Below are 56,484 nucleotides of genomic sequence, written 5' to 3'. Positions count from 1 at the left end.
CGGATGGCCATCGCAATGGCGCGGCAGGGCGGTCTTGGCGTGGTGCACCGCAACCTCTCCATCGATGATCAGGCGGAGCAGGTGGACCGCGTCAAACGCAGCGAGTCCGGCATGATCACCAACCCTGTGACCATCGGCCCGGATGCCACCTTGCAGGAACTCGACGACCTGTGCCGGCACTACAGCGTGTCGGGACTGCCCGTCGTCGACGCCGAGGGCAAGCTGCTGGGCATCGTCACCAACCGCGACACGGTCTTTATCCCGGACAGCGAATACCTGCGGCGCCTGGTCCGCGAGGTCATGACGAAGATGCCGCTGGTCACCGGCACTGTCGGGATCAGCCGCGAGGATGCCTCCGGCCTGCTCGCCAAGAACAAGATCGAAAAGCTGCCGCTGGTCGACGACGACGGCCGGTTGCGCGGGCTGATCACGGTCAAGGACTTTACCAAGGCCGAGCAGTATCCGCTGGCCACCAAGGACGACGCCGGCCGGCTGCGCGTGGGTGCCGCGATCGGCTTCTTCGGGGACGGCTGGGAGCGTGCCATGAAACTGGTCGACGCCGGCGTGGATGCGCTTTTTGTGGACACGGCCAACGGCCACAGCCAGGGTGTGCTGGACATGATCGCACGGCTCAAGGCCGAGCCCGCCGCCGCGAATGTTGACATCATTGGCGGCCAGGCAGCCACCCGCGAGGGTGCGCAGGCGCTGATCGATGCCGGTGCCGATGGCATAAAGGTGGGCGTGGGGCCGGGGTCCATCTGCACCACCCGAGTGGTGGCCGGAGTAGGGGTTCCACAGATCACCGCCATCTACGAATCCGCCAAGGCCGCGATTCCTGCCGGCGTGCCGCTGATCGCCGACGGCGGCCTGCAGTATTCAGGCGACATCGGCAAGGCGCTGGTGGCCGGCGCTGATACGGTGATGCTGGGCTCCCTCTTGGCGGGGACCGAAGAGGCCCCCGGCGAGCTGATTTTTGTCAATGGGAAGCAGTTCAAGACCTACCGCGGGATGGGTTCGCTCGGTGCCATGCAGACCCGTGGCAAGAGCACCTCATACTCCAAGGACCGCTACTTCCAGGCGGATGTTTCCGGGGACGACAAACTCATTCCCGAAGGCATTGAAGGCCGGGTGGCGTACCGCGGGCCGCTCTCATCCGTGGCCTATCAACTGGTCGGCGGGCTGCGCCAGACAATGTTCTACACGGGCGCACGCACCGTCCCGGAGCTCAAAGCGAAGGGTAAGTTCGTCCGCATCACCGCCGCCGGGCTCAAGGAATCCCACCCGCACGACATCCAGATGACGGTGGAAGCGCCCAACTATGGCTCCAAGTAGCCCCCACCGGCCACGACGGTGCGTTGCTGCATAGGCACCTACGCTAACCTTGAGCAGTGACTTATGACATTGAAATCGGCCGTGGCAAGCGTGGGCGCCGTGCCTACTCCCTGGATGACATCGCAATAATACCGTCCCGCCGGACCCGCGATCCGAAGGACGTTTCGGTCAAATGGCAGATTGATGCCTACCAGTTTGAAACCCCCGTCATCGGCGCCCCGATGGATTCGGTGATGTCCCCGGCCACCGCGATTGCGCTGGGTAACCTGGGCGGTTTGGGTGTCCTCGATCTGGAAGGACTCTGGACCAGGTACGAAAATCCGCAGCCCGTGTTGGACGAGATTGCCGCGCTGGAGTCCTCCGTGACGGACCCAGCCGCAACCCGCCGCATGCAGGAGCTCTATGAAGCGCCTGTCCAGCCCGAACTGATCACCTCACGGCTGGCCGAGATCAGAGCAGCGGGCGTCACCGTCGCGGGCGCCCTGACCCCGCAGCGAACGCAGGAATTCTACAAAACCGTCGTCGCAGCAGGTGTGGATATCTTCGTTATCCGGGGCACCACGGTCTCTGCGGAGCATGTCTCCAAGACCGCGGAGCCGCTGAATCTCAAACAATTTATCTATGAGCTCGATGTGCCGGTCATCGTCGGCGGAGCTGCCGGCTACACTCCCGCGCTGCATCTGATGCGAACCGGTGCGGCAGGAGTCTTGGTGGGGTTTGGCGGCGGCGCGTCCACCACCACCCGCCGGGCGTTGGGCATCAGGGCTCCAATGGCCAGCGCCATCTCCGACGTCGCCAGTGCCCGGCGGGATTATTTGGATGAGTCCGGCGGCCGGTACGTGCATGTCATTGCCGACGGCGGCATGGGCTCCAGCGGTGACATTGTCAAGGCCATCGCGATGGGCGCCGACGCCGTGATGCTCGGAGCCGCCTTGGCGCGTGCCGATGAGGCTCCGGGGCAGGGCTGGCACTGGGGTGCCGAGGCGCACCACCCGGAACTGCCACGCGGGGACCGGGTTCGTCTGGATACCGTCGGACCCTTGGGTGAGGTGCTTTTCGGGCCGGCGCACCAGGCCAACGGAACTTCGAACCTGATCGGCGCGCTCCGCCGTTCCATGGCCACCACGGGCTATTCGGATCTGAAGGAATTCCAGCGCGTGGAAGTGGTGGTTTCCTAGCAGGAGTTCTTGTCAACTGCTGTGAGACCACGGACACAGACAACGGTGCCCTGATAAGCAATCGAGCCGCCATATTCCACCCTGATTAACCGCCATTTTGAGTTAACAGCCACAGCGAATGGAAACAGGTTCAGAGTGCTGATTCTTGGCAGCGAAATCCAGTGCTGTTGTGTTGGGTTTGTTCTTCCCGGCAATGATGAATCATTTAGGTGTGTGCAGCGCCCGTCGGCTCGGACCCTGCCTTTCTGTACGGCAACGAAGTAAGGTGAAGTCACCACAGCGTTGTCCAGCCAGGAGGTCCGCATGTCCGCCGCAGAACATCCCACAGGTAATCTTGGTCCGCAGGCCCGTGAGGCCGCTCTGGTGGCGCTGAAAGCGAGCAGTGGTCCCGGCCAGGAGCTGGATATCCTGGTGGTGGGCGGCGGCGTGGTGGGCGTTGGCGCCGCGTTGGACGCCGTCACCCGGGGTTTGAACGTAGGCATAGTGGAGGCCAACGACTGGGCTGCGGGAACGTCGTCGCGCTCCTCCAAACTCATCCACGGCGGCCTGCGGTATCTGCCGATGCTCGAATTTGCGTTGGTCACCGAGGCACTGCAGGAGCGCGGTCTGCTGCTCCAGCGCATTGCCCCGCACCTGACCCGTCCGGTCCCGTTTCTGTATCCGCTGACCAAACGGTTTGTTCAGCGGCCCTTTGTCGGCGCCGGCATCTTGCTCTACGACACGCTGGGGCTGACCTCCGGCAACAGCCGTGGCGTGCCCAGGCATAAGCACTTGAGCAAAAAAGCGACCCTGCGGGCTGCCCCAAGCCTCAAGGACGACGCCATGATCGGCTCCATCCGCTACTACGACGGGCAGGTCGACGACGCCCGGTATGTAGCGAACATGGTGCGCACCGCCGCCAGCTACGGAGCGTACGCGGTGAACCAGGTCAGCGTCGTCGATTTCCTGCGCGAGGGTGAGCGCGTGGTGGGGGCGAAGGTCCGAAACAACCAGGACGGCACTGAGTTCGACATCCGAGCCAAACAGATCGTGAACGCGACGGGCGTGTGGACGGATGACACGCAAGGCATGGTCACTGACCGCGGGCAGTTGAAGGTGCGCGCGTCCAAGGGCATCCACCTGGTGGTGCCGCGGGATCGGTTCCAGTCCACCGTCGGGCTGATTCTGCAGACCGAAAAGTCCGTCCTCTTTGTGATCCCCTGGGGGCGGCACTGGATCATTGGGACAACGGACACCGACTGGGAGCTGGACAAGGCCCATCCTGCTGCATCCGCGCAGGACATCGATTATCTGCTGGACCACGTCAATAAGGTGCTCAAGCGCCCTCTTACCCGGGAGGACGTGGAGGGCGTCTATGCCGGGCTGCGCCCGCTGTTGGCAGGGGAGAGCGATTCCACCGCCAAGCTGTCGCGGGAGCACGTCGTCTCGCATCCGGTTCCCGGCATGGTGGTGGTGGCGGGGGGTAAGTGGACCACGTACCGGGTGATGGCCAAGGACGCCGTGGATGAGGCCACCCGCACGCTGGACGAAAAGGTCCCGGCCAGCGTCACGGCCACCATTCCGCTGCTCGGTGCGGAGGGTTTCAAGGCGGCTTGGAACCGCAGGAACCGCACCGCGGAAGAGACCGGAGTGCACGTGGCGCGGGTGGAGCACCTGCTGAACCGTTACGGCTCGATGGCGGCGGATGTGCTGCAACTGATCGCCGACGACGCCGGGCTGGGCCGGGCGCTTCCGGGCGCCGACGATTATCTGGAGGCCGAGGTGGTGTATGCCACCACCCACGAGGGCGCGCTGCACGTGACGGACGTGCTCACCCGGCGGACCCGGATTTCGATTGAATCCTGGGACCGCGGCGTCGCGGCGGCACCGGTAGTGGCTAAACTTATGAGTGGAATTCTGGGCTGGAGCGGGGAGCGGCAGGAGACCGAAATCGAAAACTACGTGGCACGGGTGGAAGCGGAGCGTCTGAGCCAAGAGCAGCCGGACGATAAGTCCGCGGACGCGGCCCGGCTGAGCGTGGAAGGCGGCACGTCGCGTACCTGACGCTGCGGCCGCGGCGGATCGGATTCGCGGCACACAGGCGCGGCCGGAAAGGCAGATATGACAGAGGTCCCTCTCGAGCGTTATGACGCGCTGCTGACGACGCCGGAACTGGTCATCCTGGAAATGGAAGCCGGTACCAAGGAGGACGCCGCGGCACAGCTGGCCGCGCGGCTCTACGAGGCGGGTCGTATCTCGGATCTGGACGGCTTCCTGGCGCAGGTCAACGCGCGGGAGCACCAGATGGCCACCGGGCTGCCGGGCGGAATCGGGATGCCGCATGCGCGCAGTGAATTTGTCACCCGCACCTCTATCGCGGTGGGCATCACCCGGCACGGATACAGCTTGGACTTCGGTGCGGTGGATGGCCCCGCCACAGTGGTGCTGCTGATCGCCACGCCGGCCAGCTCCTTTTCCGAACATCTCGAGGTGCTGGCCACCTTGGCACGCTCGTTGTTCAAGGAGAACTTCCGGGAGTCGCTGCGGCGCGCCCACGACACGGAGGTCATTGCTGAATTGATCAACTCCACACTGGTGTTTTTCGACCACTGAGTTCGGCGACAGGCCACGGCCTGTCGTTTAGCGGGCAGCAAGGATGGTGACCTTGCATGCGTGCCAGCTCGGTCGGGGGCTTCCAGCGCCTGTGGGACCATTGGGATTTCTACACGCGGAAGAAGTACCTTTAAGGGGTGTTGAAAACCGCCCTGAAACCCCGCTGGATTGCCGCGCTGATCTTTGCGCTCGCGATCTCCGGAGTCTTCGTCCTGCTCAGTCAGTGGCAGTTTTCCCGGTCCACGGAGCGCACGGATGCTCCGCCGGTGGTGCTGGAAAGCGCCAAGCCACTGCTTTCCGTGCTGGATCCGGGGACTCCGATGCACTCCGGCGCGGCTGACCAGCTGGTGACCGCCACGGGGCACTTTGATGCCTCCCGGCAGGTGCTGGTGCAGAACAGGCTGCAGGACGGCGAGAGCGGATACTGGGTGGTGACCGCGTTCGTCGTCGACGGCGCCCCGGTCCTCAAGGGTGCCGTCGCCTCGAACGAGACGGTCATTCCGGTTGCGCGCGGCTGGCTGAGCGATCCGGCACAGGCCCAGGCGCCGACGTCGGGCCCCATCAATTTGGGCGGACGCCTGATACCGTCCGAGGCCCCCAACCCCAAGCCCGATGTCCCGGCAGGGGAAGTCGCGGCGCTCTCCACCGCCCAGCTGGTCAACGTCTGGCAGGTCAGCAGCTACCCGGGCTTCATTATTTCCAACAGTGAGCTGTCCGGGGGCAAGGACGTGGGGGCCCGCGCGGTCGCCGGGAATCTGCACGCCATCACGGTAACGGCACAGCCGGATGAAGCACCCGTCAACTGGCTCAATATCTTCTACGCCATCGAGTGGTTTGTCTTCGCCGGCTTCGCTGTGTTCCTATGGTGGCGGCTCGTGTCCGATGAGTATCGCCGCGGTCAGGAAGGCGACGACGACGATTACTATGACGGCGATGACGACGACGACGACGACGGCGACAGCGGACTGCCCGCAGGGCAGCAGACTACGGGAACCCCAAACGAGGGCGGCACGACGGCCCGAAAATCCAGTGAGGTACATCAGTGACAGCTCCATCCAAGGCTCCCAAACGACGTTTCGGCGGTACCGCCGCGCAGATCAAATCGGCACTCGGGTTTTACAAGGCGCTTGCCTACCTGACCGGGTCCATGCTGCTGCTGCTCACGGCCGAACTTGTGGTGCGCTATGGCTTCAGTTCGGTGCTGATGGCCGGTGGCACCGACGCGGCGACGGGGACGGCGCACGGGTTCGGGTTCGCCGCCGTGCAGGACGGCGGCTTCAGCGTCATGGGCGGCTTTAATCTCTCCACGACTGTGCTGATTGTGCACGGCTGGATGTATGTGGTCTATCTGATTGCCGATTTCCGACTGTGGTCGCTGATGCGCTGGCCGTTCAGCAGGTTCATCCTCATCGCGCTGGGTGGGGTCATCCCGTTTCTGTCCTTTTTCCTGGAGACCAGGATCCACCGGCAAGTGGAGTCAGAGCTGGCAACTTTCCCCAAGGCCTCCAAGCGCTACTGATCCCCACGTTCCGTCGAGGCTTCCGGCTTGGGTTAAGATTGATGGGTGACTACCCCCGTTATGGCCCAGACCGCGCATCAGCCCGTCCTAGTCGTTGACTACGGCGCCCAGTACGCCCAGTTGATCGCCCGCCGCGTCCGCGAGGCCAATGTGTACTCCGAGGTGGTTCCGCACACGCTCAGCACCGAACAGCTGCTGGCCAAGAACCCGGCAGCCATCATCCTTTCCGGTGGTCCCTCTAGCGTCTACGCGGAAGGTGCCCCGTCCGTGGCAGCGGATCTCTTCGAAACCGGGGTCCCCGTGCTGGGGATCTGCTACGGCTTCCAAGCCATGGCGGCGGCGCTGGGCGGCACGGTTGCACAGACCGGTCTGCGCGAATACGGTGCCACCGATATCACCACGGTGGGGGAGGGTCGCTCGATTCTTGCCGGCACCCCCAACCACCAGAATGCCTGGATGAGCCACGGCGACAGCGTCCAGCAGGCTCCGGCCGGATTTGAAGTGCTGGCCAGCACGGCGGGCGCCCCGGTGGCGGCGTTCTCCAATGAGGCGAAATGCCTCTTCGGTGTGCAGTGGCACCCGGAGGTCAAGCACTCGGACTACGGCCAGCAGGTGCTGGAAAACTTCCTGTTCAACGGCGCCAAGCTGGAACCGAACTGGACCACCGGCAACATCGTCGAAGAGCAGGTCCAGCGGATCCGCGAACAGATCGGCGGCGCCCGGGTGATCTGCGGGCTGTCCGGCGGCGTGGACTCCGCCGTGGCTGCCGCACTCGTCCAGCGTGCCGTGGGTGAGCAGTTGACGTGTGTCTTCGTCGATCACGGTCTGCTGCGGGAGGGCGAGGCGGAGCAGGTGGAGCGGGATTTTGTCGCCGCGACCGGCGTCAAGCTTTATGTTGCCAAGGAAACAGACCGTTTCCTCGACGCCCTTGCCGGCGTCTCCGATCCGGAAACCAAGCGCAAAATCATCGGGCGGGAGTTCATCCGGGCGTTCGAAGAGGCGGAGCGGACGCTCATCAATGCGGCCGGCTCGGATGGGGAAGCGATCAAGTTCCTGGTGCAGGGAACGCTGTACCCGGACGTCGTGGAGTCCGGCGGCGGCGAGGGGGCCGCGAACATCAAGAGTCACCACAATGTGGGCGGCCTGCCCGAGGATCTGCAGTTTGAACTGGTCGAACCGCTGCGGGCGTTGTTCAAGGACGAGGTACGGGCCGTCGGCGCGCAGCTCGGGCTGCCGGCTGAAATTGTCGGGCGCCAGCCATTCCCCGGGCCCGGACTGGGGATCCGCATTGTCGGGGACGTCACCCGGGAGCGTCTGGAACTGTTGCGGAAGGCCGACGCCATCGCGCGTGCGGAACTGACCGCCGCCGGGCTGGACAACGAAGTGTGGCAGATGCCCGTGGTGCTGCTGGCCGATGTTCGCAGTGTGGGAGTGCAGGGCGATGGCCGGACTTACGGTCACCCGATCGTGCTCCGTCCGGTTTCCAGTGAGGACGCCATGACGGCGGACTGGTCCCGGCTGCCGTATGACCTGCTGGCCCGGATCTCCAGCCGGATCACCAACGAGGTCGACGGCGTCAACCGCGTCGTGCTGGACGTGACCAGCAAGCCGCCGGGAACCATCGAATGGGAGTAGCGGCGAACGGTGCCGCGGATCGGTCGGAAAAGCCGAATTTGAGGTATTTTCTTCGCCGTTTCAGTGCGCCGTTGCCGCGATAACCAGCCAGCCGGGATAGCCTCAAAAGTATGCCCGTATGGTCCAGATCGTCACGCCCAAGCCCTGAGAGCTCAAGCAAACAGAAGAAGGCACTAGTGTCCGAAAAAGTCAGTCAGGGTGAGGGCTCCGAGGAGCTCCGGACATGGCTGGCCGGGCTGGGCACATACTCCGGGCCGGACACGCTGCTGGCATTCACCAAGGCGCCCGAGGGCAGTATCGACCTGACCCACGCCCACCCCTCCGGCCTGGCGCAGCTGCTGGCCGGCCGGCGGACCAGGCTCTCGACCCTGATCCGCGAAACGGGCCACTACGCCGTCGCCGTCCGCACCGCGGGAACCCTGCGCGCGAAAATCTTTGAGCTCGGCTCGGACCGGGGCATCGACGTCGGCTATCTGGCGGCCGGCACGGCCAGCTGGACCAACCCCGGCAGGACCAACCCCGGCGGAACGAACGCCGGCGCGGCGCAACCGCACCATCTCTGCGCACCCGTGCTGCTTACCGCCGTCGTCCTGACCGCCCGGCCCGGCCAGGACGACTACGAACTGCAGCTCACCGAGCAGGCCCGGATCAACCCGGCACTGGTCCGCAACCTCCAGCAGGTCCACGGCATTTCGGTCGATCCGCAGGCGCTGGCCAGGTTGGCCTACAGCACGGCGCGCTTCGATCCGGCCCCGGTGCTGGAACGGCTCCGCGCGCTGGTTCAGCCCATCAAGGGCGCCGAGGTAGAGCACCATCTGCTGGTGTCCACCTTCGCCGACCTGGCCGAGCACCTGCACGATCCTGCGCTGCTGGCCGGCAATCCGTTCGTCGCCGCACTCAGTTCCAACAACGACGGCGGCACGGGCGGACGCGTCGACGGCACGCAGGAGTCCGCACGGGTCAGGTTCCCGCCGCTGGATGCGCGCGCCCCGCAGGACGAACTCCTGGTCCTGGATGCCGACGCCCGGCAGCAGCGCGTGCTGGATATGATCCGCGCCGGAGACTCGCTGGTCGTGTCGACGCCGCCCGGCACCGGGCAGACACAGACGGCAATCAACGCGGTGGCCGCTCTGGTGCACGAGGGCAAGAGCGTCCTGGTCGTCGGGGAGCGCCGGGCCACACTGAACGAACTGGCGCAGCGGCTCAGCGGTCTGGGATTGGACTCCATGCTGCTGCAGCTCGGCGCGCAGACGGGGCCGCAGCAGCTCAAATCCGCGCTGGTCCGTGCCATCGTGCGCAACGAGAAGGCAACCGAGCCCAAGCTGGCCAATTTGCACCGCACCCTGACCGAGCACCGGCACCAGCTGATGGACCACGTCGCATCGCTGCACAATATCCGTGAACGGTGGGGCTGCTCGCCGTACCAGGCCATGCAGTCGCTGGCGGAGCTGACCTCCATCCACCCGGCGCCTGCGACGACGGTCCGGCTCAAGCGCAGCGTCCTGGACAACATCGCGGACCGCGACGAATTGGCCGGGCGATTGCGCCGCGCCGCGGAACTGGGCAGTTTCAGCAAGGCCGCCACCGCCAGCTCCTGGCACGGTGCGCGGCTGGTGACCCGGAAGGAAACCGAAGAGGCGCACGCCCTGGCCACCGGGTTGCTGGAAAAGCTGCCCGAATTCAACCGGAGGATGAACGAGGTCGCCGACTTCGCGGAAATCCGGCAGGGACATACCTTCGTCGAATGGGGTGAGCAGCTGGAACTGCTGGTCGCCGTCCGGGAAAGCCTGGACAAATTCACCCCGGACATCTTCGACCGTCCGGTCACGGATCTGATTTCCGCCACTGCCAGCTCCGGCTGGCGGCGGGAGCGGAATCTGGCGATGGCGGCCATGCAGCGCTCGCGCCTGCGCCGCGTGGCCAAGGAGTACGTCCGCCCGGGCGTCTACATCTCCGACCTGCACAGCTCGCTGGTGCTGGTCCAGGAGCAGCGTGCGCTGTGGGCGGATTACGCCACCACACAGCGCCACCCGGCGGTGCCATCGGGGCTGGCGGATCTGCGCACCGCCCACACCGAAATCGGCAATGACCTGCAGGCGCTCAGCGCCGCGGTGGAACGAACGGCCGCCGGTGGCGAACTGGACCGGACAGCCTTCGACGAGCTGATCGGACGGCTGCGGCGTCTGGTGGATGAGAAGAAGACGCTGGAAACCCTGCCGGAACGGACGCTGCTGCTGGAGAGCATGCGCGAACACGGGCTGGGCGAACTGCTCGATGATTTGGCGGACCGCGAGGTGGCGCCGGCCGAAACCCGGACGGAACTCGAACTGGCATGGTGGCAGTCGGCCCTGGAAGCGATGATCAGCGGTGATGACTATCTGGCCATGTCGGATGGCGAGAATCTGCGCCGCCTGGAAGCAGAATTCCGGCTGGCGGATCAGGCCCACGTATCCAGCGGCAGCGCCAGGCTGCGCTGGCGGCTCGCACAGCAATGGGCGGCCACGGTCTCCGGACGAAACCGGCAGGGCGAACTGCTGCGCAATTTGCTTAAGGACGACCGCGTCACCCTCGAATCCCTCGCCGCCCAGACGCCCAGTCTGCTGGCGAACCTGTTGCCGGTGTGGACAGCCAGTCCGCTGATGCTGCCATCTGTGATTCCGCCGGGACAGCGCTTTGACGCCGTCGTTATTCTGGATGCCGAGTCAACTTCACTGCAGGCCGCACTGCCGGCCGTGGCCCGCGCGCAGCAGGTGATTGCCTTCGGTGATGAGCAGACCGCCGCTCCGCGCGCCTTCTCCGTGGCCATCGAAAGGGTGGCACGCGGGGAGGAAGACTCCAAGCGGCCCGAAAGCATCTTCGGCTCGCTGGCAAAGGTTCTCCCCAGCAGCAGGCTGAGCGTGTCCTATCGCGCGGTTGACGAGGACCTGGTCCTCCAGCTGAGCAAGAGTTTCTACGACGACCAGCTGGAACGGATGCCCGACGGGCGCACCGTCACCGGCCTGGACAGGTCCCTGGTAGTGGACTATCTGCCGGACGGAACGGGACTGCCCGGTAGCGGGACCGACGGCGTCGAATCGGTGGTCGCCGAGGTTAACCGCGTCGTCGACCTGGTCTTCGAACACGCCCGCGTCCGCCCCCGTTCCTCACTGGCCGTGGTGACCGCCAGCGAGCAACACGCGACGCGGGTAGCCCAGGCGATCCGCATGCAGATGCCCAACCACCCGCTGCTGGCTGATTTCTTCGGCTCCGGCAATGAATCGTTCCGCGTGGTGACCGTGGATCGGGCCGCCGGCCTGGTCCGTGACCACATCATTTTCTCCTTGGGGTACGGGCGCACACCGCATGGGCGCGCCCTCCATAACTTCGGCCCGCTCTCGGCGGCTGACGGCCGCTCAAAGTTTGCTCTCGCCATGACCCGGGCCCGGGAACATCTGCAGATCATCACCTGCTTCCGGCCGGAGGATCTGGATGAGGCCCGGTTGAGCCACGGTGCCCGCGATTTCTATGAGTTGCTGGACCGCGAGTTGGCGGGCAATTCACAGCTGGGAACCACTGCCTCACGCGCGGCGGCCAGCGAGCAGTCTCTGGGTGAAGACGCTCTGGTGGCCGATCTGGCGGAACGGCTGCGTGCCTGCGGTGCGCGCGTCTGGCACCGCTACGACGGGGTCATCGATATGGTGGCAGCCGCCGATCCACTGGAGAATCTCGGAAAACAGGACGACGAGATCCCCACACCGGTGGCCGTTGAGTCCGACGGTACGGCCAAGTACCAGAAGATGAGCGTTAGGGAGCGCAGCCGCCTGCATCCGCAGCTGCTGGAGAAACTTGGCTGGCGCTACATGCCGCTGTGGACGATCGAGGTCTTCACCTACCCGTCCCAGTGCGCTGACCGGATCGGAGGCTATCTTGGCCTCTCGCCGGCCCTGAACGAGGGCGCGGTCTCTTCCCTGTTGGGCGCTGCCGGGAGCAGCCTGGGGGCCGGACAGCATCGGAGTTCGGCAGCCGACCGCGGGGCGGCGGAGCCTGCAGCGCAGGAGAACGCCCGGGAGTCTGTGTCACAGGGGAGCGCACCGGACACTGCAGGGCACGGGATCGCACCCCCGGCCCCAGGGCAGGGGACCGACGCGGCGGAGCAGCCGACGACGGCGAGCGCGGTGCGCCAGGGAACTGTGCCGGGAACCGCGGCGCTGGGAACTGCTACTTCGGAAGAAGCGCCGCGGGATACCGCAGAGCCGGAAGAGGCAGTGCCGGAAGAGGCAAAGCCGGAAATGACAGAGCCGGAAAAGTCAGCGCCGGACGAGACTGAGCTGGAGAGAGCAGAGTCGGACGAGACAGAGCCGGGGAGAGCAGAGCCGGAAATGTCCGAGCACTTCGCCCACGGTGGAACTTACGGCCAGGACACCGGCTCGGACGTCAGTCCAACTGCCGGCTCGGTCTCCGAAGACGCTGCCGCTGCCGCTGAGCCTTTGCTCCCTACCGTTGCGGCCAAAGATGACCCGCGGACCTGGGGCGATAATGCGGACGAGGGCCACGACGACTGGCTGAAGGAGCAGCGGCCGCCGCACTGGGGCTAAGCAACAGATGCACGGCCGAACCGGTCAGCTGGAGTCGATCAGCACCAGGAAGAGCTTGCCACGCGCGGAAGCACCCGCCAGCTTCAGGGCCTGTTCCGCAGAGGCAGCCACGACCACCAGACCGTCCGTTTCCCTTCCGGGGAGCAAGTTCTGGGATTGACCGTTTGCCGGTGGTTTCCAGAGCACCGGGACTGCTTCCGCCAATAGTTGGTTGCTGATGGTCTGGTCCAAGCCGGCGCTGGTGCTTAGCACTACGTTGACCCGCTGCCCCGGGTTGATCAATGCGACGGTGGCCGCGTCGGCAAGCCGGATCGGCACTGCTTGGCTGCCCGGCGGTGCGCCAACGAGCAGGCCGGCACCCAGCAGTGCCGCATCCGTGATGACCTGGCCCTTCCGCAGCGGCCCGGAGAGCTGCTGGCCGGCGACGTTATCCACCGAGCGGAAGGCAGCCCCCGGTACGGCGTACTGCGGCAGATTCTGCACCGCGAGATCCCCCGATCCCAGTGTGGTTCCGCCGGCGAGGTCCCTTGCCGCGACCACCGCTTCGAAAGTGGCCAAGGGTGCTGGTGTTAGCTGCTGGACGATCGTGGCGGCCGCGGCGCAGAACAGCAGCGCGGCCAGCAGGCGGCGCCGCCGCCGCAGCAGCCTGGCCAGCCGGTGGCGTAGCGACGCCCGCGACGCAGCACCTGGATAACTTACCGGACGCAGTTGGGTGGATTGTTGACCGAATTGCTTCATCTCTTGACGCTAAGGGTCATTTCCGGTGCGCGGGGAACGGACGAACGGTTTTGTGGTCGGGGCAGGGGCTGGCGGGCGCCGTGGAGGGAGAATGAGCCCGTTTGTATCCGGGGACGGGGCCGGGCCGGCACGCCCTTTGCCGGGGCGCCGGATGGTTTAGCGCGGCTGTGCTATATCAGCTGGCGGCCGCAGCAGCCGCGGTCGACTTACCCGCGGAGACTGTGGGTTTGCCATTGGAGCTGCCGGAGCTCTTGGAACTGCGGGCTCCCGCGGCGGCCGCCGGCGCCGCAGAAACGGACTCCTTCGCGGAGCTTCCCTTGCCCGCAGCCGGCACGCCGGCGCCCTTGCTGTCGCGCGAGTCCGTCCGGTAGAAGCCTGGCCCTTTGAATACGACGCCCACGGAGTTGAACTTCTTGCGCAGCGCGCCATCGCACGACGGGCAGTCGGTCAGGGAATTGTCACTGAACGACTGCACGATATCGAAGGCGTGGCCGCAGTCCTTGCAGGCGTAAGCGTAGGTTGGCACAGATTTTCCTCCTGAAAACATGGGTCAGGGCCGTGGCTGAACCGGGATACGTTAGCAGTCTAAGGCCCTGAGTGCCAATTCTAGCACTCTCTCAGGTGCCACTCGCCGTCGCTGCCGTATAGCCCCGCGGGGTCAGGACGCCGCCCACACGGGCATCCAGGACGTCGTGTTCCAGTTCTCCGGCGGAGAGCAGCTCATGGTCGTACACCACCGCGGCAGTAGCTGGCCGGGTTCCGGTTTGCGCCAGTGCGGCAAGAAACCGGTCGTAGTATCCGCCCCCATGTCCCAGCCGGTTTCCCCCGGCATCAGCGGCCAGCGCCGGCAGCAGGATTCCGGCAGCTCCGGCCATGACATCCGCAGACTGACGTTCTCCGGCAGGTTCGTCCACGGGAGCCAGTCGGCTGCGCCGCAGGGGAATGTCCGGCCGCCAGCGAACCCAGGATAGCTTGAAGTCCGGCTCACACACGGGCACCAGGATCTGGTAGCCGGCCTGGACCAGAACGTGCAGCAGCTGTTCCGTCGGCGGCTCCGTCCCACCGGAAACGTAGGCACCGAGGCGGACGGGGGCAGACCCTGGGACCGGCCCCGCAGCACTGCCCGAATACGACGCCAGCTCCGCCGCGCTGCCCGACGACGGCCTACGCTGCTCCCCGGCGCCAGCCGAAGGGGCATGCTCCCTCCCGTTGCTCAACGAACGCGCCCAGCTCAGCGCTTGCGCAGCCAGGCGCCGGCCGGCGTCCTCGCGGTCGCCGTCGTTCATTGCCTGCCGTCTAACGCGCAATACTGCGCGCATCTCGCTCTTGCCCCTCATCGTTTCTCCCGTTCCCCTTGGAACCGCATCCGAGCAGCTTTTGCCTCCGTCCGGCCGCACCTGCGGTAGCCGGACGAAGGAGCACCGTATTTGCCGTACCTGCACAATCCGTTGCGCCGCTGCAACCAAACTTCAATATCCTCCAGTAGCCTAGGACAATGACTTCTGCACCTCGAGTTCGCAAGGCCGTAATCCCCGTCGCGGGTCTGGGCACACGCTTCCTCCCGGCCACCAAGGCCATGCCAAAGGAAATGCTCCCCGTCGTCGACAAGCCGGCCATCCAGTACGTTGTCCAGGAGGCCGTCAGTGCCGGTCTTCAGGATGTCCTGATGATCACCGGCCGCAATAAGCGCGCGCTGGAGGACCATTTCGACCGGGTGCCGGGCGTCGAACGGCTGCTTGAGGCCAAGGGGGATGAGGACCGGCTCGCGGCCGTCCAGCACGCCACCGAACTCGGCGAGATCCACTACGTCCGGCAGGGCGACCCCAAGGGCCTGGGCCACGCGGTCATGCGCGCCAAGACCCACGTGGGGAACGAGCCGTTTGCCGTCCTGCTCGGTGATGACCTCATCGACGAGCGCGACGAACTGCTGACCACCATGATGGATGTGCAGGCCAAAACCGGCGGATCCGTCATCGCGCTGATCGAGGTGGAGCCCGAGCAGATCTCCGCCTACGGCTGTGCGGACATGGAGGAGATCGACGGCGAAAGCTACGTGCGCGTCCGGCGGCTCGTGGAGAAGCCCAGCGTGGAGGAAGCGCCATCGAACCTGGCGATGATCGGCCGGTACGTGCTGCATCCGGATATCTTCGCCGTCCTCGAGGAGACGCCGCCGGGCCGCGGCGGAGAAATTCAGCTCACCGATGCGCTGCAGACCATGGCGGGCAGGGAGGGGGATGGCGGTGGCGTCTACGGCGTCGTTTTCCGTGGCCGACGCTACGACACCGGGGACAAGTTGAGCTACCTCAAGGCCGTCGTCACGCTGGCCTGTGACCGTGAAGACCTGGGTCCGGAGCTGCGCAAGTGGCTGGGTGGATTCGCGGCCCAGCTGCCGGCCTAGTGCCGTGTGGGGGGACGCCGGCTGGCCGGTGACACTGGAGTGCGGGGATATTGTGCTCCGGCCGATCCGCTACCGGGACAAAAAAGCCTGGCGTGAAGTCCGCCGGCGCAACGCCGAGTGGCTCGCGCCCTGGGAAGCCACCAGTCCCGTCCCCGGCGCCCAGCTGCCAACCTTCGCCGGCATGGTCCGTGCCCTGAACGATCAGGCGCGGGCGTCCACGGCGCTGCCGTTCGTCATCGCCGAACGGTTCCCCGGCTCCGCGGCGCCGCAGCTGATCGGCCAACTGACTGTCTCCTCGATTGTCTGGGGGTCCGCAATGAGCGCCACGTTGGGGTACTGGGTGGAACAGGAGCGTGCCGGCCGCGGCATTACCCCGACCGCCGTGGCCATGGCCACGGACCACTGTTTCGGCCGTCTTGGCCTGCACCGGATGGAAATTAATATCCGGCCGGAAAACGCGCCGAGTCTGCGGGTGGTGGAGAAACTGGGCTTCCGCGACGAGGGGCTGCGGCCGCGTTATCTGCACATCGACGGGCAATGGACGGACCACCGCAGCTTCGCGCTCACGGCCGAGGAAGTCCCGGAGGGGCTGTTGTCGCGCTGGCTGCGCAGCCGCGGCGACTGACCCACGGCGCCGGACCGGGCGGGATCTAATTCTCCGGTACCTTGCGACACGCCCCAGCTAATGCCCGGGCGGCCATGAATTCCCCTTAAAGTTGAACCGTGGATATCCCCGTGAATACCTCAGTGATTTTGCTGATCGCTGTCGCCCTCTGGCTGGTGTGGGTGGGTCCATATGTGCTGCGCAGACAGCAGCCGATCCCCTTGGCAGACAGTCCGGCCGCGGTCCCGGAGCAGGCCATAGCCTTTGAGGTTGCCCCGGCCCCTCGCCCAGACGTTTTCATGGCCATGGAAACTCCGCCGACGCAGGAGACACAGATGAACAACACCGGCACTTCCCCCGCTCCGTCGGCGGCCAGCGCGCGCCCGCAGACCGCAGCGCGAACGGGGTCCGATGCCCGGCTGCAGGATGACGGCGTCAGGTACGACGGTGGGATGCACGACGGCGGCGGGCGCGGCCAGCACGACGGCGGCACACCTAACGTTGACCGGCACAGTGACGGCGGCCACGACGGCGGCCACGACGGTGCCGCGCGGGCGGCGCCGTCGGCCAGACTTAAAATCCGCTATGGCCGAACCGCCGTGGCCTTGCTGGGCTTCCTGGCGCTGCTGACGGTCGTTATCGGTGGTGGTCTGAAACTGCTGGGCCTGGCATCGGGCCTGATCCCTGCCGCCGGCGGGATCGTCTTCCTCGCCTCGCTTGCATTGCTCCGGGCCCTCGCCATTCGGGGTCGTAGGCGTAAGGTCGACGCCGCCTTCCGAGAGGCCATGGGGTCCGCGCCAGTTCCCGTCCGTACCGCCGCCGCCCACACAGCCACCGCCGGAGCCGCAGGACAGCCAGCTCCCGGCCAGCCCGCCGTTACAGTTTTCGACTCGGCCGATTTTGACGCCGGGGCCACCGGGCACACAGTCCAGGCAGCCCGGGAAGCGAACAAGCCGCTGACCGCCGCCGAACTCCGCCGGGAAGCCCTGGAAGTCGCCGCCCGGGGCGCCGCGGACGCCGAAGTGGCCCACACCCGTGTCGTTGCCGAACCCCCGACCTGGGAGCCGGTCGAAATCCCCAAGCCCGGCTACGTCCAAGCCGCCAAGGCCGACCGTCCCGCCCCGGCCCCGCTGGGACTCCCCGCCGCACCCAAGGCCGCCGCGAAGACATCCATCAAAGCCACCGAAGCTGCCGCGGCCACCGAAGCAGCTGCAGCCACCGAAGCAGCGCCCAGCGAAACCGCCACAGACGTGAAACCGGCCGCCGGGGCGACGGCCGTGGAACCGTCCGGCGGGCAGGCCACAGCGCAACGGTCCGGTGCGCAGACCCCCGCGGGCGCCGTCGTCGTTCCCGCAAAGACCAAACCGGTGCACGGCCTCAGCAACCTCGACGACGTCCTGCAGCGCCGGCGAGCCTAAGCTTCGCCGACCGGCGCTGCTTAGCCCCGAGCGTCCGGTAGGCCGCTGTTTCGGGTCCAGCGTCGTCGGTCTGCACAACTCCCGTCTCAAGCACGGACCCGACAGGCCCGCCGCGATCCGCAAGACCGGGCCCGTTCGCATCCGAGGCAAGATCACGGCTTCCGGCATTCCGCTGACGCGCTGAGCCGGATAGTCTGCTCCCATGGTGTTAATCGCGGTGGCAGGCGGTACCGGAACGGCCGGTCGAATGGTGGTGGCCGAGGCCGCGCGGCGTGGATACGGCGTACGCTCCCTCAGCCGGCACCTGCCCGCGCCCGACCACCCCTCACGCATGGAGGGACCTGAATACGTCGTCGCCGACGCTGCCTCTGGCGAAGGGCTCGCCGAAGCACTGGCCGGGGCGGATCTGCTGATCGAAACCCTGGATGCCAAGATCGGCGCCGCGCTGAAAATTCTCCCCGCCACCAGCGGCCGGTTGCTCCGCGCCGCAGCAGCGGCCGGCGTGGGTCGGGCGGTTCTGCTGACCATCGCCAACGCCGGGAACGCCGATTACGGCTACTACAAGGTGCAGGCGGCCCGCGCACGGCAGTACGAGCGAGCGCAGCTGCCCGCATCCGTGGTCGCCGCCACCCAGTTCCACGATCTGGTGGCCGGCATCTTCAGTTCGGGCGCCAGGTACGGGCTGATCCCCGTGATCAGGGGAGTCTCCTTCCAGCCGATTGCCACCGCGGACGTTGCCCGCGCCCTGGTGGACGCCGCGGTGGATGATGCCGCCCCGGCGCACAGTACCCGGATCATCGGCGGACCCGAGGTGCTGACCATGCGCCAGCTGGTCCAGCAGTGGAAGGCCGCCACCGGGCGCAAGGGCATGACCACCCCGCTGCCGCTGCCGGGCAGCCTGGGCAGATTCCTGCGGCAGGGCGGGAATCTGGTGCCCGAGCATGCCGGCGGGACCGTGACCTTCAGCCAGTGGCTCGATTCCCGCGGCGCTTGAACCGCCGGACTGCAGGATCGGAGTGCTGGATCGGGGGGTGCGGCGTTTGGAAAGTGCAGGTCAGGGCGCTACTCTAAAGAAGTCGATGGCAGTGCCATCGCGGGGCTATGGCGCAGTTGGTAGCGCGCTTCGTTCGCATCGAAGAGGTCAGGAGTTCGAATCTCCTTAGCTCCACCACGAAAGCTCTCTGACCAGCGGAAACGTTGGTTGGAGGGCTTTTCTTCTTGCCCAATTTCCGCCTAGTGACACGGAAACGACACGCTTTTGACCAGCGACACGCTTTGATTTGAACCCATTAGCGCTCATCTTGATATTCCCGGAAGGCCTGCCACCCGATCAGACTCATGGCTTCGCAGGGGGGCGGGTCCTGCCGTCGTCTACAGCACGGACGGACTCCATCATTCTGACTAGCCGATTAGTGCCGATGAGGCGAGACATGCGCCTACGAGCAAGGCCTATTTCGTCATGCGGACGCGTGAGGTCCAAGCTTTGCCGTCCCAATACCTGTAAGGGGCAGCACCTTCTGGATCTGGGTAAAAACCAGGTTCGTTGGCCGAGTCCACCGCTAGATCGGAGGCGGGTTTATCGTTTATGACAGGTGCTTCCTTTTCAAGGTCGTCGCTGAGATTGATAATGCTCGTTTGCATAACCGGTGTAGCGTTCAGAGCCAGCTTGGCTGCGGCTTTTTCTTCACGCAATCTCAGGGCCTCTGCTGCTTTTGCCCCTCGTAGTCGCTGCGCTTCAGCCGTTTTTTCGTCGCGAAGTCGTTGCGCCTCAGCCCCTTTTTCTTCTCGGATTCGTAGAGTTTCGGCCGCCTTTGCAGCTACTGCCTGAGCCTTCAGCTGCTCAGCATCTTCTCTGGCCTGGTGAACGTCCGCAATCGCTTCGCGAATCCCAGATATCTGGGAGTTCTCCGCCAAGATCTTCTCAAGGTCTGCGATGGCTCTGGCATAGGCTTTTTCTTCGAGACTGATGTTGGAGCGCAGAGCCAAGGCCTTGAAGCGAAGATTGTCCGAGTATTTCTTACTTGCAGTCAAGGGCTTAAGACATTCCTTGGCTGCCACCAACTGATCTAACTCGAAATGGGCTTGGGACCTCAAAATCGCCAGCAAACCAGTCAATTCTGAGTCCACAGGCAACGAGTCAGTCAGTCTAATGACCTCTGACCAGTTGCCCTGGTCTGAGTAGAGCTCTGCGAGACTTAGCAGGGCCGGGTACGTCGGATTGAGTCCTTCAACGTACTCAATTGCTTCGGGGATTCTCTGCAGGGACTGTAGCGCTTCCACAAGAGCAAGCGTCAATGCAGCGTTAGTCATGGGGAACTGGGCGGTGACCCCGCCGGCTATCTCCAGCTCGAAGGAGAAATGCGGGAGATATTTCGACATAAAGTGGTTGGCTTCAATGGGGGGCTGCCCATGAATGACACTTTGCAGTGCCTGAACACAAGCCTCGTTGTTGCCGGCCTGCAGATGTTGGAGTCCTAACAGAGCCGCGGCTGCCTGCCCATAGACCGGATGTTGTATGACTCTAGGGTCCAGCTCTGCCGCGTGGCGAGTCACAGCGTAGGCGTAGAGTGCCTTTTCCTCTTTGGGAGCGAGCATTCCTGGCCTGGCCGCAGGTGTATAGCGTGGAGCGGACGCAGAGTTCCGTACTGCAGTTGGTCTGGTTGCAGTCTTGCGTGCAGGCGTCCGCTGAGCAGTGGTCCGACGGGTGCTCGACGTCGACGTGCCCATGATTTTGGTTCGGCCGGCATAGGCGCTGACACCCTTGGCGGAGACGCGAACACGCACTCCAGGCATGACCTTGATTGATGCGCTTTTCTTGAACCCCATTATTTGCCTTTCGACAGTGACAGGCTGAGCCTGAACTCGCTTGCTTCTGATTCTTCCTTAAATTCTAGAGTTGTAACCCCAACCAGACGATTGACGGCTTCCTTGACCTCTGCGGGAGTGGCATAGAAAAACTCACGTCGAAGGTTGACTTTGTTGACTCGTTTAGCCTCGAATTCGCGGTGCAACTGTGCTTCCAGAGCTGCAGCGTCTTCGCTGAAGAAGAGGACGTGGACGTCGTAGAGGAATGGAACGCCGGCTCCGCTAAGTTCACGGATTCGTTCAGTCGGCTCGAGCCTACGAGTCATGCCGATCTTTACGATGCGGTCACCAAAAGCACCCAGATTGGAGATTACATATATGTAGCCCGTGCGCACATTGGCTTGCCGATTTTCAAGGTCGTGGAGCTTGGCGTCGGCATCCGCCACAAATTGCTGCATTGTGGCAATGGCTTCCGGTTCACCGTTCTCTATGGCAATAGCCAAGGCGGCCTGGTATTTGCTGCGTTCCTGCTCAACTTTTTCACGAGCCTTCTGCAGCTCCTTCTCGACCTTTTCTTGTTCGCGGGCCTCCTCCCTCAAAGTTCGCTGGGCCTCACGCTCGTTTGCGACTTTCACATGATAATCAGCGGTGAGCTTGAGTTCGTCCAGTCGCAGCTGGTGATAGTCGTCAGTGATCTCGATGGCCATGCTCTTGCCGAGCTTTTCAATGGAACTCTTGGCGCGCTCCATCCAGAGAATGTGCACGGACTGTTCTAACGCAGTTGTCGGCTTCCGCGTTGTAAGCCCTGAGCATCAACTTGCATTGTTCTCTCACCATTTGGGCTCCCTTGGCAAGGTTTCCGTTGACAGCCCAATTGGTGGCCCCTGTTACCGCACATGCTTTGACTAGTGCTTTTATCGAGGTGCGCAGCTGAGTCAGTCGATCCTTGTACTGGAGGGCATCTTCAAGCGGATGTGAAAAATCGTAGATGCCCAGATCCTGCAGGAGGTTAATTTCACGAGTTTCAACAATGCGGGATTCCAAATCAGCCAAAACGGCCTCGCGCTCGCGAATCCGATGGTCCAGGTCTTGAAGCGCCGAGAGCTTGGCCTCATCTGCTTTGACTGGTGCAGCATTTGGCGTTGGCGTTGCAGTGCCCATTTGGTTCGGTGCTGGTGAGCTCGGCTGGTCGTCAATGACGGCGCCGTAGTGGGTGAGGAGGTCTGGCAGGCCCCCGTTCCAGCCTTGGGATACTGAGCGGACCTTCCAGTCGCCGTTCCTACGGTAGATTTCGGCGACCACGGCAACGCGTTCACTGGAAAGGCCTTCGCAAGGGATGCTGAAAAGGGTGCCAAAATCACTCGTGGCAGTCAGGTCAAGGGAGGACAGTGCCCCCAGCTGGGAGTCTTCCGAGTCCAATGCAGCAGCAATGGCGATGGAGTACACATTTTCGGGCAGTCTTCCGAGTGTTATTTCTGCATTGTGTGCCTGCCCTGGGCCTGCATCATTCCGTCCAAGATACTTGGCTGCACCTGCGGCGTAGTCTGGCTGGTTATAGAAGACAATGTCTGCGTTATCTGTTATTCGGCCGTTGGAATCCAGCAGCAGCATGAACAAGTCCAGTTCGTCAGTTGCTGACGGTGCGGTCCAGCGTAGCTCCAGCCGGAGGGCAGCGTGGAGTGGCGATGCAATAACGGCATTTGCCCCTTTGGGCAGAGATACTTGGGGCATGAGTTGACCAAGCAACGACCGGCCGACAAATCACGTGAGAAACCTAGCGGTGAGTGCCCAGTCTGCGGTGGTCGTCCTACCTAATTGATGCACACCTGCCGCGTTAGTGGCCTAAACGCACCGGCAGAATGCTGCCGAATGCAAATAGCTGGTGCACTAGTGAATCACTGGCTAAATGGACCTGCGGTATATTGCCACTTAAGGGAGTGCCATGGACAGTGATTCAGCCGTAGGTGCCAGTATTCGTGCTGCCCGAAAAGAAGCCGGCCTCCCCTATCAGCCAGACTCGTTAGAGACCGCTTCTTGAACGAGAATAGGGGCTGAAGGCAGGAGGGAAGCTTTACCATGACTACGACCACGAGCACCACCACACCAGCAGGAACCGGTCGGCCCGTACCGGAGGAATCAATCAGTCAGGGCCCGGGCGCGCCGGAGCAGGGCCCCCGGGCCAACCGGTCGGTACGCAGGACCTTTAGCGCCGAGTTCAAACGAGCGATCGTTCGGGAATACGATGCGGCACCGATGGGATCCAAGGGTGCGGTGCTGCGTCGCGAAAGGCTCTATGACTCCCATGTCCAGGAATGGCGGGCCGCGTTCGAAGCGGGCACGCTCGACAAGCCGGCAGCACGTCGGGGCCGGCCGAAGAAAACATCCGAGCAGGTCCAGATCGACCAGCTGACCAAGGAACTGGTCGCGGAGCGGGCCTCGCACGAGAAGACTCGCGACCAGCTGGCTTCTTCGGATGCCGCCTTGGATACCTTGGGAAAAGGAGTCGCGTTCTTGGAAGCTCTCTCGTCGAAGAACGCGTTATCACCGGCATCGGATACCAGTCGTGGCAAGCAGAGACGGTAGCGGAGCTCAGCTCGCATATCGGGGTGGTGAAGGCCTGCAAGCTGGTGGGCCGGTCCCGGGCCACCCATCACCGGCAGGCCAACCCCCAACCGCGGATGCATGGGCCTTGGCCCAAGGCGCAGCACCCGGCGGAGCTCTCGGCGGCGGAGCGTGCCCAGATCCTGACGGTACTCAAACCGGCAGGACTACGCGAACCTTTCACCAACCCAGGTCCAGGACTCCTGACCTAGCGCTTTAATCGCTGAGCGACGTTTCGCGTTTCTTTGTCTCGAATCGCAGGATCCGGTCCGTGCCTGGGTAACGGGTTTCGGTGCTGGTGAGGTGGTCGCAGAGTTCGGCGATCGCGGCCGTGGCCCGTTTGGTGGGGAGGGGGTCGAGGCGGATGGTGAGGTAGCCGTCCCGGCCGGGGTCGATGTCGCCGCTGGTCGTGAGAGCCTGCCGGATCAGGGCGTGGGCTTCGTCGTCGGCGCGGGCGTAGCCGGTGTTGGTGCGGATCTCCCTGGCCAGGGTGGACGCGGTGTTGAACGCGGCCATCCGGATCGCGTGGGTGAGCAGTTTCGTCTCGGTGTCCAGGACCTGCTGGCCCGGGGCGATGTCACCAAGGGGTACCCGGGCCGGGATCTCCTTATGCACCGCCTGCGCCTCCTCGAAGACGGTTTGGGCGGTGAAAAGGTCCGCGGTGATCGCGTTGTGCCCGGCATTGGTGATCAGGACCGTGGCCGTTCCCGGCGCCGGGGTCCGGGCCGCCAGCAACGCGGCATCGGTGTCGGCGAGGGCCTTCCCGTACCGGGTTTTGGCGGTAAGTACGTTCTGGTAGGCCTTGCGTTTGGCCGGGTTCGGCACCGACCGTTCCGGATCATCATCGGTACTGGTGTAGGCGTCGTGGGAATCCAGGGCGAAGCGGATCCTGGCGTAGCGGAAGTAGTTTTCCTGCCGCCACCTGGCACCCATACGGTAAATCGCTTCCCCGGTAGCGAGGTTTGTGTCGGTGGTGAGGATGTGGATCTGCCGTAACCCGCCTGCCGGGACCTTGACCTTGCGGCTGATCTGGCGCATCGACAACACTTCCCCGGTAGTTCCGACAGGCACCTCGACCCGGATGTCGGCCGCGGCCCAGGTCCGGGTTTGTCCGTGTTCGTCGGTGTGCGTGACCTCGCTGAAGAGGGAGTCGTCGATGTCCCCGGTGGTGCCCTTGCGCCAGGTCAGCACATCGAAGCCTTGCCCGCTCATGTGTTGGAACAGGGCCGGGGACCAGCCGCCCCGGTCGAAACCGACCAGCACCCTGCGGTCATCGCCGATAATCAATCGCAGGGTCGGCAGGAGCCGGCGCAGTTCCCCGGTCAGCGCGGCCCCGGGTTCGGCCATGACCACCAGCACCGGGGACCCGTGTCCGTCGGCGACCCAGGTCTCCTCGGTCGCCGGGACCGGGAACTTCAACCTCGTGGAATGGACCTTCCCGATCTTCCTCGTGCCCTGATAGGCGCGGACATGCCCGTCAACGTAGAGCACCGCGGCCAGACCCCCGCCCTCCTCGTCACCGCTGCCGTTCAGGTGTCTGGTTGCCATCGCGGTCAGCAGTTCCCCGGCCCTGCCGGTCCCGGCCAGGGCCGCGGTTTTGCGGCGGAGGGTTTTCACTTCCGGCGCCCGGTCCAGACCCAGCACCCGTCCCATCGCGACCGGGTCGATCCGGGTTATCCCCTCGGCCCGGGGTTCCCCGGCCAGGGCCTGAAACACCGCCCCGGTGAGGATGGTGTCCAGACCGTAAAACCCGTTCGGCAACGCCCCGAACACCTCCTTCGCACACTCCAGCAATCCGGTGTTCACCAGGGCGGGCAGGGCCAGGAACAGCCCGGCCAACGGCACCCGGGCCGCCGGGGCGAACGCCGGGGCCGCGCATTCCAGCAGCCCGGTCCGGGCCCAGGCCCGTTCCCCGGACCGGTCCGCCGCAGCCGGCAGAACCGGCAGCCCTTCCGCCGGTTCGGTGATGACGGGACCGGCTTCCGGGTCCTGCCGGGACGGGTGCGCAGTGGCCGGTTCCTGTGCGGCGGTTTCCATGGCCAATGTCCGCCGGACGGTGAATTCGGAGACACCCACTTTCGCACCGACTGCGCGCAGTGGCAGGCCGGTGGAGCGCAAGGCGCGGATCTCGGACATCATGGATTCCGTCAGCCGGCTGGGCCCCCTCGGGCCCGGCTTTTCCGGGGCCAGACCCAACACCCCATCCATGGCCAGGATCTGGCGCCAGCGCCACAACGTGCCCGGATCCACACCGAAAGCGGCAGAAATCTCCGCCACCGACGCGGCCTTAATGTCCGCCAGTTTCGCCGCCGTGAACCGGCGCGTCGCGGTGTCCCCGACATCCCAGGCGTAAGAGAGTTCCCCATGAACAAAAGCCCTGCCACCCGTCTCATCCTCGACCAGCGACACCGCCAGACCAATCGGGACGGCACTGGCGTCCATGGCCATCGGAAGGGGCAGTTGAGATGTCATCACGCCCATCATCCACCCCTCCCGAAGCCGCCGATTATCTTGCTTAGATTCTATCGCGTCTGAGGGAAAATTAACAGCCGACCACTCAACAAAAACACCGGAATCACACGGAAGCCATCGCGACAGTCACGCCCTATGTCCAGAGTCCTGAGGTCTACGTCCGTGAGCTGGACGAGGGAAGGTATTGGTGCTCGCAGCGGAGCATGTATCGGGTCTTGGCGGAGGCCAAGATGGGCGGGGAACGGCGCCGGCAGGCCACCCATCCAGCTCGGGCGATTCCCGAGCTGGTCGCCACGGAGCCGAACGACGTGTGGTCGTGGGACATCACCAAAATGCGTGGCCCGGCCAAGGGGATCTGGTACCACGCCTACGTGGTGCTCGATATCTTCTCCCGCTACGTGGTCGGTTGGCGGATCGAACGTATCGAAGACGGTCAGCTTGCCGCTGACCTCGTGCAGGAGATCGTTGCTGTGTTTCGTCAACTTTAAGTAGGCCGTTTCAGCGCTAAGAATCAGGCCATCTGAGCACCGTTTCCGGCCATTTGGGTTGGTTGCCTATTTCATCAGGGCATGCTTGACCCTGTAGGACTCGCCGCGGAACTGAAGCAGTCGCCCGTGATGGACGATGCGGTCGATGACGGCAGCTGCCATGTTGTCATCACCGAACACCGTTCCCCACCGGGAGAACTCCAAATTCGTGGTGATAATCAGACTCCGTTTTTCGTAGCCATCGGCGATGACTTGGAACAATAACCGGGCGCCTTCGGTGTCGATCGGAAGGTATCCAAATTCATCAATCTATGCGGATATCCGCATAGATTGATCTATGCCGAGCCGGTAACTATGCCGAGGTGCTGGGAACGCGGGTACCAGAAGAGGCCCTGCCGCTGGGGTCCGGACAAGAATCGGCTGTTCCCATATCGGCATAGTTACAGGCTTTCAAGGAACGCCAGTGTCTTGTCTGTCGGGTGGTAGCGTCCTGGGGTTGCCGCTGTGGGTGTCACGAGGGCGAGTGCTTTTTCCTTGATGGTGAGGTCAGCATGGATATATGCGTCCGTGGAACGAACTCCCGCGTGGCCAAGCCACAATGCGATCACTGAGGTATCAACGCCGGCTTGGAGCAGGGACATGGCACAGGTGTGGCGGAAGACGTGGGGGTGAATTGTCTTGCCTTCCAGTGACGGGCATTGTTGCGTAGCGGTCTTGGCATGAGTGCTGACGCGCAGGGCGACGGCATCGCGGCTGAGGCGGCGTCCGATGCGTGTGGGAAAAAGTGGGTCCTGGGGTTGGACTGCTCGTTCTTTCAACCAGGCCCGCAGTAGCGCTTCGACGGGGACATTGAGTGGAACCTTACGTTGCTTGCGTCCCTTGCCTTCACATCGCACGTTGGCGCCGGTCCCCAGCGTCACGTCATTGCAATTCAGCCCGGTGATCTCCGAAACGCGCAGCCCTGTCTGAATGGCCAACAGCATCAGCGCCTTGTCTCGGCGCCCTTCCCAAGTGGATTGGTCTGGGGCGGCGATCATGGCGTCAACTTCCGGTGCCGTCAGGAAAGTGACGATGCGTTTTTCGAACCGTTTGGGCGGAATCGCCAACACTCGCTGGATCAGGAGCGCATGTTCGGGATGGCGCAGTGCCGCGTAGGAGAAGAGCGAACGGATCGCGGTGAGGCGGACATTGCGGGTTCTGACGCTATTGTGCCGCTGGTCCTCGAGATGGTTGAGAAACCGGGAGATCATGGTCGCGTCCAGGTCGTCCCAATCGAGTCGAGCTGGCAATTTCTTGGTCTGTTCATACACGAACTCCAAAAGGAGTTTGAGGGTGTCTCGGTAGGCGGCGATGGTGCGGGGACTAGCTTGGCGCTGTTGGGCGAGGCGGTCCGTGAAGAACAGTTGCAGGGTCGAGGCGATGAGCGTCATGAGCGTGCCTTCATCCACTGCGCGTCTTGACGTGCGGCGGCCACGGCAAGCAGTTCCGGCGCCGCCGAAAGATACCAGTACGTGGAAGCCGGTTCGCGGTGGCCAAGATACGTTGACAGTGACGGGATCTTGGCCTGCACGTCCTCGTCGCTGCGGTACCAACCAAGCAAGGTTTGAATGGCAAAGGAATGTCTTAGATCATGAATTCTGGGGGCGGAGGGCGAATCGGCCCCGATTCCGGCAGCAGTCACCAGGCACCGGAACGTATGCTGCACGACCTGGTAGCTGAGGCGCTTGCGGGTCAGGGACACGAAGAAACTGGCGTCGATTGATGTTGGCTGCAGTTCATCGCGCAAGGTTGCATGACTCTTCAACGCCTGGATGGTGCTCTCCTGCACTGGCACGAGCCGGGACTTGCCGAACTTGGACTCGCGGATCAACAACACTCTCTCGCTCCAGTCCACGTCCGTGCGGTCAAGTTTGATGGCCTCACCAATGCGCAGCCCAGTTGCCGCCAACAACCCAATCAAGGTTTCATAGGTAGCCGCCCGCAATGGTTGGTCAATCAAGCAGCGGGCCTGGCTCATCAACGCTCCGATATCAGTACTGGAGTAGATGAATGGCAGACGCCATCGCTGGCGGTGGGGCATCAGCTCTAAGGGCGGGACTTCGGTGCCGGGATAGATCCCGGAGAGATAGCGGGCGAATCCGCGTGCCGCGGTCATTCGCCTCGGGCCCACGCTCGAAGGTGCCGTTGTCGATGGTTGCTGCGACCACTCCAACGCCGCCTGCGTGGTTATCGTCGTGCATCCACGGGTATCAAGGAACACTACAAAGCCTGGCAGCAGCCGGTGGCTTTCAGCGAGTTCGTGCCCGAGTGAACGGCGCAGCTGCAGATAGTTCGCCAGGTCCTGCTCCAGCCCGCTCATCGTGCCGTCCCCGGCCATGGTTGGGCCACCTGGCGCAGCGAGTCAAAGTCGACCTTGGCATAAAGAGCCGTCGTGGCCAGATCCTGGTGACGCAGGACCTGGCTGATCGTCGTAAGGCCGGCGCCCTGTTTGAGCATCTCACCAGCCAAGGCATGCCTGAGCCGGTGCGGGCCAAACTTGGGTAGTCCCGCGCGTTTGCAGGCGCGTTCAATGACGTCTCCGACCAAGTCGGCACGGATCGGTCCCCGAGGAGCGCGGCAGGTCAAGAAGACATGAACGGCATCGGCGGGGTTCCGGCCACACGACAAATAGGCCACCAAGGCTTCACCGACTCCGGCGAGCAGCGGCATCCGGTCCTGCCGGCGGGCCTTGCCACGAACCACCAGTTCACCGGCACGCCAATCCATGTCACACAGTTCCAGCCGTGCGACCTCGATTGATCGCAGCCCCAGACGGGCCACCAGCATCGCAATCGCGAAATCCCGGGCGCCCAGCTGCGTGCTGCGGTCAAAACTGTCAAGCAACAACTGCACATCGGTAGCCGAGACTGTCGGTGGCGGCAGAGTTGCCAACCGCCAGCCACCCACCGGGGGTACGGCCGATCCCAGCCGCAGCTCGGTGATTCCTTGCAGATACAGGAAACGCAAAACGGCCCGTAGTTCAGCCACACGGCCCTTCGCCGAGCCGGCCGACACCCTGTTGCACTCCCGTAGCAAGAACGCATTGACATCCGCCCCCGTCAAGGCCGACGGCACGAAAACACCACTACTGTGACACTGTTCCTCGAGGAATCGTCGTGCCGTGTTCTCATATCGGTGCACCGTTGTCGGGGCGAGTCCACGTTCCTGGAACATCCAGGAACGATATTCATCCATCAGCTCGCCAAGTGCTGTCGCCAACGGGGATGCCGCCGGGGCAATACCGGAGTACCGCAAAAATTCCAGCAGTGGCACCAAAGCCCGCGGGCCAGGGAATCTCCGAGTTACCACTGCTTTCCGGGCAGACAAAAACCCGCTCAGGACCTGCTCATTCAACTCCTCGGCCCTCAACCCCTCGGAAGAGAGCCATCGACCGACCCGCCCAATGTCCTTGAGCATGTTCCGGATTGTGCCCGGCGTGTAGCCCCGCCGCACCAACCATGCCCGATACCCCTCAACCTGCGCACCCAGTTGACCGTCATTTCTCTTCGGTCCAGACATGAGATTTCGCCTCCTTCATGGAAGCACCGTTGCTTCCATGACCAGCGTCCTCCCACGGAAACTATGCCGATATGGGAACAGTCGATTCTTGTCCGGACCCCAGCGGCAGGGCCTCTTCTGGTACCCGCGTTCCCAGCACCTCGGCATAGTTACCGGCTCGGCATAGGTCGATGGCCAGGATCTGGTTTTTGGCCAGGGATGCCAACTCTTTATCCAGGCGGTCTTCGTCCTTGGCCCGGCGCAACGTCATCACCAGGGAGGACGTGGTGAAGAAACGTGCCTGGATGCCTTTCTGGCAGGCGGCGGCCACCAAGGCGGAGGCCATGTGGGTTTTGCCGGTGCCCACGTCCCCGTAGAGGACCAGGTCCTGGGCGTGGTTGATGAACGCCAGGGATTCCAAGGCCTGCCGTCCGTAGTCTTCGGGGAATCGGACGCTGGAGTAATCAAAACCGGACAGGCTTTTCAACGCCGGTAGGCGCGCGGATTTCAACAGCCGGGCCCGGCGTGATTCCTGCCGGGATTCGTGCTCTGCCAACAGCACCCCGTGGAGGTATTCGCGTTGTTTCGGTGTTCCTTTCTCGGCCCATTCACTCAAGACGCTGCCGGTCAGGGAGGCATGTTTGCCTGCTTCGAGGATGTCTTGGACGGTGGTCATGCTCATGCGACTTCTCCCGTGGTCGTCTCCAACGTGGTGAAGGTGTCGTAGATGCTCAGATCCACGTTCGCAGCAGCCGGTTCGGTGCCGTGCGCCAGCCTGCGGGCCAGCATCCCCAGCGCTGCCATATCTGGTTCATCCCCGCGCTGGATCAGCGTGTCAGCGGCCTGCATCGCGGCATCGAAGCCGGCGGATCCTGAAGCGGCATCCACCGCGCTGAGCAACCTGCGCCGGTCCTTTACGGTCGCTTTGTCCAGCCAGTCGCGCACCGGGTCGGTGACCAGGGCCCGCAGCGGGGAATGCCCCCAGGCACCGGGTTTGGTGACCAGCAACGGGACCAGGGATGCTGGTTCGAAGATCGTCTGGGCCTGGTGTCCGAAGGCCCGCGGGAAGGACCTGACCGGGGCTGAGTGCTCATCAAGGATCTGCACCACGTCGTGGCGCAACCCCACGGTGAGGTTCCTGCTGTGGAAGGCGGGCCCGGCGGCATAGGTGTTCCCATCAATGAGGATATTCCCGGTCTTATCGGCCTTCCGCGACTCATAGCGCACCGGGTCGAAAGCGACTCCGGGCAGCGCCAACGAAGCGGAAACGTCGTGGGCGAATAACTCGCCCACGCTCAGGCCCTTGCGATAGTGCGTGGTGGTGGCCAACGCATCGCACCTGGCCAGCAACACCTCGTTCAGGCCGGCCAGCGTGGCGGCCTCTGGTTCGGGAACCATGAAGTTACGGCGCAGGAATCCGACCGCGTTCTCCACGTTCCCTTTCTCGTGGCCCGAGTACGGGTTGCAGTAGCGGGACTCGGACCGATAGTGAAGCTTGAACGCACCAAAGAGTTTCGTCTCCACGACCTTGGTCCCGACCCGCCGTCCGATGCCGGTGGCGTTATCAAAGACCATCTGCCGTGGCACGGCCCCAGCGTGCTCGAACACCCTGCGCAGTCCGTGGCTGACGCATTCGGCAGTTTCGCCCCGGTACGCCTGAACGAAGCGCATGTTCGAAAACGGGAAAGTCACCACCAGAATATGCAGGATCTGCCGGATCCCGGCAATGATCGCCTCGGCCTGCCCGAAATCGACCTGCACCGTTCCGGCCGGCCACACCAGTTCAGTGAAGCCCTCACCCGCCTGCCGGTTCCGGGCCGTCCACTTCTTCACGAACCGTTGGACCGGTGAATAGGTGCCAGTGAAACCGTGCTCATCAACGAGCCGGTCAAAGATCCGTTTGGCCGTATGCCGCTGCTTGCGGTTCCTCCGTTGGTCCTCGCCCAACCACCCCTGGATGATGTGTTCAAACCCGGTCAACACCGAGCCCCCTGGCCGCGCCAACGGTGCCGGCGGCACCGGGGAGAAGTCTTCCCGATCGGCGTACTTGGCCACCGAATCCCTGCTGATGCCCAACCTGCGGGCGATCTCACGCACAGGGACACCTTGGGAGTCCAGTCGTCTGATATTTTCTTGTACTGACATGGGTACCGTCATCTGCTTTCCAGCCCTTCCGGCGCATACGCTTCGCAATGGCAGCGCCGTAAGGAACTTATCTGGGGGTGGCGGGCCCATGTCCCCAACACGCTGGGAACCGCCCCGAACCACCCGGTGATCTCAATCTCTGCGCACTCCCCAAAAATCCATGAACCGGAGGGGAAATGCCTGGCCTGATTCTTAGCGCTCTTTTAGCAGGAAACCGGCCACTAACCCGGCAGGATTCCCTGGCTGAAACGGCCTACAAATAGTCGATCACACACAGTTGCGCAGACCGGGCACCCGCCAGGGTATCTGCACGCGGACGGTGGGGCCGCAATGACCTCCAGGCCCTGGCCTCGATGCTGGTGGACATGGACATCACCCGGTCGCATTCCAGACCCCACACATCGAATGACAACCCATTTTCGGAGGCCCAATTTAAGACCATGAAGTATGTCTCTGACTACCCGGATCGCTTCGCGTCCGTCAACGAGGCCAGGACCTGGATGGAGGGTTTCATCACCTACTACAACCATGAGCACCGTCACTCCGGGATCGGATACCACACCCCGGCCAGCGTCCATTACGGCACCGCCGCCGTGCGTGAACAACGCCAAGCCACCCTGGACCGGGCACACAACGCGCATCCCGAACGCTTCGCCCGCCGCCCAATCACACCCCCGCTGCCCCTCAAAGCGGCGATCAACGACCCAGCAAAACGCCCCGAACCCTCGGTTCATTAACAACAACCATCATGCCTCATTTGATGGCTCTTCGCATTTGAGCATGGTTAGGGCGGCCTAAGAATTGGGATTTGTGGGATGTTCTCCGGCCTGCGCGGCGTGGCGTGAGGCGGAACGAGGTCAGGGTCTCCTTGAATTGGTAGCGACCAAGCTTCCAATCATAAAAGAGACCCTGACTTGTCTAATTCTATGTCCTGCCCGAATGGGCGCTGGTGCGAACGGGCAGACACGATGTTCGCCGTCGACGGCGTGCACGTCATCTCTGCCGCGAATGCTGCCAGCAGACTCCTCCTTCATGTCGAAACCGATCAGAACACCACCGGTTGCCCGGACTGCGGGGTTGTGGCGATCGGCCACGGCCGCCGTAAAGTCCGCCTGCACGACGCACCGTCGTTGGGGCGGCCGGTGTCCCTGGTCTGGGTTAAGCGGGTATGGCGGTGTCCGGACACCGGCTGCCCCAGAGGCACCTTCACCGAGGAACACGCCCTGGCCGGTCGTCGGGCGAAACTCACGACCCGGGCCGTGCACTGGGCCGTGGACGCACTGGAACGCTTCGATACCTCCGTCTCGGCCCTGGCACACCAGCTCGGCGTGGCGTGGCGGACCGTCTGGGACGGAATCGAAGCCGAAGCACTCCGGCGGCTCGCGGACAAGGTCCGGCTGACCGGGGTGGACGCCCTCGGCGTTGACGAGCATGTCTGGTCCCATACCGGCTTCCCCGGCACGGGCATGGTCACCGGGATCGTGGACCACACCCGCGATGAGAAGGGCCGTGTTCATGCCCGGCTGCTGGATCTTATGCCGGGACGGTCGGGGAAGGTCTACGCGGACTGGATCAAGGCCCAGGGCAAGGACTTCGCCGAGGGGATCAAGGTCGCAACACTGGATCCATTCCGTGGTTACGCCAACGCCGTCCGTGATGAGCTACCCGAAGCAATCACCGTCGTTGACGCATTCCACGTCGTAAAGCTTGGTGGTGCTGCTCTGGACGATGTCCGCCGCCGCGTCCAACAAAGCACCCTGGGACACCGCGGACGTAAAGGGGACCCGCTCTTTGGGATCCGCCGCACCCTGCAGATCGGTGCCGAACACCTCAACGACAAACAGGCCAAACGGCTGGAGGACAAACTCATCGCCGGAGATCCCGGCCATGAAGTCACGCTGGCCTGGCAGTGCTACCAGAAGCTCCGGGATGTATACCACTCCAACCCGGCCAGAGGCCGGGATCTGGTGACCGGGATACTCACTTCTTTCCCGTCCTGTCCGATCCCGGAGATCGCCAGACTCGGCAGGACCCTACGGCAATGGAAGAGCGCGATCCTCGCGTACTTCGAGACACACGGGGCCTCCAACGGACCGACCGAAGCGATCAACGGTGTTATCGAGACCACACGGCGGATCGCCCGCGGATTCCGGAACTTCGACCACTACAGACTCAGATGCCTACTCGCAGCCGGCGGCCATCGCCCATACCGGAAAAAAGCGGCAAACCATGCCTAAATGCGAAGAGCCCATTTGATTTGACACATTCCGGAATGAACTGCTAAAAATTTGCAATCGCGGCAGTTACTTGGATAGCCACTTAGAGAAAATGCCAAGGGTATTTCTCGCTCAGATACAAGCACGCTTTCTGAGAGTCGGTCGGACCGCCGCCACGTACTATCTGTCGGCAGTATCCTGCGCCCCAGCTTCCGCAAAGTGCGCATCAGGCGTTGTGTGTCCCCGATCGCAGAACTTGGTCCGGGAACACCCCTACGGTGGTGAGACCGGGTTTCACGGATAAAAGGGTCGCCGCCACGAGGCGTTCCGCCGGAAAGAACCAACATGCGGCCAGGGACGCCGGTAGCGTGGATCGGCTGGCGCACAGGACCGACGCCTGCTTGGGTGGGAGTGGCAGCGCGCCAGGCTTTCAGGAATGCCACGTTGATAAACGAGGAGGAGTTTTCATGGCTGAGATTGTTGATGTTGTTGTCATCGGGAGGGGCCGGGCGGTGAGACCGCAGCTGGCGAGCTCGCAGAAGCGGGCCTCTCGGTCGTGGGAATCGAAGGACGTCTGGTTGGCGGGGAGTGTCCCTACTACGGCTGCATTCCGAGCAAGATGATGATCCGGGCCGGGAACTCCCTGGCAGAGGGCCGAAGGATTCGCGGCCTCGCCGGGGATGCCGATGTCCGCCCGGACTGGGCTCCCGTGGCAGAGCGGATTCGCTCGGAGGCCACCGACAATTGGGATGACACCGTAGCGGTAGACCGCTTTACCGGCAAAGGCGGACGGTTTGTCCGTGGCCGGGGCAAAATCACCGGGCCGCGGACCGTCACTGCAGGCGGTCAGGAGTTCACCGCCCGCCGCGCCATCGTGATCAATACCGGCACGGAACCGATGATTCCTCCCATCCCGGGCCTGGCCGACGTGCCGTACTGGACAAACCGGGAGGCAATCGCCGCCTCCGAGGTCCCGGAATCCCTGATAGTTATCGGGGGAGGGGCGATCGGGGCGGAACTGGCGCAGGCCTTTGCACGCTTCGGAACCCGGGTCAGCGTCCTGGAAGCCGCGCCGGGCCTGCTGCCCCCGGAAGAGCCCGAGGCCGGCAAGCTCCTCGGGGACGTGCTGCGCGGGGAGGGCGTCGACGTCCACGTCGGGGCGCGGATACAAAGCGTTCATCACTCCGCGGGCACGTTCAGAGTCGACGTCGGAGGATCCACCCTGACCGCCAGCCGGCTCCTGGTGGCCACGGGCCGCACCACCAACCTCGACGCCCTCGCTGTGGCCGCCTTGGGCCTGGATCCGGTCGCTGGGTTCCTGGACCCCGATGTGCACATGCGAATTGCCGACGGCGTCTACGCCATCGGGGACATCACCGGCAAGGGCGCCTTTACCCACGTGTCCATGTATCAGGCGGCCATCGCCGTCGGGCACATCCTGGGCCAGGACCCGGGCCCGGCGGAATACCATGCGGTTCCGCGGGTGACGTTTACCGATCCCGAGATCGGTTCCGTGGGCATGACCGAGGCCCAGGCCCGCGGGAAAGGCCTGAACGTCCGTGTCGGGCTCACGGACCTGGCCACGTCCGCCCGCGGCTGGCTCCACAAGTCCGGAAACCAGGGATTCATCAAACTCGTCGAGGACGCCGACCGCGGGGTGTTGGTCGGAGCAACGTCCGCCGGCCCTGCCGGGGGCGAGGTCCTTTCTTCCTTGACACTGGCGGTCCACGCCCGGATTCCGGTCAGCACGCTGCGCCGGATGATCTACGCTTACCCGACGTTCCACCGCGCCATTGACGACGCGCTGGACGGTCTTGAATGAATCAGGCAGGGTGTACCGATGACCAGTGAACCCATTGCCAACTACGCCATGCTCTCGGATTGCCGCTCCGCCGCCCTGGTGAGCGCCTCGGGGTCCGTGGACTGGCTGTGTTTCCCCCGTTTTGACAGCCCCTCAGTGTTCGGACGGATTCTGGGTGAGGACGCGGGTTTCTGGTCGATCCGGCCTGCGGCCCCAGACGCCTCGACCCGGCGGTACCTCGGCCCGACGATGGTGCTTGAAACGGTCCACGCCGCGGTGGGCGGGACGGTGACAGTCACCGATGCCCTGGTGCTGGGAGACGGGAACCGGGGCCACGAACTCGGTGCCGGGGCGCCCGGAACGTTGCTGCGGCAGGTGGCCTGTGTCGACGGAGAAGTCGAGATGGAGGTGACTTTCGCGCCGCGGCCGGAGTACGGACTCGTCCGGCCGCTCCTTGAGGACACGGCCGGCGGAATCCTCGTCCACGGCGGGGCCGACGTGCTGGCTTTCTCCACCCCGGTTGCCTTCGCGCTGGATAATGGTGAAGCGCGGGCGAAGCTGGTTCTCCGTGCCGGAGACGTTCTGGGATTCGCCCTTCACCACGAGAATCCCGGGCCGGTATCGCCGGCGTTCTGGAGCCAGGCAGAGATTGGCCGCCGGATTGAGGACACGATGGAGGGCTGGGGCAGCTGGTCGCAGCTGCATCAGAGCTACGACGGGCCCTGGCAGGATCTGGTCGCTTCCAGCGGCCGGATCCTGCAGGCACTGACGTTCTATCCGACCGGTGCGATCGTCGCAGCCCCGACGACGTCCCTGCCCGAGGTCGCCGGCGGCACCCGGAACTGGGACTACCGGTACACCTGGATCCGGGACGCCAGCATGACCTTGCAGGCGCTGTGGGTGGCCGCGTGTCCGGACGAGGCCGGGAAATTTTTCCAGTTCCTCGCGACGGCGGCCGCCGGCCGGCTGAGCGGCGGCGACGAGCTGCAGATCATGTACGGCATCGGCGGGGAACGGGACCTGTCCGAGCGCGAACTGGCCCACCTTCCGGGCTGGCGCTCAAGCGCCCCGGTGCGGGTGGGCAACGGCGCTTGGGACCAGCGCCAGCTCGACGTCTACGGCGAGATCCTCGACGCAGCCGCCACCCTCCCGGAATATCTCAACGATTTGGAGCCCGGGACGCGGCGGTTCCTTGCCGATGCGGCCGACGCTGCAGCATCGCGCTGGCAGTCCACGGATCAGGGCATCTGGGAGGTCCGCGGCACTCCCCGGCATTACCTGCATTCAAAGCTGATGTGCTGGGTGGCCGTTGACCGGGCCATCAGCCTCGCCGGGGTCCTGAACGCGGAAGAGCGGGTTCCGCACTGGATGCAGACCCGGGCGCAGCTCGCCGACTCGATCCGGACCAACGGCTGGAACGAAACAGCCGGCGCCTATACCCGGGCCTACGGCTCCGAGGACCTGGACGCGTCGGCGCTGATGCTCTCCATCGTGGGGTTCGTGGCCGCCGACGATCCCCGGATGCTTGCCACGATCGACGCCATCGAAGACCGGCTCACGGACAGGCGGGGTCTGGTGTACCGGTACCAGGCCGACGACGGGCTCTCCGGGGAGGAGGGCACGTTCCTGCTGTGCACGTTCTGGCTCGCCCATGCCCTGGCACTGGCCGGACAGACCCGGCGCGCCCGGGCCGTCTTCGAACGGGCCGCGGGGTTCGCCACGGATCTGGGCCTGCTGGCCGAGGAGGTTGCCCCGGACAGCAGCGAGCTGCTCGGAAACTTCCCGCAGGCGTTCAGCCATATCGGCCTCGTCAACGCAGCCTGGGCCATCAGCACGGCAGAGGACGAAGACCGGCTCCCTGCCGCCGGCGGCGGGGAAACCCCGTGACGGGTCCCGTTCCGGGCGGACGGCGCCGGGCGCTGATGCGGCTGGGGATCCTTGTGTTTCTCGTGGCTGCCGCCGCAGCAGCGGTGCTGGTCTCTCCGCTCCCGCCGGTCGGGGAGATCCGCAGCTATTTCGGCAGAACAGGCTGGTGGGGGCCAGCGGCGTTCATCGTCGCCTATGCAGCGCTGACGCTGGCTCCGGTGCCCAAGAACGTCCTCTCCGTTGCAGCGGGGCTGATCTTTGGGCTCGGCGGCGGTCTCGCCGTCGTCTATGCCGGTGCGATGCTCGGTTCCGTGGCTGCCTTCTGGCTGGGCCGCTGGCTGGGCCGGGAGGCGGTGGAGAGATTCACAGGCACGCGGGTGGAGAAAGTCGACCGGCTGCTGCGGCGGCGCGGGCTGGCGGCCATGATCGGTGTCCGCCTGGTGCCCGTTCTGCCGTTTACGGCTATCAATTATGCAGCTGGGCTGACCTCCCTGGGCTGGTGGCAGTACTTCTTTGGGACTGCGATCGGTATCCTTCCCGGCACGGTGAGTTTCGTGGCGCTGGGTGCGTTCGGCCTCAAGCCGGGATGGCAGCTCGACCTCGCGCTCGGCGCCCTCGGAGTGCTGACTTTGGCGGGGCTGGTGGTCGCCGTCCGGCGGCGCCGGACGGGGAAGGGCGCCGATGTTTGATGCCAGGTTGCGGCGGGTCATGGAGCCGGCCCTGGGACGGGCCGCCGCTTGGCTGGACCGGCCGGGGATCACTCCGGACAGGCTGACGGCCCTGAACCTGGTTCTTGGCCTGGCCAGTGCAGCCCTGGCGGCCGGGCAGTGCTGGCTGCCTGCCCTGGCCGCGTGGCTGTTGTGCCGGATCGCCGACGGCCTCGACGGTCCGCTGGCCCGGCGCCGGAACCGCCGCACCGGAAACCAGGACACCGGCAGGGGCGGATTCTGGGACATCTGCGCCGACTTCGTCGTCTACGGGGCAACGGTGGTGGGCGTGGGTATCGGCGCAAACGCCGCATTCGCCGCCCCGTGGCTGCCGTTCCTGCTGGTCCTTTTTGCCTACTACATCAACGGCACCGCGTTCCTTGCGTTCTCCTCCATCGCCGAAAAAGCCGGCCGCCAGATCCGGGACGGTCGGTCGCTGTCGTTCCTGCCCGGCCTGACCGAGGGTGCGGAGACCGTAGCCGTGCACAGCCTGTGGCTCATCTTCCCCGGTGGTGCGTGGGAAATCGCCGCCGTCTGGGCGCTGCTGGTCACGGCCAGCGCGGTCCAGCGGATCATCGCCGGCTACCGCTCCCTGCGGTGAAGCGCAGCGCTGTCCAGCCAGCGGCGCCGCCCCCAGACCAGGGCCGCCGTGGCCCGCCCCATCAGGGGGGAGGCCAAGCGCTCCCTGACATCAGCAACGGCGGCGTTCCACACGCCGTCCGAATAGGTGGGGTAAGCATGCGTTGTTCCGGCAATATTCGAGGTGGTCATGCCCTTCTGCACAGCCAGGGTCAGCTCGGCCAGGGATTCCCCGGCCCGGGGGCCCACCAGGGTGCCGCCGAGGATTTTCCCCCGACGGTCCACGACCAGCCGGGTGAACCCGCCCGTGTTGCCTTCGGTCACGGCCCGGTCAACGTGGGAGTGCTGGACCGTCCGGACGCGGTGCCCCGAACCGCCGTCGGCCGTGGAAAGCCCGACGGCGGCAACCTCCGGGGACGTGAACGTCACCCGGGGCACCGTGGCGCTGATGCGCCGTTTGAGCCCAAGGACCGCATTGGCGGCGGACACGGATGCGTGGACCCCGGCCAGATGCGTGAACTGCAGGTTCGCCGTCACGTCCCCCGCGGCCCAGATGAGAGGGTTGGTGGTCCTCATCCGTGTATCCGTGACAATGTGGCCGCCCCCATCCAGCTCCACCCCCACCCGCTCCAAGCCAAGGCCGGCGGTCCGGGGCGAACGGCCTATGGCCATCAGGACCGTGTCAGCCGCAAGGGCCGTGCCGGTCCCGAGCTGGAGCCGGGTCCCCGCGCCCGTGCTGGCAGCCTTTTCAATGGTGGTGTGCTCCAAGATGCGGACGCCGTCGGATTCGAGGGCTTGTCGCACCAGCGAGGCTGCGTCGGGGTCTTCCCTGGGAAGGATGCGGGAGCGGACCACCATGGTCACCTGAGATCCCAGGCGGGCGAAGGCCTGCCCGAGTTCGCAGGCGATAGGACCGCCTCCCACAATGGTCAGCCGGGCCGGGAGGGTCTCCAGGTCCCACACCGTCTCCGAAGTCACCACTAAGTCCCGATCCAATCCCGCGATGCCGGTGGTGGTCGGCGCGGCACCAGTGGCGACCAGCGCCTGCCGGAAGCGGATGGTCTCGCCGTCGACCTCAGCCACACCGGGTCCGCGAAACGTCAGGGTGCCCTTGATAACCCGCACCCCGGCGGCTTCGAGCGCTGCCGGGGAGTCGACGGGTTCAATGAAGTTGATAGCGGCGAAGATGCGTTCCCGCACTGCCTTGAATTCCGGTGCCTGCCCGGTCAGTGCACGCACTTGTGCCGCGTGTTCGGCGGCTGAGAGGAGCGTCTTGGACGGGACGCATCCGGTCCACAGGCAGTCACCTCCCGTGCGGGCTCGTTCAACCAGCACGGTGCGCGCCCCCATCCCGGCCGCCGTCGTGGCGCCGACGATTCCGGCCGTGCCGCCGCCCACCACCAGCAAGTCTACGAGTTGGTGCTTGTCTGTCATGATGGACTCCTCTTGAGTGAGCTTGATTGCCGGACACTGCACCGGCCGGTGCGGTCCGCCGCGACCGTGCCGCCGACGCGGAGCGAAACGGAACGAACCGGAAGGAGCCCACCTTGGGCGATAAATACACGCGGTTTGCCCCGTTCTATGACCTGCTGTCGGGGGAATACCCTCTCTATCATGCCGGACGGGTGCTCGGCATCGCTGCCCTCGCCCCCACTCAGGGCCAGCAGGTGCTGGACATCGGATGCGGCACGGGGCTGAATTTCGCCCTGCTGCAGGACCGTATCGGTGCCTCCGGCACGATCGTGGGCATCGACCGCAGCGCCCAGATGCTCCGCCAGGCCCGCCGCCGCGCCGAAGCCCGCCACTGCGACAATGTCATCCTGGTCCAGGCGGATATGGTGCTTGAGGACCCCGCCACCCTCCAGAGACGCATCGTGGAGGCAGGGGGAACGGCCCTCTCGGACGCCGCCCTTGCCACGTACTCGCTGTCGCTAATGGGTGATTGGGAACGGGCCTGGGCGACCACGACGTCCCTGCTGGGCCCGGGCGGCCTGGTCGGGGTCGTGGACATGCAGGACCCTTTGGGCTGGGCGCGGTGGCTGACTCCGCTGGCGCGGCTGGCCTGCGCGCTGGGTGGCTCCGACATCCATGCCGCACCCTGGCGGGCCGTCGAGGAACAGTGCACCGAGGTCGTCCGGGCCTCGGCCCGGGCGGGCCACCTCCAGATCCGGGCCGGGAAAACGGTGCCGAGCCGGACAGGGTGAACCGCCACCGCGCAGGCTCTCGGGCGGGGATGCGATCGCGATAAAGGACAAGGCCGGCGGCAGTGGCTTGTTGTGTACTCCAGATTACGGAAGAGGGGCCTTGACCGGTCATACGTTGAAGGGGTCAGCACAACCACCTCCACGAAAGGCCGCCGCCATGGCTTCCGCACCAGCTCTTACACACTCTTCCATTTCCTCCGGCCTGGGCAAGCGGGTTCTCGCCGGGGTCTCCGGCGGCCTTGCCGGCGGCATCGTTTTCGGCATGCTGATGGCGATGATGGGCATGCTGCCAATGATCGCCTCCATGGTCGGCTCCTCGTCGGCCGTGGTCGGATTCGGCGTCCACCTGATGATTTCTGTGTTTATCGGGCTGGGCCTGACCGTACTGTTCGGCAACCGGCCCCTGACCGGTTATCGCCGCAGCGCGCTCGTCGGACTTGCCTACGGAGCCATCTGGTGGGTCCTGGGTCCGCTGATGATCATGCCAGCCATGTTGGGCATGCCGCTTTTCGCCGTCAGCCCGACCGCTGTGCTGAGCCTGATGGGGCACATGATCTTTGGGGCTATTCTGGGGTTGGTGGCCGTACGGGTCATTGCGGGCCGGCCATGAGGGATGAATGCAAAAGTGAGCTGGCCGCCGTCGTCCCCGGCGACCTGAGGCCGTGGACCCCGAGCCTACGAGAGGCAGAACCGTTGGTGAGTGGACCGCTTGATCCGTTCAGCTGCTTGACCGAAGTCGAGCTGTTCGCCGACCTGAGCGCCCAGGAAATCGCGGCCATGGACCTCATGGCCCCGGCCCGGCTGTTCCGCCGCGGGGAACTGCTCTTCAGCCAGTCCCAGCCGGTCACGGCCCTGTTCATCCTCAAGAGCGGCCGGGTCCGGGTCTTCAGGGTCGCCGAGGACGGCAAGGCCCTGACCATGGCCATCCTGGAACCCGGTGCCGTGTTCGGGGAAATGATGCTCGTCGGCCAGCGCATGTATGACAACTACGCCGAGGCCATCGAGGATGCCACGATCTGCCAACTCAGCGTGGACGAGGTCGAACGGTTCCTGCTTTCGGATCCGCGCATCGCCATCCGCATCTCCCGGCTGCTCGGCGAGCAGGTCGCCCGGCTTGAGGAACGCCTCACCGACCTGGCCCTGAAACCGCTTTCCGCCCAGGTTGCCTCAACACTGTTGAAACTCTCGGAGAACATCACACCGCACCGTTTCAGCCAGGGACGCACCATCCACCTCACCCACGAACAACTCGCCGGGCTGCTGGGCGCCTCCCGGGAGGCCACCAGCAAGGTCATGGGCGAGCTCACCGGCAAAAATGCCGTCCGGCAGGGCCGCGGACGCATTATCGTCACGGACCGGGACATCCTTCATAAACTGGCCCGGAGCTCCTCATGATAACGGCCACGTTTCACGGCCAGGTGATCGCCCGCGCGGAGCAGACGGTCTTTCTGGAGGGAAACCACTACTTTCCGCCCAACTCCGTCGAACCCGCTGTCTTGGCGAAGAGTTGGCTGCGCACCTTGTGCTTTTGGAAGGGCATCGCCCGCTACCACCATGTCCACGCCGGTGGTTTCCGCGCTTCCAACGCCGCCTGGTCCTACCCCCTGCCGTCCCCGCTTGCCTGGACGATCAAGGGCCACGTCGCTTTCGACCCCGCCAGTGGCATCGTCATTCGCGACGAGAAACACTGAGCCGTCACTCTCTCGCCACCCTGCTTGCCCCCCACATTACGAAAGACCGGAGATCACCCCCCATGCCACGCATTCCCACTCACACCGTTGCCACCGCACCCGAAGCCTCACAAGAGACAGCGAGGAAACTCGAGCGGAAAATGGGCAAGCTGCTGAACATCCATGCCGGAATGGCACACTCTCCGGCCGTGATCGCCTCCTACACGGGGATGAACGCAGCCATCGCCGCACACGGCACCTTCAACGCCCGCACCCGGGAGGCCATCGCCCTGGCCGTGGGCAACCAGAACGGCTGCGACTACTGCCAGGCCGCGCACACCCTCTCGGCCCGACGGGCGGGCCTTGAGGAGCAGCAGATCCTTGACATCCGCGCCGGGGAAGTGGACTTCGACGACAAGATCGACACCATCACCGCCGTCGCCCGCGAGGCCGCGGCCAACACCGGACACGTCCAGGAAGCCACCTGGCAGGCTGCCCTGGCCGCCGGCTGGAGTGCCGATGAACTCGCAGAGACTTTTGCCCACATTGCCGCGAACCTGTTCACCAACTACTTCAACCACTACGCCGGCACCGAGCTGGATCTCCCGGCGGCACCGGAACTGCACGCCTAAAAGGGAACCGGACCACCATCCGCCTCCAGCCCGCATCCGCAGCATGACCAAGAGGACCACCATGAAGATCGCCGCCCTCCTCCGAGGCATCGAAATGACCACCAGGCCGATCCAGCCCGAAAGCAGGAATGCACTGGAGCGGCGCTGGGCGCAGCTGCCTGATCACGTCAAAACCCCCGGCCAGCTGCTGGGGCGGACCGCCGTCGGATGCGAAGGCACGCACGGAGTCTTCCCCAAATGCAACCTCACCTGCTCACCCTGCTACCACTCGGCCGACGCGAACAAAGTCAGGATCGACGGCGGCCACACCGTCAAAGGCGTCACCGAACAGATGGAGTACCTCCGCAGCGTCCGTGGCCCCCGCGCCCATGCCCAGTTGATCGGCGGGGAAGTCAGCCTGCTCCCCGCCGGGGACCACGCCGCGGCGCTGTTGGCCATGCGTGCCAACGGCCGGGAACCGATGTCCATGACCCACGGAGACTTTGACTACCAATACCTGCTCGACGTCGTACTGGGCCCGGGCGGCACGCCACGCTTTGACAGGGTCTCCTTCGCCGCCCACTTTGATTCGCTGATGCGCGGACGACGCGGCGCCGTGCGCCCCCACAGCGAAGCCGAGCTCAACCCGTTCCGGGCACAGTTCGCTGAAATGTTCACCACCCTTAAACACGATCACGGCGTCCGTTCCTACCTCGCCCACAACATGACCGTCACACCGGCCAACCTTGACCAAGTCACCGAGGTGGCCCGGGTCGTGTTGGAGATGCCGTATGACATGCTCTCGTTCCAACCGGCAGCCTACATCGGGGATGACCGCAGGTGGTCCGAAGGATTCGAGGCCGTCTCCATCGATGCGGTGTGGTCCCGGATCGAGGCCGGGGCCGGGCATGCCATCCCGTGGCAGGGCACCCAGTTTGGGGACCCGCGCTGCAACAGGACCGCCGTCACCGTCACCGCCGGGACCCGCAGCGCTGCCCTGCTGGACCCGGATGACCCCAGGGACCTTGCGGCCCGCGACAGGGTCCTGGCGCACTTTGGTGGCATGATTTTTGGCGGCACCCCCGCCTGGATTGTGGGCGCGAAAATCCTGCGGGCGCTCCTGTCCTACCCGGGCGACGTTCCCCACCTCGTCTCCTTCGCCGTGCGCCTGATGCGCCGGGCGGGCGGGCTGCGGGCCGTAGCGTCCGCGGCCTTCAAACGCCGCCTGTCCTTCAGGACGTTCGTGGTGCACAACTTCATGGATGCCGCCGACGTCGCCCCGGCCTGGGCATTGATGGAGCAAGGCGTGGCCAGCGATGACCCGAAAATCAAGGAAACCCAAGAACGCCTCGGCGCCTGCATGTACACCATGAGCCACGCGGAGACCGGGGTGCTGGTGCCCGCCTGTGTCCAGCATTCGGTCCTGGATGCCGGCGAAAACGTCGGATTGCGCAAAATGCTCCCCATCAGGCCCGTCACACGCCCTCCGGCGAACGGGGATCCGGCCTCGACCGTTCCTGCCTCCACGGATTCGACCACCGGCCCGGCCGGCGCGCGGACAAGGAAAGGCTGATATGCGAAGGTTCGGCATCCGCCGCATCCGGTTCGGCACGTTCATCGCAGGCGCTGCCGCTGCCTTGCTTGTCCTCAGCGCCTGCAGCGCCCCAGCCCCGGCGCAGCAGAGTTTTGCCAGCTGGGACCAGGTCGTCGCGGATGCGAAGGGCCAGACGGTGCGGTTGTGGATGTATGGCGGTGACGAACAGGGCAACGCCTATGTGGACAAGGACTTGATCCCGGCCGCGGCCACGCTGGGGGTCACGCTCCAGCGCGTTCCCGTCGCCGATACCAGAGACGCCCTGAACCGTGTCCTGACCGAGATCCAGGCCGGCACCCGGGATGGCACCGTCGACTTGGTCTGGGTCAACGGGGACAACTTCGGCACCGGAAAGCAGGCCGGCGCCTGGTCATGCGGCTGGACGTCGCAGCTGCCGAACATGTTGCTGACCAACTCCTCCGATCCCCTGCTGGGCAACGACTTCGGAACCCCGGTCCAGGGTTGCGAGGCACCGTGGAGCAAAGCGCAGTTCACCATCGCCTACAACTCCGCTACCGTCACCGACCCGCCACATACCCTGGCCGGGCTGTTGGACTGGGCACAACAACACCCCGGCCGCTTCACCTACCCCGCGCCCCCGGATTTCACCGGATCCGTCTTTATCCGGGAAGGACTCGACAGCGTCTCCGGCGGTGACAAAAATGTGCCGCTGCGCTTTGACCAGAAAGCCTTCGACCGGCTCACCCCCGCCCTGTACAGCAGGCTCAAGGAACTGGCCCCTTCACTCTGGCGCCAGGGTAAGACATACCCCAAGACCTCCGCTGAACTCAATACCCTCTATGCGGGTGGGCAGGTGGACTTCACCATGACCTACGGACCGGCCGAACTGACCAAACTCGTCGCCGACGGCACCTATCCTGCCGCCACGAAAGTCCTCACCCTGAACGAGGGCACGGTGGGGAACGCCAGTTTTCTTGCCATCCCGTCAACCTCCGGGCACAAGGCAGCGGCTATGGCAGTCGCGAACCTGGCGCTGTCACCGGAACAACAGGCCGCCAAAGCAGACCCGCGGGTCTGGGGCCAGTACACCGTTCTGGACACTGCCCGGTTGGACCCTGCCCAGCGAGCCCTGTTCGAGCAGCTGCCGCAGTCCGCCGTCGTGCCGTCCTACGATGTGCTTTCCCGAAATGCCAACCCGGAACTTTCTGCCGCTTGGGTGCCGGCGCTCGACGACGCGTGGCGGCGACTGGTTCTGGCGGGCCGGTGATGACGGACATGGCCCCACCGGCGCCCGTAGGCGGTCGTTCCTGGCTTCCCGGGACGCTGATGGCAGCCCCCGCCATCCTCATTACCGCTTTCGTGGTCATCGGGGGAATGGCCACGGCCCTCGCCCAGAGCCTGGGCCTGTTCCCCCTGGTGGGCCCGCCGTCCCTGACGGCGGCGGCGTATGCAGCCCAGGCCAGCGACCTGCCGGTGGGGATCGTCCTTTCCCTGGCGATAGCTGCGGCATCGACAGTGGTGGCCTGCCTCGTGGGGTTCACCGCAGCGCTTGTCATTGTCCAGGGCAGGTGGTGTGGCAAGGTCGTCGCCGCCCTGGGCACTCTGACCGTTCCCGTGCCGCACATCGTCGGCGCTGCCTCCGTCTCCTTGCTGCTGGCCGACTCGGGACTGCTCGCCCGCCTGTTCAATGCCGGCGGGTCATGGCCGGAACTGGTCGGCGGTCCGTGGTGGATCGGCGTTGTCGCAGAATACGGATGGAAGGAATCAGCCTTCGTGGCCTTGGTGGTCACCGGAACCCTCGCCACCCGGGCGGTCAGCTACGACGAAACAGCAGCACTGTTGGGCGCCGGGAGGCTCAGCCGGCTCCGGAACGTCCTGCTTCCCCTCAGCCTGCCCACCTTGACCGTCTCCGCCACGATCATCTTCGTCTACAGCTTTGGCTCCTACGAAGTCGCATGGCTGCTGGGACGGGCGTATCCGGAACCCCTGCCCGTCATGGCGCTGCGCCTGTTCAATGCCGCAACACTCACCGCCAGGCCTGAAGCGGCAGCAGTGGCCATCGTGACCACCCTGCTGTCCTTTGGCGCCGTGGCCGCCGCCCTGGCCTACCTGCGCAGGAGCACACTGTGGCGCTGACCCTCCCACCCGATTCCCGTACGCCACTCTCCTGGCCCGTCCGGCCCGGAAACGGGCTGAGGGCATCCCATGGCATCGCCCGCACCCTCAGGGTCCTGTTGGCCCTGGCTCTGGCGCTTTGGTTCGTCCTGCCGCTCGTGCCCCTGGCCTTGTGGGCCTTTGCCGACCGCTGGTCCTTTCCGGCAGTGCTGCCCCAGGCCTGGGGCTGGGGCGGGGTGCGTGCCGCCCTCGCGCAGGGTGCCGTGCCGGCCTTCGGCCGCTCCCTGCTCCTGGGGCTGCTGGTCAGCGCAGTCGCCACGCCCCTTGGTATTCTTGCCGCACGCGCCCTGGCCTACCGCCGGGTCCTCCTCGCCTCGGCCGTGAACGTCCTGCTGTTCGCCCCGCTCGCCCTGCCGGCATTCGTCGCGGCACTGGGACTGAACGTGCTGCTGTTGCGCCTGCAGGTTCCCCCCTTTGCCGGCGTCGTTCTTCTGCTGACGGTGTACGCCCTGCCGTACACGAGCTACACCATGCGTGTCGCCTACGGCGCCCACGACCTCGCCGTCGAGGAGGAGGCCCGCCTCCTTGGCGCCTCTGCATGGCAGGTCATGTGGCGGGTTCAGCTGCCGTTGCTGGCGCCGGCCCTGGCCCGGGCAGCCTTCCTGGCATTCCTGGTCGGCTGGAGCGACTATGTCATCACCGTCCTCGTCGGTGGCGGCACGATCGTCACCGTCCCCCTCCTGGTGGCTGCCGCGGCCGCTGGCACCGGCAACGATGCCACCGTCGCACTGCTCTCCGCGGCGGCCCTGCTGCCGCCGCTTGTCCTGCTGCTGGTCCTTGGACTCTTCGGGCGCCGGCCAAGAAGTCATCAAACGAATGGAGACGTGAAATGATCCCAGCGGTCACGGTGGAGGGACTGTCAAAATCATTCCCGGGCACCGCCTCACCCGTCCTGGACCACGTCGACCTGACCGTGGAGGCGTGCTCGTGCACCGCGCTGCTGGGTCCCTCCGGTGCCGGGAAGAGTAGCCTGCTGCGCGCCATCTCCGGCCTCGAGCGGCCCGACGCCGGTCGTGTCCTGGTCGGCGGCCAAGACATGGCCGGGGTCAGGCCCGAGCACCGCGGCATGGCCATGGTCCAGCAGCGTCCGCTGCTCTTCCCACACCTGAATGTCCTGGACAATGTTGCTTTCGCCGGCACCGTCCGCGGAGTCGCCAAGAGGGCGGCACGGGCCGATGCTGCCGGCTTCCTCGAACTCGTGCAGCTGGCAGGGTTTGGCCCACGCCCGGTCGCGGCGCTCTCCGGCGGCCAGGCACAGCGGGTCGCCATCGCCCGGGCCCTGGCAGCCAGACCGGCAGTGCTGCTGCTGGACGAGCCGTTCAGCGCCCTGGATCCGGAACTGCGCTCTGTCATGCATGATCTGCTGGCGCAGCTGCGGCGCAGCGTGAACCCCACAGTCCTGATGGTCACCCATGACCGCAGTGAGGCAGCCGCCGTGGCCGAGAAGATTGCCCTGTTCAGTGGCGGCCGGATGCTCCAGCATGACAGCGTTGAACGGATGTACTCACGCCCGGTCTCCCTGGAAGCCAGCCGGCTGATGGGCGGTGCCAACGAGATCCCGGGCACCGTGCGCAACGGATGCCACCACTCGGCGCTGGGCGCGCTGCGGCTGCCCGGTGACACGACCTGGCCGCCCGGCCCAGGGATTCTGCTCGTGCGCCAGGAGAGCATCGAAGTCGGCCCGGGTAACGGCCCCGGGCTCCATGCAACGGTTTCCGGGCTGCGGGTCCTGGGTCCGCGGCGGCTGGTCAGCGTGGATGCGGCCGGGGTTCTGTTGCGTGCCGAAATTCCGTGGGGCCGTGCGCTTGCCGCCGGCGACACGGTCACACTGAGCATCCCGACGTCGGCGTTGGCCGTCGTGGACGATCCGGACACTGCCCACACGTTCCCAGGTGCCGAAAAAAGACCCCAGATCACAGTGCAGGGCCTGGCTACCCTGGCCAGCATCGACAACTGACCCGTCCGGAACCCCGCCGCCGGGCCAAAGATCCTCGGGACGTCCCCTCGGGGCGCCGGAGTGTTCGACCAGTCGGAATCCAGCGCATTGCCCACAGCCCGCCGGCCCGACCGGAGCCCGGCTGAGAATGAGGGCCTGGTCCCGGGCCTCGAGCCTGTTATGTGTTCCGCCGGCGGCGCCATGCACAATGCGTTCCGTGTGTCGTTCGGAATACAGCTCTTTCGGAATCCAGCCGACCAGGTGGGCATTGGGCTGCGACCGGATTTAGAGGTAGCTGCAGATGCGTCCGGGATCGCAGCTTGCCGGGTCCCCTGCTACGGCAGTCTCACGGACCGCGGCGACGGTTGCCCGGAGCCTGAACCTGTCCGCCGTCGACGTCAAGACCGGACCCCGTGGCGAAATCCTAGTCAACCCGCAGCTGAACAGCACCAACAAACGGATCTGGGTAGCCGGAGACGTGACCGGACACCACGAATTCGTCTACGTCGCCGCCGCCCACGGCACCCGCGCCGTTGAGAACGCGTTCAACCATGCAGGCCGCGACGTCGACTACCGGCACCTGCCCCGGGTTACCTTCACCAGCCCCGCCCTGGCCGCCGTCGGCATGACCGACCGCCAAGCCAACGAAGCCGGCATTCGGTGCGAGTGCCGGGTCCTGCCTCTGGAGTACGTACCCCGCGCATTGGTGAACAGGGATACCCGCGGGTTCATCAATATCGTCGCCACCGCCGACACCCGGCGCATCCTCGGCATCACCGCCGTCGCCCAGGACGCCGGGGAACAGGCCGCCGCCGGCGTCTACATCCTGGCAGCCGGCATGACCGTGGACCAGCTCGCCGGGCTGTGGAGCCCCTATCTGACCATGGCCGAAGGCCTCAAGATCGCAGCGCAGTCATACACCACAGATATCTCCAAGCTCGGCAAGGATCGCCACTTCGTGGAACAGTCCGTCGAGGACGTGGCTGTACTTTAGAACGGGGTCCTTCATGATGCCTCGCAAGGCCTCCGACCTGAGCTGGTAGGCCTTTGTATTGTCGTCGTGCTCGCGAACTAGACGCACCACCGATAGGGGGCGTCCGCGTTGACTAGGCCAGCGAGGATGTTTCTGTCGTGAGTCGCTACTACGACCTGTATGTCCTTGGCGCTGGCAATCCTCCCCAGCTCCTGGCCCAGTGCGAAGGCCTGAGGGGGTGAAGGAATGCCTCCGGTTCATCGACAATCAGAATGGGATAGGTAGCGGTCAGCAAAGGGATGAGAACGTTAATGAGGCTCCTCATGCCGTCGCCTTGGTCGCCCAGCAGCGGCAGCGTCTCCACCTCCAACTGGTCGTCGGTTGCGTCCTCGTATTGACGCAAAGGACGGGGCAGCTTCGGTGTCCCCACGCGCAACATGTACTGCTGGTTCAAGTCATCCAAGTGCAGACGTTTTTTGAACCGTTGTAAGGTTCTTGACTGTCAAATTGCTCCACTGCGGCGGTGAGGTCAGGAGATTCCGTTGCTTTCGTGATGTAGTGCTTTTCCGTAATGGCCGTTCCCGAATGCCGAGCTGCGCCGCGGCATGCTTTGAGCAATCACTACGTGGCCGGGGGTGTCTATGGGTGGTGATATCGCTGTCGCCCTAGCCGGAGCTGATATACGAGTCACAAGAGTCGCCGCGATCGTTGCTACGCCGGACTGGACCCGACTGCGATCAGTTTCGAGCTTGGGCAGCCGACACGCATGTTCCGCCGACCGGAGCTGCCCGGTTTCGTGAAGCGTTGGGCACCATTTTCCCCAAGGCAGCGGATGCCATACGGATCACCGTCGGCGATGGCGTAGATCATCTCGAAGCGGCACGGAGCCCGGATCTTCAGAACTGTGCCGTTAGCTGGCTTAGCGACGACGAGATGGTCGCCGACTGACGCTCCACCTACGGTGGTCGCCCGGGGCCAACGATCCACCTCCGGGATAGTGATCCGTGCCGTTAGAGGTCCCGCATACGGTTGCGGCGGCAAATGAATTACTTCCGCTCACGGCCATGGTGCCAAGTGTAGCGGGATGCTACGGTCTAATTATGAAGACGATGCCAACTCGCATTGATGGGGAACTTTTCGGGGCCGCGAAGGTCGCCGGCGAGATTCAAAGCCGCAGTGCTGCGCAGCAGTTGGATCACTGGGCTCGCAATGGCCGCGAACTGGAAGCGTCGCCGATAATCACGCACGGAGCGATCAACAAAGTTCTGACGGCACAGTCGTCTTATGACAGTCTTCCGGATGCCGCGCAGGCCATGGTCCGGGTGGCGTGGGATGAGCAGATCTCGGCAAAGATCGCGGGACTGAGTTTGAAAGACCGCTTGCAAGAAGCCGGTCGGCCCTGGGCAGAAGCGGATAAGCAGGGCCATGCAGTTGTTCGCAACCCCAGCGCCAATCCAGCGTGAGTTCACCCGTCCTTCATGTCCTTGCGGGACCAAACGGCGCAGGTAAGACCACGTTCGTGCACGCTGTATTGCAACCAGTTACGCACCCTCCGTTTATCAATGCAGATGAGATCGCAGCGCTGCGCTGGCCCGGCCATGAGGCCGAGCATGCTTAAGATGCTTCCGCTGCTGCAATGGCGGCACGTGACGACGCGCTAAACCACCGGCGTTCCTTCATCACCGAGACCGTATTCAGCCATCCCAGCAAAGTTGAGCCATAAAAGAAGGCACCTTTGCCGGCTACCTTGTCACCCTGCACGTAATGCTCGTCCCAGAGGAAGTCACTGTCCTGCGAGTGAAATACCGGGCAGCACAGGGCGGACATACAGTTCCCGAAACCAAGGTGCGGGAACGCTATCGGCGCCTCTGGGACCTGGTCGCGGAAGCACGCGACCTCGCTGACCGCTGCATCTTCTACGACAACAGCCGCGCGCCCACGCCGTTCCTGCCCCTTGCCAACTACGAAAGCGGGCGTCTCATTGGTGATCCGGTGTGGCCCGTATGGACACCTTCCGCACTCACCGGACACCTGTAGTCCTAGGGACCAAGATCCGCTGCAGGGGGTCTGTGGTACCTAACCGGACCACGGGTCGTCAGGATCACACCCGGCGACGTCATGGTGTCCGCTCAGCGGTGCGGGCACTCAGTCTGCGCTGCCATTCTTGCATGGCGATGTGGCCGGAAAACGTGTCGAGCAGCTGGAGGTACTCCTCGGCGTCGTAGCTGACGTCCCAATCGAAGTGGCGAACGACCACGTCCTCGAAGAGACCGCTTCGGTCGCTCTCGGCGCGGCTGTGGGGGATGTCGCCAGGCCGCAGCCAGGTTTCGCGCGCGGGCATCCCTCGCCGATCTCCTCGTAGACTTCCTGGATCTCGAAGAAGAACGGGGTCTCCGCCTTCGGGAATGACATGGGTGGCACTCCAGAAGGCGAGGTGGCCGCGGGGTCGCAGGAGCTCGTAGGCTCGCTGGTAGCGCAGCGCTGGGTCGATCCAGTGCCAGGCCGTGGCGGCGAAGACTCATCAACGCCATTCTCGATGCACCCGGAGCCGTTGTGACGACGTCGACCCGTGCCGACAACCTGGTGGTGACGATGCGCGCCCGGGCCTCCGGCGGCCGGCCAGTGACGGTGTTCGATCCACAGGGCACGTCGGGATTGCCGACGACGCTGCGGTGGTCGCCGGTCCGCGGTTGCAAGGACCCCGAGATGGACACCGAAGTCAAAGACGAGAATGCCGCGTGGCAGAAGCGATCCGTCATTGTGCTGCAATGCCTGCTGCATGCGGCGGCGCTGTCCGGGGACAGGGTGAGGGCGTTTCGGCGCTGGAGATTCTGGGCCAGCCGGAAGCCGCGCTTGGCTGGCAGGCCGATCTGATGGGAATCATTGAAGATGACCCCGCAACACCTCAAACTCGTGGATCGGCGTCACGGCCGCCGTCGCGCCTCTATCATCTCCAAAAGTTCTGTCGGCACTTGACCCGCACGGTGAGGCAGAACAATTTGATCCCAAGGATTTCATCCGTCAGCGCGGCACGCTCTACCTGATTGGCACAAAATCCGGGGCCGCCTCAGCCGGACCGTACCTGTCGGCGCTGATCGAGGACATCGATTACGCGGCGCGGGAGATGGCGTTTATTGCCCTGGGGGGACGGCTGGATCCGCCGCTGTCGCTGATCCTGGACGAGATTGCGAACCTTTCACCATGGCCCGGACTCCCTGTGGCGCTCTCGACGGCGGCGGCATCGGCATCTCCACGATGGTCGTGCTCCAATCCCTGTCCCAGGCACGGTCCGGCTGGTCCATAGACGAGGCGGCCACCATCTGGGACGCCGCCATCATCAAAGTGATCTTTGGTGGTGGATCGGACGAACGCGACCTGCGGGCCCTGGACGGGCTCATCGGTGAACGGAGCACCACCGTCAATACCCGGTCATGGTCCGCTCAGGGGCGCCAGGATGGCGAACAGATCCGGGAAGCCCCGGTCATCCCATTGCACGAGATCCGCCGACTTCCCGTCGGAACAGCGATCATGCTGGGCAGGCGAACCCGCCCCATTCTGTTGGACCTGCGCGAATGGCACAAACGCAAAGACGCCACGCAGCTCGGTGTGTCCAAAAACGAAACCGAACTCGAACTCGCCGCAGGCCACCGCCGGCGCCAAGAGACCAGCGAGAACGCCGCACCGGCAGACGAATAGGAAAACACCATGGATGAGGAAGAGTCCTTCGAATACACCGTCGGCGGAGGCGCCGAAGACGAGTTTGCCGCCATGCTGTTCGGCTCGACCGAGAGCAAACGCTCCAAACGGGTTCCGATGACATACCGATGGCGCGACATGGATCCTCGCACCGCGGAGGCGGTTTGGAAACACCTTGGACAGTGGGTGCAGTGGCTGGTGGATACTTACCATCTGCCAACCTCCGTGGTGCCGGACTGCTGGTGGAAACACAGCGACATGGTCGCCGAGCTCTACGGCCTGCAGCGCGCGGAACAGGCTTCGTACACAGAGGACGACGGCGGATTCGGTCCCATCACATTCCACGAACGGCTGACCTCGAGCATCGAGCGAATGCGCGAACACACCGCACGGCAGGCTGCGTGGGCCTACAGGCCCACCGGGAACCATCGGGAACCGTCGCGTCGTCGTGATGGAGGATCATGTGGCTAAATTCGTGCAGGATGATTTGCTGGCGGTGCAAGGGGGAGCGGGCGGGTGCGTGCAGGATCAGGTCCCGGCCCCGCATGACGAGCCACAGTCCGTCCATTGCTTCGCAAGAGGATGCCGTAACCGCGCAGCAGCAACTGCCCGTGGGCTCAGGCTTTGTCCGTCTTCAGGCCGCGGCCCCCGTTTTGCTCCCGGGAGACCCGCTGGCGGACCTGCGGTGAGCATGTCGTTGGCCAATGAGACCAAACGGAAGTGATCCACGGTGACGGCCCGGCAGTGCGGCCGTCCACCGACGGTTACGAGAGTGTCTGCTCCCAGGTCTCCCCAAAGGGAACCGTGTCGCTGAGTGCGAGCGAGTACCGGGATGGATCATGGCGGGTGACCAGGATGCCGGCACACCGGTGGGCCATCGCTACCTGCCGGAGCTTGGCCTCTGCATCGTCGAGCAACTCGTAACGTTGACCGGGCGTGGTGAGGAGGACTTCCAAAGGCTCGATGGTCTGACTACGCATGATAAACAGCTTCCTTGTGATGTGTGTCACGATATTGTGAATATCCTTACATGAACAGGCGTTTAGGTCAACCGTTCATGATGAAGATGTTAAAGCTTTTCCATGGCGCAAGCAAGAGTCTTACTGTAAGGAAGTGCCCCTGTCGGGCCGAAACCAAGTGACTATAGAGTGAGCCATGCGGGTAGCCGCAGAAGACCGAAGTGAACAGTTAATTGCAGCGACGGTTGAACTGATGCGTCGTGAGGGTGTTCAGGCAGTGACCATCCGGGCCATAGCCAAAGAGGCCAATGCGCCCTTGGCTACGGCATATTATTGGCTCTTCAGAATTGAGAGTGTAGTCAGCGTTGCCACGTGAGGAGTCCGGGGCGGGAGGTTGTTTCGGTTGAGGTGAGGGCCTTGGGAGAGAATCGGATTGTCTAGATCGTGATTCCTCTTGCCTCTTGGCCCTCGTGTTCCACGCTACCTTCCATAGCCCTGACCTGACCACATTCTGCCGCCTCGATGAGCTCGGACTCGAGGCCACGGGGCAGTACCTGAGCCGCGATCAGGCCGTCCTGGCCTGCCGTGTTGTTGATCCGGATGACTGGTGCCGGAACTGCGGGAGTCAAGGCATCCCTCGGGACACGGTGACTCGTCGGCTGGGCCATGAACCCTTCGGTTGGCGCCCAACCACACTGCTGCTGAGAGTGCGCAGGTACAAATGCTCCGGGTGTGGGAAAGTATGGCGGCAAGACACGTCCAAGGCCGCCGAACCGCGGGCGAAACTCTCCCGCCGCGGGCTGCGGTGGGCGCTGGAAGGAATCGTGTGCCAACACCTCACTGTCGCCCGCGTTGCCGAAGGCCTGGGCGTGAGCTGGAATACCGCGAACAAGGCCGTCCTGGCCGAAGGCAAGCGTGTGTTGATTGATGACCGGCACCGGTTCGACGCGGTCAAGGTCATTGGTGTCGATGAGCATGTTTGGCGACACACCCGCCGCGGAGACAAGTACGTCACCGTCATCATTGACCTCACACCGATCCGTGATGGCACGGGCCCTTCCCGCCTGCTGGACATGGTCGAAGGCCGCTCAAAACAAGTCTTCGCCACCTGGCTAAAAGCACGCCCACAACCGTGGCGGCAAGGGATCGAGGTCGTTGCCATGGACGGGTTCTCCGGGTTCAAGAGCGCAGTGGCCGAAGAGCTCCCCGACGCTGTTCCGGTCATGGATCCATTCCATGTCGTCCGTCTGGCTGGGGAGGCTTTGGATAGCTGCCGCCGGCGCGTCCAGCAGCAGAGCTGCGGGCACCGTGGACGGGCCGGCGACCCGCTCTATTCGGCTAGGCTGACGCTTCATACCGGGGCGGATCTGCTCACGGACAAGCAACGCCAACGCCTTGAAACCCTGTTCTCTACGGATACGCATGTAGAAGTTGAAGCGAGCTGGGGCATCTACCAACGCATGGTTGCCGCCTACCGGGAACCAGACCGGCCCAAAGGGC

52 protein-coding genes, 1 tRNA gene and 3 pseudogenes (2 of these 56 only partly in view) are annotated in these 56,484 nt (G+C 64.6%); 40 read left to right on the top strand and 16 right to left on the bottom strand.

Features of this window, described 5'->3' with window-relative positions; all coding sequences use genetic code 11:
* From guaB to ACLLJI_RS16910, 8 genes are all read left to right on the top strand, one after another.
* Nucleotides 1-1,332, top strand: the 3' portion of a protein-coding gene (gene guaB / locus ACLLJI_RS16945) for an IMP dehydrogenase (protein WP_434614692.1). Its footprint begins 183 nt before the window's first position; 1,332 of the gene's 1,515 nt are visible here — the last part of the coding sequence; the start codon falls outside the window, past its left edge; its stop codon occupies nt 1,330-1,332.
* Between the two features lie 56 nt (nt 1,333-1,388).
* Nucleotides 1,389-2,510, top strand: coding sequence for a GuaB3 family IMP dehydrogenase-related protein (locus tag ACLLJI_RS16940; RefSeq protein WP_434614689.1), 1,122 nt, complete (start codon nt 1,389-1,391; stop codon nt 2,508-2,510).
* A gap of 303 nt (nt 2,511-2,813) precedes the next feature.
* Nucleotides 2,814-4,553, top strand: coding sequence for a glycerol-3-phosphate dehydrogenase/oxidase (locus tag ACLLJI_RS16935; protein WP_434614685.1), 1,740 nt, complete (start codon nt 2,814-2,816; stop codon nt 4,551-4,553).
* A 57-nt stretch (nt 4,554-4,610) separates the two neighbouring features.
* Complete coding sequence (locus ACLLJI_RS16930; protein ID WP_283561948.1) at nt 4,611-5,102, top strand: PTS sugar transporter subunit IIA; 492 nt, start codon at nt 4,611-4,613, stop codon at nt 5,100-5,102.
* Between the two features lie 137 nt (nt 5,103-5,239).
* The gene (locus tag ACLLJI_RS16925; protein WP_434614681.1) at nt 5,240-6,148 is read left to right on the top strand and encodes an SURF1 family protein; all 909 of its coding nucleotides are present in this window, start codon (nt 5,240-5,242) and stop codon (nt 6,146-6,148) included.
* Entirely contained in the window at nt 6,145-6,621 is a 477-nt protein-coding gene (locus tag ACLLJI_RS16920; RefSeq protein ID WP_434614678.1) for a DUF3817 domain-containing protein, read from the top strand. The genes ACLLJI_RS16925 and ACLLJI_RS16920 overlap by 4 nt, the downstream gene beginning before the upstream one ends.
* A 45-nt stretch (nt 6,622-6,666) precedes the next feature.
* Nucleotides 6,667-8,256 carry a glutamine-hydrolyzing GMP synthase gene (gene guaA / locus ACLLJI_RS16915; protein WP_434614675.1) on the top strand — a complete coding sequence of 530 codons (1,590 nt, stop codon included), beginning with the start codon at nt 6,667-6,669 and terminating at the stop codon, nt 8,254-8,256.
* Nucleotides 8,257-8,366: 110 nt separating this feature from the next.
* Nucleotides 8,367-12,830 (top strand): AAA family ATPase, encoded by a 4,464-nt coding sequence (locus ACLLJI_RS16910; RefSeq protein WP_434614672.1) that lies wholly within the window; start codon nt 8,367-8,369, stop codon nt 12,828-12,830.
* Nucleotides 12,831-12,854: 24 nt separating this feature from the next.
* Here the strand turns inward: ACLLJI_RS16910 and cpaB are convergent, their stop codons facing one another.
* The 3 genes and pseudogenes from cpaB to ACLLJI_RS16895 all read right to left on the bottom strand — a co-directional run bounded on the left by cpaB (nt 12,855) and on the right by ACLLJI_RS16895 (nt 14,854).
* Nucleotides 12,855-13,568 carry a Flp pilus assembly protein CpaB gene (gene cpaB / locus ACLLJI_RS16905; protein WP_434614668.1) on the bottom strand — a complete coding sequence of 238 codons (714 nt, stop codon included), beginning with the start codon at nt 13,566-13,568 and terminating at the stop codon, nt 12,855-12,857.
* A gap of 262 nt (nt 13,569-13,830) precedes the next feature.
* Nucleotides 13,831-14,094: pseudogene (locus tag ACLLJI_RS16900) on the bottom strand (FmdB family zinc ribbon protein); the annotation flags it as partial.
* Between the two features lie 91 nt (nt 14,095-14,185).
* Nucleotides 14,186-14,854, bottom strand: coding sequence for a 5-formyltetrahydrofolate cyclo-ligase (locus tag ACLLJI_RS16895; RefSeq protein WP_434614665.1), 669 nt, complete (start codon nt 14,852-14,854; stop codon nt 14,186-14,188).
* A gap of 209 nt (nt 14,855-15,063) precedes the next feature.
* Here ACLLJI_RS16895 and galU point away from each other — a divergent pair, with 209 nt between their 5' ends.
* From galU to ACLLJI_RS16870, 5 genes are all read left to right on the top strand, one after another.
* Complete coding sequence (gene galU, locus ACLLJI_RS16890) at nt 15,064-15,966, top strand: UTP--glucose-1-phosphate uridylyltransferase GalU (RefSeq protein WP_283561940.1); 903 nt, start codon at nt 15,064-15,066, stop codon at nt 15,964-15,966.
* Between the two features lie 4 nt (nt 15,967-15,970).
* The gene (locus tag ACLLJI_RS16885) at nt 15,971-16,591 is read left to right on the top strand and encodes a GNAT family N-acetyltransferase (protein WP_434614662.1); all 621 of its coding nucleotides are present in this window, start codon (nt 15,971-15,973) and stop codon (nt 16,589-16,591) included.
* A gap of 110 nt (nt 16,592-16,701) precedes the next feature.
* Complete coding sequence (locus ACLLJI_RS16880) at nt 16,702-17,988, top strand: hypothetical protein (protein ID WP_434614659.1); 1,287 nt, start codon at nt 16,702-16,704, stop codon at nt 17,986-17,988.
* 202 nt (nt 17,989-18,190) lie between these two features.
* Nucleotides 18,191-18,982, top strand: a complete 792-nt coding sequence (locus ACLLJI_RS16875) for an SDR family oxidoreductase (protein WP_434614657.1) — start codon at nt 18,191-18,193, stop codon at nt 18,980-18,982.
* A 101-nt stretch (nt 18,983-19,083) separates the two neighbouring features.
* A tRNA-Ala gene (locus ACLLJI_RS16870) sits at nt 19,084-19,159 on the top strand.
* A gap of 278 nt (nt 19,160-19,437) precedes the next feature.
* On the opposite strand, the gene ACLLJI_RS16865 is transcribed toward ACLLJI_RS16870, so the two are convergent.
* The 3 genes from ACLLJI_RS16865 to ACLLJI_RS16855 form a co-directional block, all read right to left on the bottom strand.
* Entirely contained in the window at nt 19,438-20,583 is a 1,146-nt protein-coding gene (locus tag ACLLJI_RS16865) for a DUF2510 domain-containing protein (protein ID WP_434614654.1), read from the bottom strand.
* A gap of 230 nt (nt 20,584-20,813) precedes the next feature.
* Nucleotides 20,814-21,557 (bottom strand): GIY-YIG nuclease family protein, encoded by a 744-nt coding sequence (locus ACLLJI_RS16860; RefSeq protein ID WP_434614651.1) that lies wholly within the window; start codon nt 21,555-21,557, stop codon nt 20,814-20,816.
* Complete coding sequence (locus tag ACLLJI_RS16855) at nt 21,517-22,524, bottom strand: DUF4041 domain-containing protein (protein ID WP_434614648.1); 1,008 nt, start codon at nt 22,522-22,524, stop codon at nt 21,517-21,519. Before ACLLJI_RS16855 ends, ACLLJI_RS16860 begins: the two co-directional genes overlap by 41 nt.
* 345 nt (nt 22,525-22,869) lie before the next feature.
* Here ACLLJI_RS16855 and ACLLJI_RS16850 point away from each other — a divergent pair, with 345 nt between their 5' ends.
* Both ACLLJI_RS16850 and ACLLJI_RS16845 read left to right on the top strand, forming a co-directional pair.
* Nucleotides 22,870-23,376, top strand: coding sequence for a transposase (locus ACLLJI_RS16850; RefSeq protein WP_434614645.1), 507 nt, complete (start codon nt 22,870-22,872; stop codon nt 23,374-23,376).
* Between the two features lie 23 nt (nt 23,377-23,399).
* A complete protein-coding gene (locus ACLLJI_RS16845; RefSeq protein ID WP_434614642.1) occupies nt 23,400-23,606 on the top strand; it encodes a hypothetical protein in 207 nt (68 codons plus the stop codon).
* 4 nt (nt 23,607-23,610) lie between these two features.
* Here ACLLJI_RS16845 and ACLLJI_RS16840 read toward each other — a convergent pair whose 3' ends face one another.
* Nucleotides 23,611-25,878 (bottom strand): putative transposase, encoded by a 2,268-nt coding sequence (locus tag ACLLJI_RS16840; protein ID WP_434614640.1) that lies wholly within the window; start codon nt 25,876-25,878, stop codon nt 23,611-23,613.
* Nucleotides 25,879-26,069: 191 nt separating this feature from the next.
* Between ACLLJI_RS16840 and ACLLJI_RS16835 the strand changes: the two genes are divergently transcribed.
* Nucleotides 26,070-26,354, top strand: a complete 285-nt coding sequence (locus tag ACLLJI_RS16835) for a DDE-type integrase/transposase/recombinase (protein WP_434614637.1) — start codon at nt 26,070-26,072, stop codon at nt 26,352-26,354.
* A 66-nt stretch (nt 26,355-26,420) separates the two neighbouring features.
* Here the strand turns inward: ACLLJI_RS16835 and ACLLJI_RS16830 are convergent.
* The 6 genes and pseudogenes from ACLLJI_RS16830 to istA form a co-directional block, all read right to left on the bottom strand.
* Nucleotides 26,421-26,663 (bottom strand): annotated as a pseudogene (locus ACLLJI_RS16830) (ATP-binding protein); the annotation flags it as partial.
* 131 nt (nt 26,664-26,794) lie between these two features.
* Complete coding sequence (locus ACLLJI_RS16825) at nt 26,795-27,784, bottom strand: tyrosine-type recombinase/integrase (protein WP_283562473.1); 990 nt, start codon at nt 27,782-27,784, stop codon at nt 26,795-26,797.
* A complete protein-coding gene (locus tag ACLLJI_RS16820; protein ID WP_434612232.1) occupies nt 27,781-28,713 on the bottom strand; it encodes a tyrosine-type recombinase/integrase in 933 nt (310 codons plus the stop codon). The genes ACLLJI_RS16825 and ACLLJI_RS16820 overlap by 4 nt, the downstream gene beginning before the upstream one ends.
* Nucleotides 28,710-29,912 carry a tyrosine-type recombinase/integrase gene (locus ACLLJI_RS16815; RefSeq protein ID WP_434612234.1) on the bottom strand — a complete coding sequence of 401 codons (1,203 nt, stop codon included), beginning with the start codon at nt 29,910-29,912 and terminating at the stop codon, nt 28,710-28,712. Before ACLLJI_RS16815 ends, ACLLJI_RS16820 begins: the two co-directional genes overlap by 4 nt.
* 61 nt (nt 29,913-29,973) lie before the next feature.
* A complete protein-coding gene (locus tag ACLLJI_RS16810; RefSeq protein ID WP_434614634.1) occupies nt 29,974-30,573 on the bottom strand; it encodes an ATP-binding protein in 600 nt (199 codons plus the stop codon).
* Nucleotides 30,570-32,036 (bottom strand): IS21 family transposase, encoded by a 1,467-nt coding sequence (istA, locus tag ACLLJI_RS16805; protein ID WP_434614631.1) that lies wholly within the window; start codon nt 32,034-32,036, stop codon nt 30,570-30,572. The genes ACLLJI_RS16810 and istA overlap by 4 nt, the downstream gene beginning before the upstream one ends.
* A gap of 353 nt (nt 32,037-32,389) precedes the next feature.
* Here istA and ACLLJI_RS16800 point away from each other — a divergent pair, with 353 nt between their 5' ends.
* The 6 genes from ACLLJI_RS16800 (at nt 32,390) to ACLLJI_RS16775 (ending at nt 39,227) form a co-directional block, all read left to right on the top strand.
* Complete coding sequence (locus ACLLJI_RS16800) at nt 32,390-32,773, top strand: integrase core domain-containing protein (protein ID WP_434614628.1); 384 nt, start codon at nt 32,390-32,392, stop codon at nt 32,771-32,773.
* Between the two features lie 189 nt (nt 32,774-32,962).
* Complete coding sequence (locus tag ACLLJI_RS16795; RefSeq protein WP_434621468.1) at nt 32,963-34,273, top strand: ISL3 family transposase; 1,311 nt, start codon at nt 32,963-32,965, stop codon at nt 34,271-34,273.
* Nucleotides 34,274-34,808: 535 nt separating this feature from the next.
* The gene (locus ACLLJI_RS16790; RefSeq protein ID WP_434614625.1) at nt 34,809-36,074 is read left to right on the top strand and encodes a dihydrolipoyl dehydrogenase family protein; all 1,266 of its coding nucleotides are present in this window, start codon (nt 34,809-34,811) and stop codon (nt 36,072-36,074) included.
* An 18-nt stretch (nt 36,075-36,092) separates the two neighbouring features.
* A complete protein-coding gene (locus tag ACLLJI_RS16785) occupies nt 36,093-37,940 on the top strand; it encodes a glycoside hydrolase family 15 protein (RefSeq protein ID WP_283562139.1) in 1,848 nt (615 codons plus the stop codon).
* A complete protein-coding gene (locus tag ACLLJI_RS16780) occupies nt 37,937-38,608 on the top strand; it encodes a TVP38/TMEM64 family protein (protein ID WP_434614622.1) in 672 nt (223 codons plus the stop codon). The genes ACLLJI_RS16785 and ACLLJI_RS16780 overlap by 4 nt, the downstream gene beginning before the upstream one ends.
* On the top strand, nt 38,601-39,227 hold the full coding sequence (locus tag ACLLJI_RS16775) for a CDP-alcohol phosphatidyltransferase family protein (protein ID WP_434614620.1): 627 nt from the start codon (nt 38,601-38,603) through the stop codon (nt 39,225-39,227). The genes ACLLJI_RS16780 and ACLLJI_RS16775 overlap by 8 nt, the downstream gene beginning before the upstream one ends.
* Here ACLLJI_RS16775 and ACLLJI_RS16770 read toward each other — a convergent pair.
* The gene (locus ACLLJI_RS16770) at nt 39,209-40,639 is read right to left on the bottom strand and encodes a dihydrolipoyl dehydrogenase family protein (protein ID WP_434614617.1); all 1,431 of its coding nucleotides are present in this window, start codon (nt 40,637-40,639) and stop codon (nt 39,209-39,211) included. The genes ACLLJI_RS16775 and ACLLJI_RS16770 overlap by 19 nt on opposite strands.
* Nucleotides 40,640-40,752: 113 nt before the next feature.
* On the opposite strand from ACLLJI_RS16770, the gene ACLLJI_RS16765 reads away from it, so the two are divergent.
* The 13 genes and pseudogenes from ACLLJI_RS16765 to ACLLJI_RS16705 all read left to right on the top strand — a co-directional run bounded on the left by ACLLJI_RS16765 (nt 40,753) and on the right by ACLLJI_RS16705 (nt 52,366).
* Complete coding sequence (locus ACLLJI_RS16765) at nt 40,753-41,409, top strand: class I SAM-dependent methyltransferase (RefSeq protein WP_434614614.1); 657 nt, start codon at nt 40,753-40,755, stop codon at nt 41,407-41,409.
* Between the two features lie 157 nt (nt 41,410-41,566).
* Nucleotides 41,567-42,019, top strand: coding sequence for a hypothetical protein (locus ACLLJI_RS16760; RefSeq protein ID WP_434614612.1), 453 nt, complete (start codon nt 41,567-41,569; stop codon nt 42,017-42,019).
* Between the two features lie 116 nt (nt 42,020-42,135).
* Nucleotides 42,136-42,804 carry a Crp/Fnr family transcriptional regulator gene (locus ACLLJI_RS16755; protein WP_434614609.1) on the top strand — a complete coding sequence of 223 codons (669 nt, stop codon included), beginning with the start codon at nt 42,136-42,138 and terminating at the stop codon, nt 42,802-42,804.
* Nucleotides 42,801-43,100, top strand: coding sequence for a DUF427 domain-containing protein (locus ACLLJI_RS16750; protein WP_434614606.1), 300 nt, complete (start codon nt 42,801-42,803; stop codon nt 43,098-43,100). The genes ACLLJI_RS16755 and ACLLJI_RS16750 overlap by 4 nt, the downstream gene beginning before the upstream one ends.
* A 62-nt stretch (nt 43,101-43,162) precedes the next feature.
* Nucleotides 43,163-43,711: a carboxymuconolactone decarboxylase family protein gene (locus ACLLJI_RS16745; protein ID WP_434614603.1), complete on the top strand. Its 549-nt coding sequence runs from the start codon at nt 43,163-43,165 to the stop codon at nt 43,709-43,711.
* Nucleotides 43,712-43,754: 43 nt separating this feature from the next.
* On the top strand, nt 43,755-45,263 hold the full coding sequence (locus ACLLJI_RS16740) for a hypothetical protein (RefSeq protein WP_434614600.1): 1,509 nt from the start codon (nt 43,755-43,757) through the stop codon (nt 45,261-45,263).
* 1 nt (nt 45,264) lies between these two features.
* The gene (locus ACLLJI_RS16735; RefSeq protein WP_434614597.1) at nt 45,265-46,512 is read left to right on the top strand and encodes an ABC transporter substrate-binding protein; all 1,248 of its coding nucleotides are present in this window, start codon (nt 45,265-45,267) and stop codon (nt 46,510-46,512) included.
* On the top strand, nt 46,512-47,381 hold the full coding sequence (locus ACLLJI_RS16730) for an ABC transporter permease (protein ID WP_434614594.1): 870 nt from the start codon (nt 46,512-46,514) through the stop codon (nt 47,379-47,381). Before ACLLJI_RS16735 ends, ACLLJI_RS16730 begins: the two co-directional genes overlap by 1 nt.
* Nucleotides 47,372-48,253: an ABC transporter permease gene (locus ACLLJI_RS16725; protein ID WP_434614590.1), complete on the top strand. Its 882-nt coding sequence runs from the start codon at nt 47,372-47,374 to the stop codon at nt 48,251-48,253. Before ACLLJI_RS16730 ends, ACLLJI_RS16725 begins: the two co-directional genes overlap by 10 nt.
* Nucleotides 48,250-49,377, top strand: coding sequence for an ABC transporter ATP-binding protein (locus ACLLJI_RS16720; protein ID WP_434614587.1), 1,128 nt, complete (start codon nt 48,250-48,252; stop codon nt 49,375-49,377). Before ACLLJI_RS16725 ends, ACLLJI_RS16720 begins: the two co-directional genes overlap by 4 nt.
* Before the next feature lie 343 nt (nt 49,378-49,720).
* Nucleotides 49,721-50,350 (top strand): annotated as a pseudogene (locus ACLLJI_RS16715) (FAD-dependent oxidoreductase); the annotation flags it as partial.
* 1,079 nt (nt 50,351-51,429) lie between these two features.
* Nucleotides 51,430-51,792, top strand: a complete 363-nt coding sequence (locus tag ACLLJI_RS16710; protein ID WP_434614584.1) for a TA system antitoxin ParD family protein — start codon at nt 51,430-51,432, stop codon at nt 51,790-51,792.
* A gap of 301 nt (nt 51,793-52,093) precedes the next feature.
* Complete coding sequence (locus ACLLJI_RS16705) at nt 52,094-52,366, top strand: hypothetical protein (RefSeq protein ID WP_434614581.1); 273 nt, start codon at nt 52,094-52,096, stop codon at nt 52,364-52,366.
* Nucleotides 52,367-52,445: 79 nt separating this feature from the next.
* Here the strand turns inward: ACLLJI_RS16705 and ACLLJI_RS16700 are convergent, their stop codons facing one another.
* Entirely contained in the window at nt 52,446-52,670 is a 225-nt protein-coding gene (locus tag ACLLJI_RS16700) for a hypothetical protein (protein WP_434614578.1), read from the bottom strand.
* Nucleotides 52,671-52,882: 212 nt separating this feature from the next.
* Here ACLLJI_RS16700 and ACLLJI_RS16695 point away from each other — a divergent pair, with 212 nt between their 5' ends.
* The 3 genes from ACLLJI_RS16695 to ACLLJI_RS16685 all read left to right on the top strand — a co-directional run bounded on the left by ACLLJI_RS16695 (nt 52,883) and on the right by ACLLJI_RS16685 (nt 54,496).
* On the top strand, nt 52,883-53,203 hold the full coding sequence (locus ACLLJI_RS16695; RefSeq protein ID WP_434614575.1) for a hypothetical protein: 321 nt from the start codon (nt 52,883-52,885) through the stop codon (nt 53,201-53,203).
* Between the two features lie 327 nt (nt 53,204-53,530).
* A complete protein-coding gene (locus tag ACLLJI_RS16690; RefSeq protein WP_434614572.1) occupies nt 53,531-54,025 on the top strand; it encodes a TraM recognition domain-containing protein in 495 nt (164 codons plus the stop codon).
* A gap of 9 nt (nt 54,026-54,034) precedes the next feature.
* Entirely contained in the window at nt 54,035-54,496 is a 462-nt protein-coding gene (locus tag ACLLJI_RS16685) for a hypothetical protein (RefSeq protein ID WP_283562224.1), read from the top strand.
* A gap of 293 nt (nt 54,497-54,789) precedes the next feature.
* Here the strand turns inward: ACLLJI_RS16685 and ACLLJI_RS16680 are convergent, their stop codons facing one another.
* Complete coding sequence (locus ACLLJI_RS16680; RefSeq protein WP_283562225.1) at nt 54,790-55,005, bottom strand: hypothetical protein; 216 nt, start codon at nt 55,003-55,005, stop codon at nt 54,790-54,792.
* Nucleotides 55,006-55,180: 175 nt separating this feature from the next.
* On the opposite strand from ACLLJI_RS16680, the gene ACLLJI_RS16675 reads away from it, so the two are divergent.
* Entirely contained in the window at nt 55,181-55,360 is a 180-nt protein-coding gene (locus ACLLJI_RS16675) for a TetR family transcriptional regulator (protein ID WP_283562226.1), read from the top strand.
* 94 nt (nt 55,361-55,454) lie between these two features.
* On the top strand, nt 55,455-56,484 hold the 5' portion of the coding sequence (locus ACLLJI_RS16670) for an ISL3 family transposase (RefSeq protein WP_434614567.1). It continues 278 nt past the right edge of the window; 1,030 of the gene's 1,308 nt are visible here — the first part of the coding sequence; it begins with the start codon at nt 55,455-55,457; its stop codon lies beyond the right edge, outside the window.

The sequence above is a fragment of the Arthrobacter sp. A5 genome, assembly GCF_051131705.1.
GTDB lineage: Bacteria > Actinomycetota > Actinomycetes > Actinomycetales > Micrococcaceae > Arthrobacter_M.
Note: the sequence above shows the minus strand (reverse complement) of the source record. Positions and strands in the feature narration are given on the sequence as shown.

What these genes read in the sequence shown, in the direction of transcription:
- ACLLJI_RS16850 (WP_434614645.1), top strand. Translation starts at nt 22,870, where the DNA reads ATGACTACGACCACGAGCACCACCACACCAGCAGGAACCGGTCGGCCC.
- ACLLJI_RS16690 (WP_434614572.1), top strand. Translation starts at nt 53,531, where the DNA reads ATGGCCCGGACTCCCTGTGGCGCTCTCGACGGCGGCGGCATCGGCATC.
- ACLLJI_RS16720 (WP_434614587.1), top strand. Translation starts at nt 48,250, where the DNA reads ATGATCCCAGCGGTCACGGTGGAGGGACTGTCAAAATCATTCCCGGGC.
- ACLLJI_RS16910 (WP_434614672.1), top strand. Translation starts at nt 8,367, where the DNA reads ATGCCCGTATGGTCCAGATCGTCACGCCCAAGCCCTGAGAGCTCAAGC.
- ACLLJI_RS16735 (WP_434614597.1), top strand. Translation starts at nt 45,265, where the DNA reads ATGCGAAGGTTCGGCATCCGCCGCATCCGGTTCGGCACGTTCATCGCA.
- ACLLJI_RS16935 (WP_434614685.1), top strand. Translation starts at nt 2,814, where the DNA reads ATGTCCGCCGCAGAACATCCCACAGGTAATCTTGGTCCGCAGGCCCGT.
- ACLLJI_RS16895 (WP_434614665.1), bottom strand. Translation starts at nt 14,854, where the DNA reads ATGAACGACGGCGACCGCGAGGACGCCGGCCGGCGCCTGGCTGCGCAA.
- ACLLJI_RS16685 (WP_283562224.1), top strand. Translation starts at nt 54,035, where the DNA reads ATGGATGAGGAAGAGTCCTTCGAATACACCGTCGGCGGAGGCGCCGAA.
- ACLLJI_RS16800 (WP_434614628.1), top strand. Translation starts at nt 32,390, where the DNA reads ATGCTGGTGGACATGGACATCACCCGGTCGCATTCCAGACCCCACACA.
- ACLLJI_RS16680 (WP_283562225.1), bottom strand. Translation starts at nt 55,005, where the DNA reads ATGCGTAGTCAGACCATCGAGCCTTTGGAAGTCCTCCTCACCACGCCC.
- ACLLJI_RS16795 (WP_434621468.1), top strand. Translation starts at nt 32,963, where the DNA reads ATGTCCTGCCCGAATGGGCGCTGGTGCGAACGGGCAGACACGATGTTC.
- ACLLJI_RS16875 (WP_434614657.1), top strand. Translation starts at nt 18,191, where the DNA reads ATGGTGTTAATCGCGGTGGCAGGCGGTACCGGAACGGCCGGTCGAATG.
- ACLLJI_RS16835 (WP_434614637.1), top strand. Translation starts at nt 26,070, where the DNA reads ATGTATCGGGTCTTGGCGGAGGCCAAGATGGGCGGGGAACGGCGCCGG.
- ACLLJI_RS16760 (WP_434614612.1), top strand. Translation starts at nt 41,567, where the DNA reads ATGGCTTCCGCACCAGCTCTTACACACTCTTCCATTTCCTCCGGCCTG.
- ACLLJI_RS16820 (WP_434612232.1), bottom strand. Translation starts at nt 28,713, where the DNA reads ATGAGCGGGCTGGAGCAGGACCTGGCGAACTATCTGCAGCTGCGCCGT.
- ACLLJI_RS16855 (WP_434614648.1), bottom strand. Translation starts at nt 22,524, where the DNA reads ATGCCCCAAGTATCTCTGCCCAAAGGGGCAAATGCCGTTATTGCATCG.
- ACLLJI_RS16730 (WP_434614594.1), top strand. Translation starts at nt 46,512, where the DNA reads ATGACGGACATGGCCCCACCGGCGCCCGTAGGCGGTCGTTCCTGGCTT.
- ACLLJI_RS16865 (WP_434614654.1), bottom strand. Translation starts at nt 20,583, where the DNA reads ATGCTCGCTCCCAAAGAGGAAAAGGCACTCTACGCCTACGCTGTGACT.
- ACLLJI_RS16740 (WP_434614600.1), top strand. Translation starts at nt 43,755, where the DNA reads ATGACCAAGAGGACCACCATGAAGATCGCCGCCCTCCTCCGAGGCATC.
- ACLLJI_RS16750 (WP_434614606.1), top strand. Translation starts at nt 42,801, where the DNA reads ATGATAACGGCCACGTTTCACGGCCAGGTGATCGCCCGCGCGGAGCAG.
- ACLLJI_RS16815 (WP_434612234.1), bottom strand. Translation starts at nt 29,912, where the DNA reads ATGTCTGGACCGAAGAGAAATGACGGTCAACTGGGTGCGCAGGTTGAG.
- ACLLJI_RS16785 (WP_283562139.1), top strand. Translation starts at nt 36,093, where the DNA reads ATGACCAGTGAACCCATTGCCAACTACGCCATGCTCTCGGATTGCCGC.
- ACLLJI_RS16930 (WP_283561948.1), top strand. Translation starts at nt 4,611, where the DNA reads ATGACAGAGGTCCCTCTCGAGCGTTATGACGCGCTGCTGACGACGCCG.
- ACLLJI_RS16705 (WP_434614581.1), top strand. Translation starts at nt 52,094, where the DNA reads ATGCTCGTCCCAGAGGAAGTCACTGTCCTGCGAGTGAAATACCGGGCA.
- ACLLJI_RS16745 (WP_434614603.1), top strand. Translation starts at nt 43,163, where the DNA reads ATGCCACGCATTCCCACTCACACCGTTGCCACCGCACCCGAAGCCTCA.
- ACLLJI_RS16775 (WP_434614620.1), top strand. Translation starts at nt 38,601, where the DNA reads ATGTTTGATGCCAGGTTGCGGCGGGTCATGGAGCCGGCCCTGGGACGG.
- ACLLJI_RS16840 (WP_434614640.1), bottom strand. Translation starts at nt 25,878, where the DNA reads ATGATGGGCGTGATGACATCTCAACTGCCCCTTCCGATGGCCATGGAC.
- istA (WP_434614631.1), bottom strand. Translation starts at nt 32,036, where the DNA reads ATGTCAGTACAAGAAAATATCAGACGACTGGACTCCCAAGGTGTCCCT.
- galU (WP_283561940.1), top strand. Translation starts at nt 15,064, where the DNA reads ATGACTTCTGCACCTCGAGTTCGCAAGGCCGTAATCCCCGTCGCGGGT.
- cpaB (WP_434614668.1), bottom strand. Translation starts at nt 13,568, where the DNA reads ATGAAGCAATTCGGTCAACAATCCACCCAACTGCGTCCGGTAAGTTAT.
- ACLLJI_RS16810 (WP_434614634.1), bottom strand. Translation starts at nt 30,573, where the DNA reads ATGAGCATGACCACCGTCCAAGACATCCTCGAAGCAGGCAAACATGCC.
- ACLLJI_RS16675 (WP_283562226.1), top strand. Translation starts at nt 55,181, where the DNA reads ATGCGGGTAGCCGCAGAAGACCGAAGTGAACAGTTAATTGCAGCGACG.
- ACLLJI_RS16710 (WP_434614584.1), top strand. Translation starts at nt 51,430, where the DNA reads ATGAAGACGATGCCAACTCGCATTGATGGGGAACTTTTCGGGGCCGCG.
- ACLLJI_RS16825 (WP_283562473.1), bottom strand. Translation starts at nt 27,784, where the DNA reads ATGACGCTCATCGCCTCGACCCTGCAACTGTTCTTCACGGACCGCCTC.
- ACLLJI_RS16770 (WP_434614617.1), bottom strand. Translation starts at nt 40,639, where the DNA reads ATGACAGACAAGCACCAACTCGTAGACTTGCTGGTGGTGGGCGGCGGC.
- ACLLJI_RS16700 (WP_434614578.1), bottom strand. Translation starts at nt 52,670, where the DNA reads ATGCCCGCGCGCGAAACCTGGCTGCGGCCTGGCGACATCCCCCACAGC.